This window comes from Methylobacterium oryzae (genome assembly GCF_036441375.1).
Classification (GTDB): domain Bacteria; phylum Pseudomonadota; class Alphaproteobacteria; order Rhizobiales; family Beijerinckiaceae; genus Methylobacterium; species Methylobacterium oryzae_A.
In genome coordinates, this window is record NZ_MLCA01000007.1 from 247,501 (window position 1) to 303,137 (window position 55,637).

A 55,637-nucleotide genomic window follows, 5' to 3' on the forward strand; every position below is an offset into this window, starting at 1 on the left:
CGGCTCCACGCCCATCACTGGCTGATCCTGCACGGCCGCTACACCTGCAAGGCGCGCAAGCCCGAATGCCCGCGCTGCCTCATCGCCGACCTCTGCCGCTACCCGACCAAGACAGAGGCGTGACGGGTAGCTGAGGTCCTTCCGGGCACGTCCCGACCCGCCCCCGCAATCCCGCCCTGCGGGCTAACGCGTTGTGCTGGAAGCCCGCTTCCGCTACTTTGGCCGCCGGTCGCCGGGGCCCTCGGGCAGAGGCCGTCCGGCGGCCCGACCTCGCGTCCGGTCGCCGCGCCGCGGATTCCTCCCAATCGTCGCGCATCAGGAGCCTCGGCCCATGGACTTCCTCAAACCACGGTACACGCCTATGAATCGCCGCCGTCGCATCTACGAGGGCAAGGCGAAGGTCCTCTACGAGGGGCCGGAGCCCGGCACGCTCATCCAGCACTTCAAGGATGACGCGACGGCCTTCAACGCGAAGAAGCACGAGGTCATCGACGGCAAGGGCGTGCTGAACAACCGGATCTCGGAGTTCGTCTTCCAGCACCTCAACGACATCGGGGTGCCGACGCATTTCATCCGCCGGTTGAACATGCGCGAGCAGCTGATCCGCGAAGTCGAGATCATCCCCCTCGAGGTCGTGGTGCGCAACGTCGCGGCCGGGTCGCTGGCGACGCGGCTGGGCCTGGAGGAAGGCACCCAGCTGCCGCGCTCGATCATCGAGTTCTACTACAAGAACGACGCGCTGAACGACCCGATGGTCTCCGAGGAGCACATCACGGCCTTCGGCTGGGCGACGCCCCAGGAGATCGACGACATCATGGCGCTGGCGATCCGCGTCAATGACTTCCTGTCGGGCCTCTTCCTCGGCGTCGGCATCCGGCTCGTCGATTTCAAGATGGAGACCGGCCGTCTCTGGGAAGGCGACATGATGCGCATCGTGGTCGCCGACGAGATCTCCCCGGATTCCTGCCGGCTCTGGGACATCAAGTCCTCCGACAAGCTCGACAAGGACCGGTTCCGCAAGGATCTCGGCGGCCTGATCGAGGCCTATACCGAGGTCGCCAAGCGCCTCGGCATCATGTCGGAGAACGAGAAGGTCCAGGGCGGCGGCCCGCGCCTCGTGCAGTAGGCCCGTTCAGGCCAGCGGCCGGCGCAGGGGCGCCGGCCCGGGCGCGGGGAAATCGGCGCGCAGCCGCGCATGGGTCGAGAGTGCTGGGTCGAAACCCGGGTGGTAATGGGGGTCCTGCACCAGCAGCGGCCCCCATCGCTTTCTCAGCGCCGCGATCTCGCGCTCGTGGCGGGCGCGGGCCTCGGAGGTCCAGCGGCGGCTCGCCGCCTCGCGATGGTGCAGAACGGCCCCCGGGACCAGGAGCGTGCGGTAGCCGGCCGCCTTCAAGCGCAGACAAAGATCGACGTCGTTGAAGTCGACGGCGAAGACCGCGTCGTCGAAGCCGCCGACCGCACGGAACTTCTCCGCCTCGACGGCCAGGCAGGCGGCGGTCACCGCCGAGACCGCGTGCGTGACGCGCAAGGCCGCGAGGTAGCCCGGGGCGTCGCCCGGGAAGTGCCGGTGTCCGTGTGTGACGAGGCCGCCGGTGCCGAGCACGATGCCGCCGTGCTGAATCCGGCCCTCGCCATCGAGAAGCTTGGCGCCGACTGCCCCGACATCCGGCCGGAGGGCCTCCCGGGCCATGCGGGACAGCCAGTCGGGTCGGAACGCCTCGACGTCGTTGTTGACGAAGACCAGAAGCCTGCCGCGGGCGCGGGCCGCGGCGGCGTTGTTCATGGCGGCGAAGTTGAACGGCCCGGGACATGGCACGACGTGCCCCCTCCCCTCCCCCTCCAGGGCCCGCAGATAGGCGAGGGTCTCGGGCTCACGACTGTCGTTGTCGCAGACGATGATCTCGGTGGACGGCCAGTCGGTGCAGCTTCGCAGGCTCTCGAGACAGGGGCGCAGGAGATCCAGGCGATCGCGGGTCGGCACGATGAGGCTGGCGAGGGGCCGCGCGTCGGGCAGGGGATGATCGACCTGCACGAGCTTGTCCGGCCCCACGAACACGCGCACGCGGGAACGGCCGGTCCGGTCCAAGTGGTTGCGCACGACGGCGTGATGGAGGGCGTGTCTGGCGTCACTGTCCTTCGTCGTGATCGGGTTGCCAGGCTGGACGGACAGGATCTCTGGCAGATGGCCGATTGCGCGCGGGCCGAAGCGCTCCGCGATACGAAGGGCCGCTTCGGCGGGACTTCCGGGATCGATGCCTGCGTCGAGGGCGCTGCGTCGGCAGGCCAGGACGGGTCCGAGATAATCGAAGGCCGCGAGCCGGTCGGCATCGAAGACCGGCGGCAGATGCGGCAGGACCGCTCCGCCGGGCTGTTCCTGCACGAGGGCGTCGCCATACAGGGCCTGGAGTTCGGGCTCGCTCGCGAACAGGGCGGCGATCCGCTCGAGCGCACCGGAGACTAGGAGGCCGTCGCCGATCAGGCGGATCGTGTCTCCCGGACCGGCCTGTGCCGGCGGGAAGCGATCGAGGATCCCGGGCGGCAGGGCGAGCCGGTGGTCGATTCCGACCAGGGCCGCGAGCGCTTGCCGGGAACGCAGGCGCTTCCCCGTCAGCCGCGCGCGCAGAATCGCCGCCGCCGCCCTGGGATGCCCGAGGACGTGACGCATCGCGCCCACGAGCGCGCGCCAGGAGCGGCGCGGCGGTCCGAGATACGGCACAGCTTGGCGGCCCGACGCGCCGTTCGACGGCGGCGTCACTCCAGATCCTCGCCGAAGGTCGTGACCGACAGGGCGGGATGGTAGAACGGGTCGTGCCAGATCACGGCGCGCCAGCGCTCGGAGAAGCGGGCCGCCTCCTGCTCGAAGCGGGCACGCTTGGCCCCGACGGACGGACCACGGCTGACGGATTCGAGATGGGCCAGCGTCGCGGCCGGCGTCCAGACCGTCTTCCAGCCGGCGGCGCCGAGGCGCAGGCAGAAATCCACGTCGTTGAAGTCGACCGGGAAGGCCTCGGCGTCGAAGCCGCCCACCGCCAGGTACTTGTCGCGCGCCACGGCAAGGCAGGCAGCCGTCACCGCCGAGACCTCGTGCGCCACGCGCAGGCGGCCGAGATGGCCCGGCGTGTCGCCGGGCCGGCGGCGCAGGATGTGGCCGGCCCGTCCACCGAGGCCGACGACGACGCCGGCATGCTGCAGGGTGCCGTCCCCGTAGAGAAGTTTCGCCCCGACGGCGCCGACCTCCGGCCGGCAGGCCTGCCGGACCATGGCCTCGAGCCAGCCGGGCTCCAGCACGGCCACGTCGTTGTTCAACAGCACGACGATCGACCCCGACGCCGCGTCGACGCCGGCATTGACCATCTTGGCGAAGTTGAAAGGCTGCGGGTCCATGAGGATCTGGACGCGCGGATCGCCGCGCAGGGACGCGTAATGGTCGAGCACCGCGGGATCGGTTGAGCCGTTGTCGACGATGATCAGCTCGATCGACGCGTAGGCGGTCTCGCGGAGCACTCCGTGGCAGACGCGGGTGATCAGGTCGAGGCGGTCGCGCGAGGGGATCACGACGCTGACCAGCGGCACCGGATCCGGCAGGGGCCATTCCAGGCGAACAGCGCCGTCATGGATCCCGGCGCGGAACGGAGGCCGTGCGCCCGGGAGCGCGTCGAGTGCCTCGGCCCGAGCGGATGGATTGAGACCGTCTCCGGTAGAGCGGGCGAGAATCCGCGGGACATGCGCCACCCGCGCGGCGCTGGTCACCGCGGCGGCCACGATGGGCGGCGTGAGCACGGCCATCCGGCCGACCGGGCCCGCCAAGGCCGCGGCGAGCCACGTCTTCGACAGGAGCAGAGGGAACCCCGGATAACCGGTCGCCAGGGCGAGATCCGGGCTCCAGTCCGGCTTCAGCTGCGGCCGGCCGTCGGGGCCGATCGCGTCGCCGTAGGCGATGTCCGCCTCTGACAGGGCGTGGGCAAGCAGCGCCAGGGCCTCCGGCACCGGGACATCGCCGGGGCGCAGCAGGCACAGGGCGTCCGCCCCGCCTGAAAGATCGTCGAAGCCGGCAGCCTCGTCCCAAACTTGGCCGGACATCGGCCCGTCGGCCGATGCGGGCGGCGCTTCCGCCCAGGCGACTCGGATCGACTCGGGGCGGTGCGTCTGCGCGCGCAGCGCGCCGCACGTGGCCGACAGCGCCGCCGCGTCCCCGGATTGGGCGAGAAGGATGCAGCGGATCCGCAGGGCCGTGGGCGCAATGCGGGCGGGCCGGGTCCGGGCAGCGACCCAGGACGGGAACCGGGCGATCGGTGTCACCGCGCAGGCGCCGCGCAGGATGTCGCGGTAGCGCCGTTCCGAACCGCGGGCGCGCTCGTAGAGCGCTGAGACGCAGCGCCAGGGCCGGCGCAGGAGGCACTGCGCGAGCACCTCGGCCTCGCGCCGGGCGCCGACCCGCTCCACGGTGACGTCGGCACCGGCAGACAGGCGGATCTCACGCGTATCCGGCGGGATGAGCCCGAGCCAGTGGGCGAGCCCCTGTGAGGCTCCTGGCAGAACGAAGTCCTGAACGGACTCGTCAGGACCCCGCAGGACGCGGAGGATCGGGCGTCGAGGCGCCGCCGTGGGATCGCCGGCATAGCTCAGCACGATCCAGCCTGCGCGATGGTCCGGGAGCACGAGGCGGCGATCGAACGCGGGATCGTCCGTGGGCTCCAGGCGAAACCGGATCTGCCGGCCGAGCCAGATCCCGTCGCGGCCTGTCTTCGCAATCAGTGGGGTCGGATGGCCGAGGCGCGCCGCGGCGTCACTGGGCAGCGTCGCCTCCGCCGGCCGGCTCCGCGGCGACCACCGGTTTCCGGCGGCGCGGCTTCGCGGCGGTCTTCCCGCCGGCACCCTTGCCGGTGCCGACACCCACCGCGATGTCGTAATCGGCCGTCATCGCGGCCGGAACCTGAAGCTCATCGGCGACCACCGTGGCGAAGCCCTGCGCCTCGCCGGGCCCGACGATCACGCCGGCCCGCTCGGTGCGGCTCGAGACGACCTTGCCGTCGTGCCGGATCTGGAACGTCACCGGCACATCGAACCGGCCCGGCGCGCCCGCCGGTCCCAGCAGGACGTTGATCTCGGCGCCCGCCTTGACGGTGATCGAGCCGTCCTGACGCCGGGTGCATTCGCGGGCGAGACGGCCGAGGGAGAACTGGGTGCGCACCGCGTCGCCCGCGAGGGTGCGCGAGGCGGCGCCGCCTTCCGCGACCTCGACCGTCGGGCAGTAAGCCGGATCTAGGGCTTCGGGCTGCGACGGGGGGACCGTCGTGCCGCCGTACTTGAACAGGTTGGAGAAGATGTTGCCCTCCTCGGCCCGGCTCGGGGGCGCGGCGGAGAGGGATGCGGCCAAGACGAGCGCACCCAGCCGAAGGGCGGCGGTCCGGCGTCGGGCGACGTCCGGGGACCGTGTGAGCATCCTGTCCCGATGTCCGATCATCGTACGGCTCCCGAACGGCACCGTCATTTCAGGCTATCAAACCCGGCCGCGAAGCCCTTCATCGACAGCGGGATGCCGACGCCCTCCTCGGGCGTCTGGAACACGATGAAAGTCGCCTGCGTGCCGTTCTTGAACTGGCGGATCAACCCGTCGTCCATCACGACCTCGGCCACGCACCCGGTGGTGAGGCAGCGGACGAAGCCCGCGCGGCCGATATCGGTCTGGTCGATCTTCAGGCCGAGACCGGAGGGCAGGAGCACGCCCAGCGGCGCCACCACACGCAGCAGGTAACCGCGGTTGTCGGCGGTCTTGAGGACGATCACCACGAGGGTCAGGTTGGGCCGGTCCTCGGCGGCGAGATACTGGACGAGGGCGCATTGCTCGGCCTTCGCGCCGGCCGGCGTCTCGCAGCGCAGTTGCCAGTCGTCGAAGGTTTTGCGCACCATGCCCTGAGCCGCGGCCGGCCCGGCGGGCGCGAGCGCCGCCGCGACGAGGGCGAGGAGAACCGGCAGCGCGACGCGCCGGGCGGCACGCCGGAAACGAACGAGCCTCGCGTGAAGCGGCACCACCGATCCCTTCGGAACGCTCCGGCCGAGGACCGGCGGGAGCCGTACAATCGGGCGTGTTCCGACCATGGGCAGCCCCGCGCTGTCAAGCGATGCGGGCGCGGTGTTGCGCGTCGGCGCTACCCGCGGGAGTGTCCGCGGCCTAGATTGCCTTCGAACACTCCTCCAGCGCCGGATCCTGACGCCGTGATGCGCCCGCTCACTCTCTCGGCCGCCTGCCTGATGGCCTCCCTCGCGCAGGCGGGAGCCCAGCCCCTGCCGGTCGGAGAGACCACCTACATCGAACGCTCGCTGAACCACTCCGACACGCTGGTGATCGAGCATCCCCCCGTGGCGGCGAACCCGTATGGCCGTCGCAACGGGCAGGCGGCGATCGCCGGCTACTGCCGGGACGGCGGCCTGATCCGCCGCCGCGACGAGTTCGGAAACCCGGTGATCATCCGCCAGCGGGAGATCTGCGACAGCGTCGCACCCCGCACCCTCAATCCCGGCGAGGTCGATCCGCGCCCGAACTGGCCGGCGGACGCCGTGGCGCGCCAGCGGGTGCTCCGCGCCAAGGGCTGATGCGGGTCTGCCGGCTCAGCCGTAGCGGTGCAGGCCGGTGCCGTGGCGCTTGAGCCACGCTTCGGCAGTGTCGGTGTTCGGGCAGAGCCCGTGCACGAGGGCCCAGAAGCGCGGCGAGTGGTTCATCTCGCGCAGATGCGCCATCTCGTGAGCGACCAGATAGTCGAGCACCATCGGCGGCGCGAGGATCAGGCGCCATGAGAAGTTCAGCTCGCCGCGGGCCGTACAGGATCCCCACCGGCTGCGGGTGTCGCGCAGCGTGACGCGAACCGGCCGCTGCCCAAGCTGCGCGGCGTAGCGCTCGATCGCCTCGGTCAGGTCGCGCTTGGCCTCCCGGGCTAGGAAATCCCGGACCCGGCGCGCCACATGGGCTGCGTCGCACGAGACCGACAGCACCGGCTCTCCCTCCGCGCACTCGACGCGGACAGGACCGCTTCTTGTGCCGCGCTGGCTGATCCGGTGGGGCTCGCCGCGGAGCGGCAGGCTGGCTCCGATCTCGAACAGGACGCGGGCCGGCACCCGGGCCAGCCGCGCGGCGATCCAGCCCGCGTGGCTCGCCGCGAAGCGCTGGGCCGTGTTGATGGCGGTGCGGCTCGGAAGGGTGATCACCGCCTCGCCGGTCGCGGCCGAGACGCGGAGCGTGATGCGACGCGCGGTCGGCCGCCGACGGAGGGCGATGCGGAGGCTGGTCCCCTCGTGCTGGACCTCAAGATGATCGGGCTCGGGGCGACGCAGCAGCGCGAGGGGCATGCGCGACTTTTAGCTGGGCCGGGCTCGGGGCTCCAGATCCCACCCCTCTCAATCGCCGCAGACGTCTTAGCTGGCGAGGGCCCGGGTCCAGACGTCGGTCTCGGGCAGGACGAGGAGCGCCGCGGCGGCCAGCGCAATCCCGTACGGGATCCCGGTCTTGGCGTCGTGCAGGTGCAGCGCGAACGGCATGCGCGCGATCCGGACCGGCAGCGGGTGCGTCCGCGCGAACAGGATCGCCAGGGTCAGGGCGCCGCCGAACACCGAGGCCACGAGCAGGTAGTCGCCGAGGCCGTCGAAGCCGAGCCACAGGGCCGTGGCGGCCGCGAGCTTCGCGTCACCGCCGCCGATGATTCCGAAGGCGAAGAGCGTGAACGTGACGAGGAGGACGATCGCTCCGGCGGCGCAGTGGAAGCCGATCTCGGTCCAGCTCATCGGGCCCGTCATGGCCAGCAGCGCGAATCCCGCCACGAGCGCGAGGGAGATCCGGTTCGGGATCAGCATGGTGAGCAGGTCGCTGGCGGCCGCGTAGGCCATCAGGAACGGGAACAGGATCAGGAGGCCGAAACCGGCCGGACCCAGGCCGATCAGTCCCAGGCTTGCCGTCGCTGAACCGACCATCTCGGCGCCCATCTCGTCGAAGCCTGCCGCGTGAGGGGTAAGCGATCCCCGCCGGCCATCGTTCGGCCGGTCCGGATCTCCGATGTGCAGGGCGGCCGGCGCCGCCGCGACGAACGACGATCCCGGCAGGCCGAGCCCCCCGCCTCTCTCCGAGTCTTGAGGAGAGACGGGATGTCTCGGACCTGCCGCAGATCGGACTTGTCCCGATCAGTTCAGGTTGCCGGAGATCTGGCTGAACTTGCTGGTCAGGCTGGTGCCGACGGTCTTCAGCGCGGTGATGATGGCCACGGCGATGAGGGCGGCGATCATCCCGTACTCGATCGCGGTGGCACCGGACTCGTCCGAAGCGAAGCGCGTGAACAGGGTCTTCATAGAGGGTGATCCTTCGATCAACACAGAGCGAGATAAAACTTGCGCGATGCCCGATGAAGAGTTTCAGGTCTCGATCGGCGGCCTGCACAGACTGCCGATTACGCCTTGAAAATCGGTTAAATCGATCCGGCACCGACGTAAAAGGCTGTCTCGCTGCGAGCTTGGTGAAGGTTGCGTTTCTTCGATACGCACAGTGCCGCGACTTGGTCTTGCTTAGCGCTTCCTTCACGGGTTCCGCGCTAGCCTCCGGCGTCGGGTCGGATCTCGTGCACCGCCCGCCGTCTTGAGGAAACCCGATGCGTCGCATCCTGTCGATCGCGGGCCGAGCCGGCCTCGTCGTCCTGCTGACGGGCACCGCGGCCGCGGCCGGGCAGCCCGAACTCCTGCCGGTCGTGACCATTCTCGTCGACAACGCCAAGGTGCTCCGCCTGCCGGAGAAGACGTCGACCGTCATCGTCGGGAACCCGATCATCGCCGAGGTGACGCCGCAGAAGAACGGCGTCCTCGTGCTGACCGGCAAGAGCTTCGGCTCCACCAACCTGATCGCTCTCGACAACGGCGGCGCCATGATCGCCGAGACGACCATTCGGGTCGAGGCATCGCGGGACTCGACGATCACGGTGCAGCGCGGTCTCGATCGGGAATCCCTGTCCTGCACGCCGGGCTGCCAGCCCTCGGTACAGCTCGGCGACTCGGCGAGCTATTTCGGCGCGACCAGCGGCCAGGCCGATGCGCGCCGCAAGCTCGCGACCGGCGGCGGCGCGGGAACGGTTCCGGCGGCCGACCACTGATCGGGACGGACCGGACCGCGTTCTGTCACGACACCGGGGGCAGCCTGGTGCAGGATCCCGCCGGCCCCGTTGATTCGGCACGTTGCCGCGCGGTCGATGCCGCCAGGGAGACGTCGAGGCCGATGTCCACCATCACCCGCAACCCGCCGCCGCCCGCCGTCGCCCCGGAGGTGCTGGCGGCCTTCCGAGATGTCTCGACGGCCACGATCAGCGACTGCTTGGCGCGGATGCCGGTCTTGGTCGGCCTGCGCCCGTTCCATCGGGGCGGGCCACTCGTCGGTACGGCCTTCACGGTCCGCGTCCGGAGCGGCGACAACCTCGCCATCCATCAGGCTCTGGAAGAGGTTCGTCCCGGCGACGTGATCGTCGTCGACGGTGGCGGCGACACGAGCCGCGCGCTGGTGGGCGACATCATGAAGGCCATTGCCGAGAGCCGGGGCGTGGCCGGTTACGTGATCGACGGCGCCGTGCGCGACACGGCGGCCTTCGCGGGCTCGGACTTTCCCTGCTACGCGCGGGCCGCGACGCCGCGGGGTCCGTTCAAGACCGGTCCCGGCGCGATCAACGTGCCGGTCTGCGTCGGCGGCTGGACGGTGAACCCGGGCGACGTGGTGGTCGGCGATGCCGACGGCGTCGTGTCTTTCCCGCCGGCCGATGCGGCGGCCCTGCTCGACGCCGTTCGGGCGCAGGGGGCTCGCGAGAAGGAGGTCCTGGAACAGATCCGGGCGGGCCGCTACGACGGTCGCTACGCCCGGGCGGCGAGGGGCTGAGAGGTCCGGTCGCGCGCGGGCGCGTGCAGGCGCTGCCACAGGCCATCGGCCGCGGCGCTTCGGTTCTCCCGCGTCCGGAACAGCCGGATCTCCACCGGAACGTCCAGTTCCCCGGAGCCCGCCCGAACGAGCAGGCCGCGCGCGATCGCCGCCTCCGCGAGTGTCAACGGGAGCCACGCGACACCGTCGCCTTCCTGAGCCATGGTCATCAGCGTCGCCGCCAGGTGCGACGTGAAGGCCGGCTCGTGGCCGGCCGCCACCCCGCTCGCCGCGAGGATCCGGCCGAGCCCCGAGGCCTCGCCGTAGGCGAGGTAGCGGACCGGCCCGTTCAGGGGCCAGAGCGGCGCCCCGGCGGCCGACGGTGCGCAGAGCGGCACCAGGCTGTCCGCACCGACGCGGACGGAGTCGCAGCGGCCATCGTCCAGCCGCGTGGGAAGATCCGCCCGATGGTGGCACAGGAGCAACTGCACCTCGCCGGCCAGCAGGATCGCTTCGCAGGCCGCCATGCTGTCCGAGATCAGGTTGAGGGCGCCAAGCGTCTCGAAGGGCGCGTGCCGTCGGATCCAACCCGGAAAGAACGTGAACGACAGCGCGTGCGTGGCCGCGATCGCGAGACTCGCATCCGCATGCGCACCGGCGGCCCGAGCCTCGCGGCGCGCCCGATCCAAGCCTCGCATCAGGTCCTCGGCCTGGGGCTGGAAGCACGTTCCGGCGGCGGTGAGGACCGCACCCTGAGCGCCTCGCAGGAACAGCGGCGCTCCGACCCACTCCTCCAGGGCGCGGATCCGTCGGCTGAAGGCCGGCTGCGTCACGTGCCGAGCCTCGGCGGCCCGCGAGAAGGTCCGGTGCTCTGCGAGAGCGAGGAAGTCCTTCACCCAGTCCAGATCCATGGCACGCCTCACCCGACAGCGCGGGGCCGATGCCGTCCGCGCATCGCGCTCCCCGGAAACGGCATTGGCTGACCGGGCGCGACCGAGATTATGGCACCGGGACGCACCAGGAAGAGACAGCCATGCGCATCGTCGACGTCTGCGAGGTCACCAAGCCGATCGCCTCGCCGATCCGCAACGCCTACATCGACTTCTCCAAGATGACCACGAGCCTCGTCGCGGTGGTCACCGACGTGGTGCGCGACGGCCGGCGCGTCGTCGGCTACGGCTTCAACTCCAACGGGCGCTACGGTCAGGGCGGCCTGATCCGCGAGCGTTTCCGCGACCGGATCCTGGAGGCCGACCCGACCAGCCTCCTCAACGATGCCGGGGACAATCTCGATCCGCACCGCATCTGGGCCGCCATGATGCGCAACGAGAAGCCCGGCGGCCACGGCGAGCGCTCGGTGGCGGTGGGCACCCTCGACATGGCGATCTGGGATGCGGCGGCGAAGATCGCCGGCAAGCCGCTGTTCCGGATGCTCGCCGAGCGGAAAGGGGTCGCCGCCAACCCGCGGGTCTTCGTCTACGCGGCGGGCGGCTACTACTATCCCGGCAAGGACGATTCCGCCCTCCGCGCCGAGATGCGGGGCTATCTCGACCGCGGCTACAATGTCGTGAAGATGAAGATCGGCGGCGCGCCGATCGACGAGGATCGGCGCCGGATCGAGGCGGTGCTCGCCGAGATCGGCGGCCGGGGCCGTCTCGCGGTGGACGCCAACGGCCGCTTCGATCTCGAGACCGCCATCGCGTATGCGCGGATGCTGCGGGATTACCCGCTGTTCTGGTACGAGGAGGCCGGCGACCCGCTCGACTACGCACTCCAGGCCGCGTTGGCGCCCTACTATCCCGGGCCGATGGCCACCGGCGAGAACCTGTTCTCGCACCAGGATGCGCGCAATCTCCTGCGCTACGGCAACATGCGGCCCGACCGCGACTGGCTGCAATTCGACTGCGCCCTCTCGTACGGTCTGGTGGAGTACCTGCGCACCCTCGACGTGCTGGCCGAATTCGGCTGGTCGCCCGCCCGCTGCATCCCGCATGGCGGGCACCAGATGTCGCTCAACATCGCGGCCGGCCTCGGCCTCGGGGGCAACGAGAGCTATCCGGACCTGTTCCAGCCCTACGGCGGCTTCCCCGACGGGGTGCGGGTCGAGGACGGCCACATCACCATGCCTGAGCTGCCGGGCATCGGCTTCGAGGGCAAGTCGGACCTGATCGCGGAGATGCGCGCCCTGGCGGCGTAGCGCTCCGGTCCGGGCGGTCTTGCGGAGCGCGGCGCCCCGGTGGACGATGGTGCCATGGATTCCGGCTCCCTCACCTACGCGATCGGCGACGTCCACGGCTGCGCCGCCCTCCTCGACGCGCTGCTGGAGCGGATCGCCGACCATGCCGGCGACCGCGCGCACCGATTGGTCTTCCTCGGCGACTACATCGACCGCGGCCCGGACAGCGCCGCGGTGCTCCGCACCGTGAGCCGCCTGAACTGGGCCGAGCCCGAGCGCGTCGTCTGCCTGATGGGCAATCACGAGCGGATGCTGCTCGACGCGCTGCAGACGCGAAGCGCGGCCGCGCACTGGATGTACAACGGCGGCGAGGCGACGCTCGACTCGTTCGGCGCGCGGGACCCCGCCGGCCTGCCCCGGGACACCCTCGACTGGATCGAGGCGCTCCCGACGCTGCACGGTGACGGCGCGCATTGGTACGTGCATGCCGGCCTGCGGCCCGGCGCGGACGCCCTCGATTCGGACGCGCACGATCGCCTCTGGATCCGCGAGCCGTTCCTCGAAGGCGACCACGATTTCGCACGGCACGTGGTCCACGGTCACACGCCGCAACGGAATGGCCGCCCGGAAGTGCGCCGGTTCCGCACCAACCTCGACACCGCGGCCGTCTACGGCGGCGCGCTCACCGCCGGGATCTTCTCGGACGCCCAGGGGCCGGCCCTGGAATTCCTGCAGGTGAGAGCACCATAGGGCGCGACAGCGCCGTCTTTGCGAGCGGAGCGGAACCCAGGGCAGCGCCGCATCGCTCGGCCCGGCGCCGTCTGGATTGCTTCGCTCCTCTCGCAGAGACGGTGGTCGCCGAGCCGCCGGTCGGAACTGTCAGACGACGCGTCGCGCCGGCACCAGCGCGCAGAGGATCCCGACGAGCCAGCCGCTCATCAGGGCGAAGCCGCCGGTGGGCGCGGCCATCGGGAAGAGCGGGTGCTGGAGCCACGCGCGCACCGAGAGGTCGCCGCAGAACAGGATCAGACCGGCGACCAGGAGCCCGGCCGCCGCGCGCGCGAGGCCTATCCGGACGAGACCGGCGGCCCCGAGGCCGACCAGCGCCAGGATGGCGGGGGCGTGGAACAGCAGGAACTGCGCCGCCGTCTTCAGCGAGTCCGTGCCGGGGATGTGCGCCGCGGCGGCGCTCAGTGCGACGCCGAGCAGCCCGGCGAGGCCGGCGAGCGCCGCGAGCGCGCGGTCGACACCCGAGAGTCTCACGCGCCGCGCTCCACCACGAGCTTGGCGATGGCCGCCCGCAGGTCCGGCACCCCGGAATCGTCCCGGCTCGAGGTGAGGATCACCTGCGGGTACGCGGCGGGCCGCTTGGCGAGACCCGCCTCGATCCCGGCGATGCGGCTCGCGACCTCGCCCTTCTTGAGGGAGTCGCCCTTGGTCAGCACGACCTGATAGCTCACCGCGGCCTTGTCGAGACCGTCGAGGACGTCGGTGTCGATCGACTTGAAGCCGTGCCGGGCGTCGATCAGCATGAACACCCGGGCGAGGTTCGCGCGGCCCTTGAGGTAGGAGTGGATCAGCCGGGTCCAGGCCTCGACCTTGGCCTTCTCGACGGCGGCGTAGCCGTAGCCGGGCATGTCGACCAGCGACAGCCGCTCGCCGATTCGGAAGAAGTTGAGCTGCTGCGTCCGCCCCGGCGTGTGCGAGGTCCGCGCCAGGGTGTTGCGGCCGGTCAGCGCGTTGATCAGGCTCGACTTGCCGACATTCGAGCGCCCCGCGAAGGCGATCTCGACACCCTCCATGGGCGGCAGCCGGTCGAGGACCTGGGCGGCCGCGTAGAAGTCGGCGGGGCCGGCGAAGAGAAGGCGACCGGCCTCCAGGAGGTCGGCCGCGTCGTCGTGGGTCTCGCTCACGGCGTCTCGCCCGTCAGCTCTTGGTAGCGGCCGCCTTGGTGCCGCCGCGCTTGAATGTGGTGCGGAGATTATCCCACAGCTCCACCTTCACGCCGTTGCGGCGCATGATGATGTATTGCTGGATCACCGACAGGGTGTTGTTCCAGGCCCAGTAGATCACGAGGCCGGCGGGGAACGAGCCCAGCATGAAGGTGAACACGATCGGCATGAAGGTGAAGATCTGCGCCTGGACCGGGTCCGGCGGCGCGGGGTTCATCTTCATCTGCACGAACATCGTGATGCCCATGATGATCGGCCAGACGCCCAGGTGCACGAAGTCGGGCGCCGGGAACGGCAGCAGGCCGAACAGGTTCACGATGCTCGTCGGATCCGGCGCCGCGAGGTCGTGGATCCAGCCGAAGAACGGCGCGTGGCGCATCTCGATCGTGATGAACAGCACCTTGTAGAGCGCGAAGAAGACCGGGATCTGGATCAGCACCGGCCAGCAGCCGGCGACCGGATTGATCTTCTCCTTCTTGTACAGCTCCATCGTGGCCTGCTGCTGCTTCATGCGGTCGTCCTTGTACCGCTCGCGGATGGCGGCCATCTCCGGCTGCACGGCCTTCATCTTGGCCATGGAGACGTAGGACCGGTTCGCGATCGGCAGGAACAGCAGCTTCAGGCAGAAGGTCACCACCAGGATCGACACGCCGAAATTGCCGAACAGGTGATAGAAGAAGTCCAGTGCCCGGAACATCGGCTTGGTGATGAAGAAGAACCAGCCCCAGTCGATCATCAGATCGAAGTGCTTGATGCCGAGGTCCTTCTCGTAGTTGTTGATGACGTTGACTTCCTTGGCGCCCGCGAACAGCCGCTGCGTCGCGGTTGCCGAGGCACCCGCCGCGAGGCTCACGGCGTCGCCGCGCACGCTCGCCTGATAGACGTTGGTGGCACCGTCGGTCCGGTCCGTGAAGGCGCCGGTATAGGGCGTGTCCTGATCGGGGATCGCGGCCGCCGCCCAGTACTTGTCGGTGATGCCGACGAAGCCGCCGGTCACGCCGCTCCAGGCCTTGCCCTTGGTGTTGGCACCGCCGTAGGCGCCTTCCTTGGCGAGCTTGTCGTAGGTGAATTCCTGGAGGCCGTCGTTGCCAAGATAGCCGATCATGCCCTCGTGCAGGACGTAGTAGCCCTGGGTGTGCGGCTTACCCCAGCGGGAGACGAGGCTGTACGGGTAGAGCGTGATCGCGCCCGAGCCCTTGTTCTCGACCTCGTCGCGGATCGTGAACATGTACTTGTCGTCGACCGCGATGATCCGCTTGAAGACGAGGCCGGCGCCGTTGTCCCAGGTCAGGGTCACGGGCATGCCGGGCGAGAGCGTCTTGCCGTCGCCTGTCCAGAGGGTGTCGTTGGTGGGTAGCGGGCCGGCATTGGCGCCGACCCAGCCGAACTCGGCGTAATAGGGCGTCTCGGTCCCGGCCGGCGAGAACAGCACGATCTCTGGGCTCTTGGGGTCGATGGTCTCGTGGTAGTTCTTGAGCGAGACGTCGTCGACGCGGCCGCCCTTCAGGGCGATCGAGCCCGAGAGCGCCGGGGTCTCGATCCGGATGCGCGGCGAGCGGGCCAGCGCCGCCTCGCGGGAGACCGGGCCGCCCTGGGCGGTCGGCAGCGTGCCGGGCGCGGGGGCGGCCGGACCGCCCTCCTTCGGAGACGGCGAGGGCACACCGTCCGGGGTCACGCCCGGGGGTTGCTGCTGCGCGGCCTTGTTCTGCGCCTCGATCAGGCGCTGCTGCTCCACGCGCGGGCCGGCCACGAAGTACTGCCACCCGAGCAGCACCAGCAGCGACAGGCCGATGGCCACGAACATGTTCGTCTTGTCATTGCCCATCAGGGACACCGCCGCACGCGTTCGGAGTGGCAACAGGCACGTCGCCGGCCCCAGAGGACCTGCGCGCGCCTGTGATTCGGGGATCTCTGTCGCACCCCTGCGACGGGCCGATGTCGGCGCCGCCGGGCGGGGCCGCCTGCGCGGGTGCGCGGCCGGCTTCGTGCGGGAGAGAGGACGTCTGAGATGTGGTTGTGTCAGGGGCCTGCTTGGCGCGCCGACCGCCGGATCGGCCGGAGGGCCTGTCCCCGCGGGGCGCCGCCGGGCGGGTTACCGCGGGAATCGCGCGGCGCAGATCCTCGGCGAGGATCTCGAAGGAGGCTTCGAGGGCGGGACGCCGGGCAATCAGCACGATGTCGGCCGGAAGGCCCGCGACTTCGACCGGCAGATCGGACGCGACCAGACTCAGGGCCGCGCGGAGGCGCCGCCGGATGCGGTTGCGCTCCGTCGCGTGGCCGACGCGCTTCGTGATGGTGAAACCGAGCCGGAGGCCGGGGCAGACGTCCGGGTTCCGGAGACGCCCCTGCGCGGTCATGCGCTCAGTGTGGAAGCGACGCCCCTCGGCCGCCGCCAGGAAGTCGGGTCGTTTCTTGAGCCGCTCGATCGTCGCCATCGATGGTTCGATCCCGGCCGATACCACTTGCCTCGTGGCGCGGATGCTTGGAGGCGTCCGCGCCGGCGAGGATCAGGCCTCAGGCCGACAGGCGCTTGCGGCCGTGGGCGCGACGGCGCGCGATGACCTTACGGCCGCCGGCGGTGGCCATGCGCGCACGGAAACCGTGACGGCGCTTACGGACGAGCTTGCTCGGCTGGTAGGTTCTCTTCATGGCTCAGAGCCTTCAAAGGTCGAGGCGCGCTCGCGGGCAGCTATTGCTGCACCCGACCTTCACGCGTCCTGGTTGTCTGCAAACACGAAGGGCGCCCATGAGGGGCGCCACGTCGCGAGTGGCGGGCTTATGGCGGATGGTCCCCGCGAAGTCAACGTTTCGCGGGCCTCAATGACCCTCGAACTGCATGAGGGTGCGCACCTCGACGCCCAGGTCGCGCAGGCGTTGCGCGCCGCCGATCTCGGGCAGGTCGATGACGAAGCAGGCCGCCACGATCTCGGCACCGATCTTCTGGAGCAGGTTCACGGCCGCGATCGCGGTGCCGCCTGTGGCGATCAGGTCGTCGACCAGCAGCACCTTGTCGCCCGGCCGGACGGCGTCGACGTGGATCTCGATCTCGTCGGTGCCGTACTCGAGGGCGTAGGCCATCGACACGGTCTTGTGGGGGAGCTTGCCCTTCTTGCGGATCGGCACGAAGCCGCAGGAGAGCTGGTGGGCGATGGCCCCGCCGAGGATGAAGCCCCGGGCCTCGATGCCGGCGACCTGGTGGATCTGCCCGCCGGCGTAGGGATGCACCAGGGCGTCCACCGCCCGCCGGAAGGCGCGCGGGTCGCTCAGCAGGGTGGTGATGTCGCGGAAGATGATCCCCGGCTTCGGGTAATCAGGAATCGAGCGGACCGATTCCTTCAGCGCGACGTGGCGGCGGGCTTCCATGCGTTCGGCCTTCCGTGGAGAAGAGCGGGCTTAAAGCAGAAGCCCGGCGCCCTGACCAGTTCGCGGCGGCTCAGCCCACCTGGACCTTCTTGAGGATGGCGACGAGCTCCCGGTGCAGCTCCTCGTTACCGCAGGCCACCGAGCGGGGCGCCAGCGGCTCGGCCGCGCCGTCCGCCGAGCTCACGAAGCCGCCGGCCTCGCGCACCAGGATCACGCCGGCGGCGAAGTCGTAGGTCTGGAGGTCGCGCTCCCAGTAGGCGTCGAGGCGCCCGCAGGCGACGTAGGCCATGTCGAGGGCCGCCGAACCCATCCGGCGCGTGCCGCCGGCCACCGCCATCACGGCGCCGAGCTCGCGCAGGAGGCGCGGATGGCTGCCGCGGCCGAGATAGGGCGTCCCGTACCCGACCAGCGCGTCGGCCATGTCCTGGCGGCCGGAGACGCGCAGGCGCCGGTTGTTGAGGTAGGCGCCCTTGCCGCGCTCCGCGACGAACAGCTCGTCCTTGATCGGGTCGAAGATCACGCCGGCCACGATCTGACCCTCGCGCTCGAGGCCGACCGAGACCGCGAAATGCGGCACGCCGTGCAGGAAGTTCGACGTGCCGTCGAGGGGATCGACGTGCCAGGTGTGGCTCTTGTCTGTGCCCTCGATGATCCCGTTCTCCTCGAGCACGAGGCTGTAGCCCGGACGCGCCTTCATCAGGGCGTCGCGCAGCACCTCCTCGGCCTTGCGGTCGGCCGCGGAGACGAAGTCGCCCGGACCTTTGCGCGAGACCTGCAGGTTCTCGACCTCGCCGTAGTCGCGGCGCAGGCCGCGCGCGGCCTTGCGCACGGCGTCGACCATGACGGTCATGAGCGGGGAAGAGATCATAGGCGGGCTTTTCGCGGATGAGGATTGGTGCCGTCGTTACAGGGCGGCGCCGGAAAAGACGAGATGGGGACCGGACATGGAAGCGGTGCGGGCGGCTTACGCAGCGCGAAGCCGCGCAGTCAGGCCGGCCTCAGCACGCCGTTGCGCCCCCTCTCCGCGAGCGGAGCGAAGCGACCCGGAGACGCCATATCCGCCGACGGCCTGCTGCTTTGGATCGCTTCGCTCCGCTCGCAAAGACGGGCGCTCGCAACACAGCCTGTCGCGGGACGGCGGCGCGGATCCTACTCCGCGGCCTCGACGAAGACGGTGCCGGCGCGGGGCAGGTCCAGCGCTTCCCAGGTCTCGCCGAGCGCCGCGGCGAGGCGCTCGATATGCGCCGCGTCGTGGAACGGCGACGGCGTGATCCGCAGCCGCTCGGTGCCGCGCGGCACCGTCGGGTAGTTGATGGGCTGGATGTAGATCGCGTGGTGCTCGAGCAGATGGTCGGCCGCGGCCTTGCACAGCTCGGCATCGCCCACCATCACCGGCACGATGTGCGTCTCGGTCTCCAGTACCGGCAGCCCCGCCGCGGTCAGCGCCGCCTTCGTGGCCGCCGCCTGCCGCTGATGCGCCTCGCGCTCCGCGCTCGACCGCTTGAGGTAGCGCACCGACGCCCGCGCCGCCGCCGCCACCGCCGGCGGCAGCGCGGTCGTGAAGATGAAGCCCGGCGCGAAGCTGCGCACCGCGTCGCAGATCGCCGCCGAGGCGGTGATGTAGCCGCCCACGCAGCCGAAACCCTTTGCCAGCGTCCCCTCGATCACGTCGACCCGGTGCATGACGCCGTCGCGCTCGGCGATGCCGCCGCCGCGCGGTCCGTAGAGGCCGACGGCGTGGACCTCGTCGAGGTAGGTCATCGCGCCGTAGCGGTCGGCCAGGTCGCAGATCGCGCCGATCGGCGCCACGTCGCCGTCCATCGAGTAGACCGACTCGAACACGATCAGCTTGGGCCGGTCGCCGGCCTGCCGCAGCAACTCCTCGAGATGCGCGAGGTCGTTGTGGCGGAAGATCGTCTTGGCGCAGCCGGAATGACGCACGCCCTCGATCATCGAGTTGTGGTTGAAGGCGTCCGACAGGATCAGGCAGTCGGGGATGAGTTTGGCGATGGTCGAGATGCCGGCCTGGTTCGAGACGTAGCCGGAGGTGAAGACGAGGCCGGCCTCCTTACCGTGCAGGTCGGCGAGCTCGCGCTCCAGGTCGACCAGCGGCGAGGTGTTGCCGGCGATGTTGCGGGTGCCGCCGGCGCCGACGCCGCAGCGGGCGGCGGTCTCGGTCATGGCGGCGACTACCTCCTTGTGCTGGCCCATGCCGAGGTAGTCGTTGGAGCACCACACGGTGATCTCCGTGGTCTTGCCGTCCGGCTGGCGCCACTTGGCGGTCGGGAAACGCCCCGAGATCCGCTCGATGTCGGCGAACACACGGTACCGCCGTTCCCCGTGCAGCTGATCCAGGGCCCCGCGGAAGTAGCGCTCGTAGCCGGATCCGGCGCGCGTCGATCCCGCTTGGGCGAGCATCGTGCTGGGCATCCGGGTGACGGTCATCGAGCGTCCTTCGCGTGTTCGGCCGCGCGGGCGACACCGCGTGAGCGGCGTCTCAGTCCCGCGATCCAGGTCCGGCCTGGGTCCAGTCCTTCGCGTGAGAGCCGCAAGATACGCGCGGATCTGGAACTGGTTCAAGGTAAGGTTCCGACATCGCAGCGTTGCATCCGTTGAGAGGCCCGCTTGAACCCGCTAGCGTCCGGGACGATCTTCCGGCCCAAACTTGGTCTTCGCCCCCCTGCAACAGCTCATGTCTCCAACTGCACATGGCTCATCCGGCGTGGACCGGTCGGCCCCAACCTTGCGGCGACCAAGGGTCGCGCCGTGACGGATCCCAGGGACGAGCGGGCGGAGCGTCTCAAGGCCGCGCTGCGCCAGAACCTGCGCCGCCGCAAGGCACAGGGTCGCGGGCGCGCCGAAGCGAGACCGTCACCGGGCGCGGATCAGTCCTGCGCGCGTGAATCTGACGGAAGCGGTCCTGATTCCGACAAATCCGGTCTATAGGGCACGGCCAAGCCTGGGCGCTGTCGCGCCCGCGATCAGCATGGCCGGCCGCGCGACCTCGCGGATGCGCCGCCCGAGGACACACGATGGACCGCATCCACATCACCGGCGGCGCGCCGCTCAACGGCGTGATCCCGATCTCGGGCGCCAAGAACGCGGCGCTGCCGCTGATGATCGCGAGCCTGCTCACCGGCGAGACGCTCGAGCTGATCAACGTGCCGCGGCTCGCCGACATCGCCGCGCTGACGCGGATCCTCGGCAACCACGGCGTGGACCACATGGTCGTGGGCAAGCGCCCCGGTCAGACCACCGAGACGGGCCAGACCATCCGGCTCACCGCCTCGAACGTCATCGACACCACGGCGCCCTACGAGCTGGTCTCGACCATGCGGGCGAGCTTCTGGGTGGTCGCGCCGCTGCTCGCCCGGTTCGGCGAGGCCAAGGTGTCGCTGCCCGGCGGCTGCGCCATCGGCACCCGTCCGGTCGACCTGCTGATCATGGCCCTGGAGAAGCTCGGGGCCGCGATCGAGATCGACGCCGGCTACGTCGTCGCCAAGACCAAGAACGGCCTGCGCGGCGCCGAGATCGCCTTCCCGAAGGTGACCGTGGGCGGCACGCACGTGGCGCTGATGGCCGCCGCCCTGGCCTACGGGACCACGGTGATCGAGAACGCCGCCCGCGAGCCGGAGGTGGTCGACCTCGCGGAGTGCCTGAACAAGATGGGCGCCAAGATCCGCGGCGCCGGCACGCCGCGGATCGAGATTGAGGGCGTAGCCCGCCTGAACGGCGCTCGCCACGAGGTCCTGCCCGACCGGATCGAGACCGGCACCTACGCCATGGCGGTAGCGATGGCTGGCGGCGACGTCGTGCTCAAGGACACGCGGGCCGATCTGCTCCACTCGGCCCTCGACGTCCTGTCGACCACGGGCGCGGAGATCACCCAGGTCGAGGGCGGGATCCGCGTGCGCCGCAACGGCGCCGGCATCGCGGCGGTCGACGTCACCACCGACCCGTTCCCGGGGTTCCCCACGGATCTTCAGGCGCAGTTCATGGCGCTGATGACGCTGGCGAAGGGCCAGTCGCACATCCGCGAGACGATCTTCGAGAACCGGTTCATGCACGTGCAGGAGCTGGCCCGCCTCGGCGCGAAGATCCGCCTCGAGGGCGACCTCGCCATCGTCGAGGGCGTGGACCGGCTGAAGGGCGCCCCCGTGATGGCGACCGACCTGCGCGCCTCGGTCTCCCTGGTCATCGCGGGCCTCGCCGCCGAGGGCGAGACCCAGATCAACCGGGTCTACCATCTCGATCGCGGCTTCGAGGCGCTGGAGGCCAAGCTCGGCCGCTGCGGCGCGCAGATCGAGCGCGTCCGGGCCTGAGCGGCCGCGCTCGGTCCGAGCCGGCCGGCGCGCGGCGACACCTGAGGCTCAGTCCTCGATCTGCCCGCGCCTGTAGCCGAAGCCGGGGATCTCGCAGCCGCAGGGCGCGTCGGGAGGCCCCGGGCGCACCCTGCACGTGCCGCGGGCCGTCACGCAGACGCTGTCGTCCCACTGGCGCCCGAAGTCGCCGCGCCAGCGCGGGCCGCGCCTGTCGTACGCATCGTCGACTGGCGGCGGGGGCGGACGCCAGCCATACCCGTCATCCGCGGGCGGAGGCGGCGGACGCCCGCCGGGCGGCGGCGGTGCGTAGAGATCCCGATCCGGCGCCGGACGACCGTAGATGTAGGGCCGCGCGTCCGGACCGACCTGCGCGACGGCGGGTCCGGCCGCCTGCAGCCCGACGGCCAGCACCGCCACAACCGCGCGCTCGGTGAGTGCCGCCATATGAGACCCTGCCCCGGCTCGTCCGCCGGCGCGTCTAAACGGCGACGCTGGCCCGAGCCTGTGCCCGGCCGGGATCGCGATCCCCAGACCAGCCGTTGCCCGAACGGGGCCGCGCCGCTACCTACGCCGTGCCGCGGACCGGCCCTCGCCGCCCGACCCGCGCCCCGTATTCCCCGAGGACCCACTGCATGGAGCTGCTCAGGCTCGCCGCCCTCGACACCGAGGACCTGACTGTGATCTCGGCCCATCTGCAGGACGCGATCCTGCGGCCGCAGGATCTGACCTACCTCGCGGGCGAGCGGCGCTTCCTGATGGCCGTGCGCCGCTTCGACTGGACGCCGAACGTCCCGCCGCGTCGGCGCCTCGCCGGCCTGCATGTCGAGCGCGTTCTGGGCGTGAAGAGCCGCGGCCTGACGCCGGACGACGCCACGCCCATGAGCCTGCTCGCCCTCACCTTCGAGCCGACGGACGCGCCCTCCGGGCATATCGACCTCGTCTTCTCCGGCGGCGCAGCCCTGCGGTTGGAGGTCGAGTGCATCGAGGTCCGGATGAAGGATCTCGGCCCGGTCTGGGAATCGGCGAACCGTCCCGGGCACGACATCGACACCGATACGGCCGCCGGCTCGGCGGCCTGACGCGAGACAGAAGGCACCCCGAGATGGTCCGGCTCGACAGCAGCGATCCGAATTTTGCCGGCGCCTTCGCGCGCCTCCTGACGGCGAAGCGCGAGATCGCCGAGGATGTGGACGAGGCGGTGCGCGGCATCATCGCCGACGTCGTGGCCCGCGGGGACGAGGCGCTGGTCGATTTCACGCGGCGCTTCGACCGGCTCGGCGCCGACTTCTCCGCCGCGCAGCTGCGGGTCACGGACGCGGAGATCGAAGCGGCCGTCGCGGCCTGCCCGCCGGACTCGCTGGAGGCCCTGCGCCTCGCCGCCGAGCGGATCGAGAGCTTCCACCGGGCCCAGCGGCCCGCCGATCACCGGGCCACCGACGCCCTCGGTGTCACGGCCGGATGGCGCTGGACCGCGCTGGAATCGGTCGGCCTCTACGTCCCGGGCGGCACCGCGAGCTACCCCTCCTCGGTGTTGATGAACGCGCTGCCCGCCCGCGTCGCCGGGGTGCCGCGCCTCGTCATGGTGGTGCCCACCCCCGACGGCCAGATGAATCCGCTGGTCCTGGCCGCCGCGCAGCTCTCCGGCGTCCACGAGGTCTACCGGGTGGGCGGTGCCCAGGCGGTCGCGGCCCTCGCCTACGGGACTGCCACGATCGCTCCCGTGGCCAAGGTCGTCGGACCCGGGAATGCCTGGGTGGCGGCGGCCAAGCGCCGGGTCTTCGGCCAGGTCGGGATCGACATGATCGCCGGCCCCTCCGAGGTGCTGATCCTGGCGGACGGCCACGCCAACCCCGACTGGATCGCCGCCGACCTGCTGGCCCAGGCCGAGCATGACGTAGCCGCCCAGGCGATCCTGATCACCGACAGCGCCGAACTCGCCGGCGCCGTCGAGGGGGCGGTCGAGCGCGCGCTGACCACCCTGCCCCGCCAGGAGATCGCCCGGGCGAGCTGGCGCGACTACGGCGCCGTCATCCGGGTCCGCACCTTCGACGAGGCCGTGCCGCTGGTCGACCGCCTCGCACCCGAACACCTGGAGATCGAGACGCAGGACGCGGAGGCGCTCGCCGCCAAGGTGCGCAATGCCGGCGCGATCTTCCTCGGCTCGCACACGCCGGAGGCGATCGGCGACTATGTCGGCGGACCCAACCACGTCCTGCCGACTGCGCGCTCGGCCCGGTTCTCGTCGGGGCTCGGAGTCCTCGACTTCATGAAGCGGACGACGATCCTCGCCTGCACGCCGGAGAGCTTGCGGGCGCTCGGCCCGGCAGCGATAAACCTCGGCCGGTCCGAGGGCCTGGAGGGGCATGCCCGCTCCGTCGCGATCCGGTTGAACCTGTGAGGTTTTGGGGATGGCGGAGAAGCAGCGCGGGCCGAACCGCCTCGCGAAGGTGAGCCTGGACGAGGCGTCCATCGCCCGCGGCAATCCGGATCAGGAGCACGAGCGGGCGATCGCGCTCTTCGACATCCTGGAGGACAATTCCTTCACGATCCCCGGGCGGGAGGGGCCCTACGCGCTGACGCTCGGCCTCGTCGAGAACAAGCTGTCCTTCGCCATCGCCACGGTGGACGGCGAGCCGGTGATGACGCACCTCCTCTCGCTGACGCCGTTCCGGCGGGTGATCCGCGACTACGAGATGATCTGCGAGAGCTACTACAACGCGATCCGCACCGCCTCACCGTCGCAGATCGAGGCGATCGACATGGGCCGACGGGGCCTGCACAACGAGGCGTCCGAGACGCTCAAGCAGCGGCTCGATGGGAAGGTCGACCTCGACCACGACACGGCGCGCCGCCTGTTCACCCTGATCTTCGCGCTGCACTGGAAGGGCTAGGCGCCCTCCGCGCCGACCGGCGATGGCAGAGCCCGCTCCCGAGCCTCCTCCCGACGCTTCCCCGAGGAAGCGGCGGGTGCAGTCCGTCCTGTTCATGTGCAACTACAACGCCGTGCGCTCCGTGGCGGCGGAAGCGATCGCGCGCGCCTATTTCGGCAAGTCCACCTACGTGCAGTCGGCCGGTGTGCGCTCCGGCGAGCCAACCGACCCGTTCATGATCGCGGCTCTCGACGAGGTCGGGATCGACGCGAGCCGGCATCGCCCCCGCACCATCGAGGAACTCGAGGATTGGGAGGGGCTGAACTTCGACCTGATCATCACGCTGGCGCCGGAGGCGCATCACCGGGCACTCGCCCTGACGCACACGCTCGCGGCCGATGTCGAGTACTGGCCGACCCCAGACCCGACGCTGGTCCAGGACGCGTCCCGCGAGCAGCGCCTCGACGCCTACCGCGACGTCCGCGACGGGCTGACCCGGCGGATCAAGGCTCGGCTCAAAACCTAGGCGGGCGGCTTCTCGCCTGACACTCTGCCGTCGCCGGGCGGCGGATGGCCGCTGCCGCGCCCGCGGAATCTCGAGCGCGGTTCCAGCGGTCCGCTGTATCAGCCGCGATCGCCCACCAGCCAAGCCCGGATCCGGCCGGCGAGGAGCGGCCGGGCGCGAACGACGTCTTCGCCGTCGAGGAGCGGCGAGGCTGCGAGGGTCGCGAGATAGGCGTCCTCGGCGGCCCGGCAGGTCCGGAAGGCGGCGTCGGCGGCGAGATCCCGGTCGGTCAGCGCGGCCTGGATTTGGAAGTTGCGGCTGACGCAATCGCGCCACGCCGCGTGGCGGAGTTCGGTCTCGCTCGCGGCGCGCGCGGTGCCGCAGGCAGCGGCGACGAGGACGACAGCGAGAAGCGGGACCGGCGTCACGTTGCGGGCTCGCGGCATCGTTAAGGCACTCCGTCACCCGACAGAGTGGTGCCGCACGGTTAGCAATCCGTTAAGGAACCGCGCCAGCGGCCTGGGTTCCACCGCCGGCCGTGTGCCTTGTTCACCGGTTGGCGGTCGTGACTGGGGATGTGACGCCGCCGAGGGAGACCCAGGCGACGGCGTCCTGGCTCTCGCGCTTGATGAACACGTAGCCGGTCTTGTGCCAGGGCAGGATCGCGTTGGTCTTGTTGTCGAGCACCAGATCGCCCCGGTCGGTGATCAGCGTCAGCACGGCGTGACCCTCGCCCTTCTCGTCGATCACCACGGTCATGCGCATCGCCCGCCGCGGCAGCCCGGCCTCGGCCAGCATGTGGCGCTTGAGCAGCTGGAAGTCCTCGCAGTCGCCGATGCCGTCCTCGGCCAAGTCCCAGCGGTCGGCCACGTGCAGGTGGTCCTGGTCGGTCATCGGCTCGACCGCCTTGTTGACCCGCCGGTTCACCGACACGATCGTCGCCCAGGTCGCGGGCGTCAGGCTGATCCGGGCCGGCTCGCCCCGGTCCAGCGCGCACTCGGCCGCGTAATTCTGGCAGAACGTCACCCAGGCCGCGATCGGCTTGGCGTCGCCCTGCACCCGGGCGCCGGCCTCGGTGGGCAGGCTGGCCAGCGTCTGCGCCTGAGCCGGGGCGCCCAGACCCGCGACGGCGAGAGCCGCCAGGGCCGTCCGGCGGCTCCAAGAGAGCCGACGCGAGGCGGGTCCCTTGACCAGTCCCTGCATCATGGAAACCGCGAACCGCATCGCCGGGACCCAACCGTTAAGCTCTCGTTAACGAAAGCTCTCACGCCGGCGGGCCGGCGGCAATCCGCCGATTAACAAAAGGTTAATGCTGTGCGCAACGCGGATAAGCGCACTATCGGCCGGTCATCGTGACGCTCACCGGCCGTGCGCGAAAACGTGAAGGCGCACCAAGGTGTTCTCGGACGAGGTGCGCCGTTATCCCGGCGCCGCGCCACCGAGAACATGCCTGTGGGCGGCAGGAGGATGTCGTATGCGGTGCGTTGCAGACAGAGTGGCCAGCCTCGTCCTGGCCGGGCTCGCAGCCGGAACCCTGGGGATGCTGCCGGCCTCCGCCGCAGCGCCGACGGCCGCCCCGCCCGCGGCCGACCTGAAGAGCGAGGGACCGACGCAGCCGGCCAAGGTCCAGGACGGCCAGTACACCGACAAGAACGGTGATCCGACCTACCACATCACGGAGGGCGGCAAGAAGGTCGACTGGTACACCATGTCCGGCTACGTGCGGTACAGCGCGAATTGCTTGGCCTGCCACGGGCCGGACGGGATGGGCTCGACCTACGCGCCGTCCCTGGTCGACGCTCTCAAGGGCATGGACTACGCGCACTTCGCCGGCATCGTCGTGGGCGGCAAGCGGGACGTGAACGCCTCGCAGGAGCTGGTCATGCCGGCCTTCGGCGAGAACAAGAACGTCATGTGCTACCTGCCGGACATCTACACCTATCTCCGCGCCCGCTCCGACGGGGCGATCGGCCGCGGCCGGCCGGCGGACCACGAGGCCAAGCCCGCGGCCTTCGAGAAGGCCGAGGATGCCTGCATGAAGTGAGTGCCCGCCCTCCGGTCCGGGATCGCGGGTGAACCCGATCGGGGGGCAGCACGCCCCGTTGCACCGCTCGGTTGCGCACGACATACTCCGCGCAAGACGCTGAAGAGCGGGCGCCAAGCCTGCCGAGGGGGTCGCAGGGGGTGAACGTGGCTCAAGGATCGGGAGTGCGCCGCCATCTGTGCGGCATCTGGACGGCCTGGACGGATGCGGCCGAGGCCGCCGAGGCGGCCGCAGAGATCGCCCGCGCCGTCGGTGCCTCCGCCCTGTCCCAGATCGTCGCGTTCTTCTCCGCCGATTACGACGCCGAGATCCTGGCCCGGGCGCTGGAGACCCGGTTCCCCGGCGTGCCGGTCGCCGGCTGCTCGATGTCGGGCGGCATCGTCCCGGCCGGCGGCCTCGATCGCGGCCTCGTCGTCATCGCGTTCCCGGCCGAGCGTTTCCGGATCGTATCGACCGTCCTCGACGCCATCGACCACCTCGACGTGGAGCGGACCGCGTCGGCGGTGCGGGCGCTGCGCCGGACCCTCGACCCGCTGGACCGGTGCCGCGAGGGCGATGCGGCCGCGACGGGCCACCGCTTCGCCCTGTCGCTGATCGACGGGCTCGCCAATGCCGAGGAGACGGTGGTGTCGGCGATCGCCTGGGCGCTCGACGGCATCCCGATCGTCGGCGGCTCGGCCGGCGACGACCTGCGCTTCCGCGACGCCGTCATGCTCCACGGCGGGCAGATCCACCGCAAGGCGGCGGTCCTGGTGCTCGTCGAGACCGACTTCTCGGTGGAGATCTTCAAGAGCGACAATTTCGAGCCGACGCGGACCAAGTTCGTGGTCACCGCGTCGGACGGCGAGCGCCGCACCGTGCACGAGCTCAACGCCGAGCCGGCGGCCCGGGAATACGCGATGGCGATCGGCCTCGATCCCGAGAACCTGTCGCCGATGAGCTTCGCCGCCTACCCGCTCGCCGTGAAGGTGGGCGGTGAGTATTTCTGCCGCTCGATCCGGCGGATGAACGAGGACGGCTCGCTCAGCTTCTTCTGTGCGGTGGACGAGGGCGTGGTGCTCACCCTCGCCGAGCCGCGCGACATCGTCGCCTCCACCCGGGCGGAGCTGGCCCGCCTCGACGCCGTGCTCGGCGGCGTCGACCTGATCATCGGCTTCGAGTGCGTGCTCCGCCGCCTCGACGCCGAGAGCCGGCAGGTGCGCCACGGGATCGCCGATCTCTACCGCCGCTACAACGTCGTCGGCTTCGAGACCTTCGGCGAGCAGTACCGGGCCATGCACCTGAACCAGACCTTCACCGGCATCGCCATCGGCAAGACCCTGGCCGCGGGAGCGCCGGGCGCGGTAATTGCCCCGGTCGCGTCGTGACCCTGCACCCGAACGGCCTCGAGACCGACGCCTCCCTGCACCGGCGGATCGAGAAGCTCGAGCGCATCAACGCCGCGCTGATGTCCCATGTCGAGCGCTCCATGGATCAGCGGGGGAGCGCCTACTCGCTGTTCCAGACGGCGATCATGCTTGAAGGTCGCGTCCGCACCCGCACCGAGGAACTGACCGGGCTGATGCACCGGCTGGAGCGCTCCAACGAGGCGCTGGCCGCCGCCAAGGAGGAGGCCGAGACCGCCAACCGCTCCAAGACCCGGTTCCTGGCGGCGGCGAGCCACGACCTGCTGCAGCCGGTCAACGCCGCCCGCCTGTCGATCTCGGCGCTCGCCGACCTCGACGTGCCGCCGGAAGCGCGCGCCATTGCGGGACAGGTGGAGCGGGGTCTGCAGACTATCGAGGATCTGATCAAGACGCTGCTCGACATCTCGAAGCTCGATGCCGGGATCGTCCGACCGCAGCTTCAACCGGTCTTCCTGCCCGACCTGCTGGCGGAACTCGCGGAGAGCTTCAAGCCGTTCGCGCAGCGCAAGGGTCTGCGGCTGTCGGTGCGTTGTCCGGACGTGACCGTCACCAGCGACGTGGTCCTCCTGCAGCGGATCCTCCAGAACCTCGTCTCCAACGCCGTCCGCTACACCCGCACCGGCGGGATCGTCCTGGCGGCCCGGCGCCGGTCCGGCGCCGTCCGGATCGAGGTGACCGATACGGGCTGCGGCATCGCCGCCGAGGAATGCGACCTCGTCTTCGACGAGTTCTTCCGCGGCGGCGACCGGACCGGCAGCGGCGAGGAGCCGGGCCTCGGCCTCGGCCTCTCGATCGTCCGCCGCATGGCCCTGGCCCTCGATCATCCCCTGCGGCTGCGCTCCCGGATCGGACACGGCACACGGGTCGCGCTGACGCTGCCCATGAGCGCGGCCCCCGCCGCCGCGGCCCCGCCCGCCCCGGTGGCGACGCGGCTGTCGGGAGCCCACGTCCTCGTCGTGGAGAACGATGCCTCCACGGCCGACGCCCTCGCACGTCTCCTCCAGAACTGGGATGCCAAGGTCTCGACCTTCCGCGACCTCGCGGGGGTGCGGGCCGCAGTCGAGGCCGGCGCCGCGGCGCCGAACATCCTGGTGCTCGACTACCATCTCGACGACGGCGCCTGCGGTCTCGACGTGGCGGCCTATCTCCGGGCACTGCGATCCGACCCGCTCCCGGTCATCGTCACCACCGCCGACCATTCCAGCGCAGTCGAGGATCGGGTCACGGCCGCCGGGGCGGAACTCGTGCACAAGCCGATCAAGCCGGCCCAGCTCCGCTCCCTGCTCACCTACATGCTGGCTTGAATTCGATCGGGACCCACGCGCGCCGCCCGCTTTCGGACGGATCGAGCACCGGATCCGCCATCCAGCACGCCTCCCTCGCGTGGCTCGCGCCCGACACAGACAAACCTGACCGCGCCGTGACATAGGACACATGGCGGCCCTCGACGGGCTTCCGCGCCTGCGCGACAGGGAGCATCCCCCGCGCCGCGTCCCGCGTCCGGATTGTCCCAGCCATCGACGTCACGGACCCGCCGGGACGCCGCAGGAGCGCGCACGCATGGCGCAGGTCCCGCACGGTCCAACAGGCGGCGCGCCGGACATTCCCCGGGGCGCCCCGCAGGCGCCCGTCCAGGATGGCCTGCCGCCGCGCGAGCGCGTCCTCGCCATGGCGGCGATCGGGCTCGCCATGACCATGGCGGTCCTCGACGGGGCCATCGTCAACGTGGCGCTGCCGGTGATGGCCAAGGATCTGGCGGTCCGGCCGGCCGACGCGATCTTCGTGGTCAACGCCTATCAGATCGCCGTCACCGCGAGCCTCCTGCCCTTCGCGGCGCTCGGCGACATCTTCGGTTTCCGGAAGGTCTACCTGCCCGGTCTCGCCGTGTTCGTGGCCGCCTCCCTCGCCTGCGCGGTGGCGCCGAACCTGCCGCTGCTGATCGCGGCGCGCATCGTCCAGGGGCTCGGGGGCGCGGCGATCATGAGCGTCAATATCGGCTTCGTGCGCTTCATCTACCCGCATCGGATGATCGGTCAGGGAGTCGCCAACGTCGCGCTGGTGGTGGCGGTGGCCTCGGCCGCCGGCCCGACCGTGGCGGCCGCGATCCTATCGGTGGCGACCTGGCCCTGGCTGTTCCTCGTGAACATCCCCGTCGGCCTGCTGGCCCTGACGGTTGCGTCCCGGACCCTGCCGACGACGCCGGCGAGCGGCCGCCCCTTCGATCTCGTGAGCGCGGCGCTCAACGCCCTGACCTTCGGCCTGCTGATCATCGGGATCGACGGCCTCGGCGACCCGGAGGCCCGGGGCGTGGCCATCGTCGAACTCGTGGCCGCCGTCGTGGTCGGTACAGTGTTCGTGCGACGCCAGATCCGGTTGCCCGCTCCGCTCCTGCCGGTCGACCTGCTGCGGATCCCCGCCTTCGCCCTGTCGATGGCGACGTCCGTCGCTTCGTTCTGCGCCCAGATGGTCTCCTACGTGGCGCTTCCCTTCTACTTCCAGGACGTGCTTCACCTCTCCAGCACCCAGACCGGATTCCTGCTCACCCCCTGGCCGATCGCGGTCGCCGCGATGGCGCCGATCTCCGGCCGTCTCGCGGACCGCTACCCGCCCGGCATCCTCGGCGGCATCGGGCTGGCCATGATGGCCGCCGGCCTCGTCAGCGTGACCCTCCTCCCCGCTTCTCCCGCCACCCTCGACATCGTCTGGCGGCTGACCCTGTGCGGCCTCGGCTTCGGCCTGTTCCAGTCGCCCAACAACAAGGTCATCGTCACCTCGGCACCCCGCGAGCGGGCCGGCGGGGCGAGCGGGATGCAGTCGACGGCCCGCCTCACCGGGCAGTCGCTCGGCGCGGCCCTGGTGGCGGTGATCTTCGGCCTGACCCACGGGCTCGGGGCCGAGAAGGCCGTGACCATCTCGCTCGCCTGCGCGGTCGCGCTCTCGGTGATCGGCGGCTGCGCCAGCGTCCTGCGGCGGAGTCGGAGCGGCTAGACGGATCCCGTATGCCACCGCGGGCACCCGACAGCGTTGTCGCGACGAGTCACCTGCTGGAGCGTCCCATGGATCTCGATCTCACCGGCCGGAAGGCCCTGGTCACCGGCTCGACCGGCGGCATCGGATACGCCATCGCCAAGGAACTCTGCGACCTCGGCGCCGAGGTCGGCATCAACGGCCGCACGCCCGAGCGCGTCGAGGCTGCGCTGGCGAAGCTGCGGGGCGAGGCGAGAGCCGGCCGCGCCTTCGCGGCGCCGGGCGATATCGCGACCGCGGACGGCGTGTCCGCGCTCATCCAGGGGCTGCCTGCCGTGGACATCCTGGTGAACAACACCGGGATCTTCGAGCCGAAGCCGTTCTTCGAGATCCCGGATGCCGACTGGCAGCGCTTCTTCGACGTCAACGTGATGAGCGGCGTGCGCCTGTCCCGGGCCTACACGCCCGGCATGGCGAAGCGGGGCTGGGGCCGGGTGATCTTCATCTCCAGCGAGTCCGGCCTCAATACGCCGACCGAGATGGTCCATTACGGGATGACCAAGACCGCGCAGCTCGCGATCTCCCGCGGGCTCGCCCAGACTGTGGCCGGCAGCGGCGTGACGGTCAACAGCGTCCTGCCCGGTCCGACCCTGTCGGAAGGCGTCGCGGAGTTCATGAAGCAGATGGCCGGAGGCGCCGCCGACGCCGATCTCGAAGCCATGGGCCGCAAGTTCGTCGCGGAGCACCGACCCTCCTCGCTGATCCAGCGGCTCGCGCGGGTGGAGGAGGTGGCGAACCTCGTCGCCTATCTCTGCAGTCCGGCCGCGAGCGCCACCACGGGCGCAGCGCTGCGGGTCGACGGCGGCGTCCTGCAGGGGCTCGCCTAGGATCGAGCAGTCCCTCGCGCTGGATCAGGGTCGACGCGGGCGAGCCCGGCCGTTCTCAGAAGCGGCGGTCCTGTCCACAGCCCTGCGGGCACTCAATCGCGATGGCCTCGCAGGAGCGCGCAGGGAAGCCCGGGATCCAGACCCGTGGGACGCGTCCGGCTATGCGGATCGCCCAAGCCCTCCGGACAGACCGGCGGCTCTGGACACCGGGCTTTCGCCCGCGGCGCGCCGTGCCATGTCGGTCGGTTTTCCGGCCCGACTGGAACGTCACGAAGGCTCCTAGAGCCGTCGGTCCGGACGGAACGCCGGACTTGGCTCTAGGTCGCAATCAGGCCTTCAGATGGGCAGCGAGGTGCTTGTTCATCTCGAACATGGAGCACTTGTCCTTACCGAAGACCTTCTTGAGCTTGTCGTCGGCAACGATCTCGCGCTTGTTCTGGGGGTTCTGAAGATTATTCTTCTTGATGTACTCCCAAACCTTGCTGACCACCTCGCCGCGCGGCAGCGGGCTGGTGCCGACGATGGCGCCGAGCTCGGCCGACGGCTTCAGCGGCTGCTGCAGAGCGTTGGGCTTGGTGCCGGCCGACTTGGCGGCAGCCGGCTTCGCAGCCTTCGCCGGGGCGTCCTTCTCCGCAGTCTTGGTGGTCTTGGCCGCCTTCGGCGCAGCCTTCTCGGTCTTTGTGGCCATAAACTTCCTCCGGTTCTCGGGCCGCAGGCCGGGGCATGATCGCCCCACGGCCGAGCCAGCATAGCAGCAACTAAGCGGTGCCGCCGCCGTTCCAAGGGGAAATTGCCTTCGCAGCCCCCTCATCCACAAGGCACGCACGAGAATCCCCCGTGGGATCGCTCGATCGACGCCGTCGTGAAGATTATTCAGCCGTATGCTGAACGCGAAACCTGGTCTTAACAATCCTGCGCGCGAAGTACAGGCATGTTCGCCCCGGCCCTCACGCTCGCGCTCCTGCTCGCCACCGGACTGATCACGGGTCTCGGGCTCGTGATCCGCGCGGAGACGACGGTGTCCGGCATCGCGCCGGGCCGCGGGCTGGTCTGAGCCGCCCGGGATTGCCGCGCCGGTCCACCGGGTGCATCAGCCCGACCGCATGATTGACCCGATCACCCTCACCAGCCTGGAGAGCACCGCCCACGTCGTCCAGGTGGCGCTCAGCCCCGTCTTCCTCCTGTCGGGCATCGCCACACTCCTGAACGTCTTCGGCGCCCGGCTCGCGCGGGTGGCAGACCAAGCCGACCACGTCTCCGGATTGCTGGCGGGGGCCGGCGATGCGGAGCGCGTCCGCCTCGGGCGGCGTCTGGACCGGCTGCACCGGCGCTCACTGGCCCTCGATGCCGCGGTGTTCCTGGCCGCGCTGGGCGGGGTGGCGACCTGCGGCTCGGTCCTGACCCTGTTCGTCGGAGCTTTGCGCGACAGCACGGTCGCGACCCTGCTGTTCGGCCTGTTCGGCGCGGCGATCCTGTGCACGCTGTGCGCCCTCGTCGCCTTCGGGTTCGAGATGCTCCTGGCGAGCCGCTCGGTCCGGGACCGGATCAACCAGCGGCGAGCGAGCGCCGGCATACCGCCCGACCTCTGAGTGTGCGGTGCGCCCGCGGACACCCGTCCGGCCGGCGGAACCCGTCCCGACCGGCGCGCTTAGTGAGCCAAGGGACCGCCGCGCGGGCACGACCCCGCGCGCGAACCGGGAGAGACCATGCCGACGGACCTGCCCAACGAGCGCACCTTGAGGAAGCCCGGCACGCTGGAACTCGATCCCGCCGGCGAGGGCGTCGCCATCGACGAGACGCCGCGGCTGATCGCGTCCAACAAGGTCGAGGGCACCGCCGTTTACGACCGCAGCGGCCGCCACCTCGGCGCCATCCACAACTTCATGGTGGATAAGGTCTCCGGGCAGGTCGCCTACGCGGTGCTCGCCTTCGGGGGCTTCCTCGGGCTGGGCGAGACCCATCACCCGCTACCCTGGAAGGCCCTGAGCTACAGCACGGAACTCGGCGGCTACGTGGTCGACATCGAGCCGGGCGTGCTCGCGGAGGCTCCGAGCCAAGCGGCCGGCTAGGCCGGGCTCGCCGATCCGCGCTCGCGCCCGGATCGGTCCCCTTCGCGGCCCGCGGGCGCAGCCGCCGCGGGCGCAGCCGCCGTGACGCATCGGGGGTGCGAGGACGCGCGGCGAGCCGCTCAGAACTTCCCGCCGAGGCCGACGCTGCCGCCGGGCGACAGCATCGGGCCCATCGAGCTGCCGCCACCGCCGCCGCCGACCGCCGCGTTGCCGCCGTCGAGATCCTCGCGCCGGATCCGGCGCTCTCCGCTGTCGGCCGTCCGAGTGGCGCCGCCGGCGGTCCTCGGAATCGCGAGCTGCTTCGTCGGCGCGGTCTGGAGCGGCTGACCGTCGGCATCGACCGCGGCATTGCGCGGCTCGCGGTTCGGTAGAGACCCGCGCAGCGACGGCGGCAGCCCCACCTCCGTCGCCGGCATCACGCCGCCGCCGCCTCCGAGCGCCTGACAGCCGGCCACGAGGCCGGCCAGGGCGGCGCCGAGCGCGAGGCCGCGCGCTGCGGCACATCCCGACGTGGTGAGGGTCGACATCGTGTGGTCCTCGACAGTGGCCGCGGTGCTATCCGCCGCTCGCATGAGCTTATGCGCGGTTGTCTACGCTGGGGATGCGGCGAAAACCAGACGCCGCCACGGGACGCCGGGGGATCGTCGGCGGGAGGCCGCGGCCGCAGGGCCGAACTGCGCGGTTCGAGCCTTGCTGTCCGGCCGCCGCGGTCCATAACTTCGCCCAGGTCCTGCGGCACGACGCCATCCGCAGGCGGGGTCCTGCCGGCGGCGGATCCGGGACCGGCCGAATACGGTCGTGGACGCGCCGGCGCGCCGGCGCGGCCCGGCCTTTCTCCAGAGGACGAAGCGTGTTCAGAACCAACCGGATGATCGCGGCCGTGACGCTCGCCCTCTGGGCGTCCGGGGCTGCGGCGCAGGCCCAGGCCAGCGGCAGCGAGGGTGCGGCCGGCCAGGCCGCGCCGCAAACTCCGGCCACGTCGCCGTCCGCGATCCCGGCTCAAGCACCGGCCCCGACGCCGGCCGCTCCCTCCGCGGCCACGCCGGCGGCCCCGCCGCCCACACCGGCGGCCGCGGCGAATCCACCGCCCCCCGCAGCCCAGGCCCAGCAGCAGGGAACCCCCGCCACGGTCCTCGACACCCAGGATTACGAGAGCCTGCTCGGCCGCAGCGTGCGCAGCGCCGGCGGCGACGAGTTGGGGCGGGTCATCGACATCATCGTCGACAAGGAGGGCCATCCCCGCGCCGCCATCATCGACTTCGGCGGGTTCCTCGGCGTCGGAACGCGCAAGATCGCGGTCGACTGGCGCGCCCTGCGCTTCACGCCGGACGGCGGCAAGGAGCGCAAATTGTCGGTCGCGCTGACCCGCAATCAGGTCCGCGTCTCGCCGGAATACAAGGCCGGCGAGCCGATCGTGGTTCTCGGCCCCGCCAGCCCGGCCGCGCCCGCGGCCGAGGGTGAGCAGGCGGCAGCGCCGGCCCCGGGTTCGCCGGCGACTCCGCAGCCGGCACCGTCCGCGTCGGCGCCGACCTCGACCGCTCCGTCATCGACCGCTCCGGCCTCGACCGTCCCGGGCAATGCCGCCTCGGGCGCTGCGGCACCGGTCGTCGTGCACCCGGCCGCGCCCGCCCTCCCTCCGGAGAAGGCGCCGGATAAGTGACGGTGGCCCGGTCGAAGGTCCGAACCGCCGCCTCCCCCCGCGAGCGCGACGTGCCCCGGCAGGACATCCGCTCCCGTCCCGGCCGCCTGAAGGATCAGGCGGTCGAGGCCACGCGCGCGCCGGCAGTTCCGGCCGCGCAGGGCGAACGCGCGATCTCGGCGGCGAGCCGCTACGGCCTCGATGCCTTCGCGTTCTTCGTGGCGAACCTTCAGACGGGCTTCGGTCCGTTCCTGGCGGTCTACTTCTCGCAGGCCAAGTGGACCCAGTCCGACATCGGCTTCGCCCTCACGGTGGGCAGCCTCGTGGCGCTCCTGGGTCAGGTGCCGGGAGGCGCCTTCGTCGACGTCGTGCGCTCGAAGCGCTTCGCCGCCGCCGTAGCGGTCATCGGGATCGCCGGCAGCGCCTTCGCGCTGGCGGTCTGGCCGAGTTTCCTGGTCGTGCTCCTGGCGATGGCGCTTCACTCGGCCGCGAGCTGCGTGCTGACGCCGGCCATCGCGGCGATCAGCATCGGCTTGGTCGGGCGCGCCCGGGCCGGAGAGCGCCTCGGCCGAAACGCGAGCTTCGCGGCCCTCGGCAACGCCCTCGGCGCGGCCGGCATGGGCGCCATCGGCTACTACCTGTCGAACGGCGCCGTCTTCTACCTCACCGCCGCCCTCGGGATCCCGACGGTGATCGCGCTGGCGCGCATCCGCGCCCAGGACATCGATTCGGGCGTGTTCAAGGAGCCGGCCGCGGCCCAGGCGGCCCAGGTGGCGCCGACAAGCGTCCAGGACGGCATCCGCGCCCTTCTGACCAATCGCGGCCTCCTGTGCTTCGCGGCCTGCATGGTGCTGTTCTTCCTCGCCAATGCCGCGATGCTGCCGCTGGTCGGGAGCGTGCTGACCCTGCGGGCGAGCGAGACCGCGACCGCGCTGGTCGCTGCCTGCATCATGGTCCCGCAGGCGGTCCTGGCGGTCAGCGCCCCGGCGGTCGGCCGGGCCGCCGAGCGCTTCGGTCGCTACCCGGTGCTGCTGTTCGGGTTCGGCGCTCTGCCGGTCCGCGGCCTGATGCTCGCCTACACGACCAACCCCTACGGCCTCGTCGCCATCCAGGTGCTGGACGGAGTCTCGGCCTCGGTCCTCGGCGTGATGGTGCCGCTGATCGTGTCGGATCTCACGCGCGGTACCGGTCGGTTCAATCTCGCTCTCGGCGCGGTCGGCACTGCCATGGGCATCGGCGCCGCCCTGTCGACCTCGCTCGCCGGCATCATGGCCGACCATCTCGGCAGCCACAGCGCCTTTCTCGGACTCGCGGTCGTCGGCTTCGCGGCCTTCATGCTGGTGGCGCTGATCATGCCGGAGACGCGCCAGCCGGAGCGCGCGGCCTGACCGGCCGCGGCATCGGATTCGCTTGGGTGTTTCCACGCCGCTCAAGCGGCGTTCAGGTTCTGCGGATAAAAGCGCAACGAAGGTGCGGGCCGGTGAAACATATGGCAACGCTCTCGCGTTGCCGCTGCGGGTCAGACTGCGCCCGCGCTGCACTCCGCCTCAGCCCGTAAGCCAAAGCCGCGCGAATACGGAATGGTCACCGCGATGGAAGAGCTGCACCGATACGCCGACAGGCCTTTCGCCTTCGTCGGGCGGTATCTCCGGCGCCGCTGGCTGCCGCACCTGGTCATCCTGATCTCGGTGCTCGGCGCCGTCGGTTTCTCGGTCTCCACCGATTACGCCCTCAAGGGCGTGGTCGACGCGCTGACGAAGGGCCCAGGCCCGGGCAACACCGTGATCTGGGGCGCGCTGGCGGTCCTGATCGCCTTCATTGCCGCCGACAACATGCTCTGGCGCGTGGCCGCGCTGACCGGCGCCTTCACCTTCGTGGGCATCACCGGCGACATCCGGCGCGACCTGTTCCGGCACCTGACCGGCCATTCGCCGACCTTCTTCTCCGACCGCCAGCCCGGCACCCTGGCGTCGCGCATCACGGCGACCTCGAACGCGATCTTCACGGTCGAGAACATGTTCGTGTTCAACGTGATGCCGCCGACGGTCGCGGCCTTCGGGTCGATCGCCTACATCGCCACGGTCAACCTCACCATGGCGGGCATCCTCGCGGGCGTGTTCGCCGCCGTCGTCGTGCTGATGTTCAAGATGGCCGCGGCCGGCAAGCCGCTGCATCACGACTTCGCCGCCAAGGCCGCTTCGGTCGACGGCGAGATGGTCGACCTTGTGGGCAACATGTCGCTGGTGCGCGCCTTCTCGGCGTTCAAGCGGGAGGGGCAGCGCTTCGAGGGGACCGTCGCCACCGAGATGCGGGCCCGTCGCTCGTCCCTGCTCTACCTCGAGAAGCTGCGCATCGTGCACGCGGTGCTGACCGTGCTCGCCGTGTTCGGCCTGCTCTACTGGGCGATCCAGATGTGGGAGGCCGGCCAGGCGACCAACGGTCAGGTCGTGCTGGTCTGCACCCTCGGCATCCGCATCCTCGCCGCCACCCGCGACCTCGCGGTCGCGCTGGTCGACGCGACGCAGCACACCGCCCGCCTGTCCGAGGCGCTCCATACCCTGCTCCAGCCGCACGACCTCGTGGACCATCCGGAGGCGAAGCCCCTCACCGGCCAGGGCGCGCAGATCGCCTTCGAGCACGTCGCCTTCAGCTACCCGGACGGGCGCCCGGTCTTCACGGATTTCGACCTCGTGATCGAGCCGGGCCAGCGCGTCGGCCTCGTGGGCAAGTCGGGCGGCGGCAAGTCGACCCTGTTCTCGCTGATCCAGCGCTTCTACGACGTGCAGGGCGGGACGATCCGCATCAACGGCCAGGACATCGACCGGGTGACCCAGGAATCCCTGCGCGAGGCCATCACGGTGGTCCCGCAGGACGTGTCGATGTTCCACCGCTCCTTGCGCGAGAACATCCGCTACGGGCGGCCCGACGCCACCGACGAGGAGGTCTGGCAGGCGGCCGAGGCGGCCCATTGCACCGACTTCATCCAGGCCCTGCCGGAAGGGTTTGACACGATGGTGGGCGACCGGGGCGTCAAGCTGTCGGGCGGCCAGCGCCAGCGCATCGCGATCGCGCGGGCCATCCTCAAGAACTCGCCGATCCTGCTGCTCGACGAGGCGACCTCGGCGCTGGATGCCGAGTCGGAGCAGGCGATCCGGCACGCCCTGGCCAATCTCATGAAGGGCCGGACGGTCATCGCCATCGCCCACCGGCTGTCGACGCTGCAGGATTTCGACCGCATCGTCGTTCTGGAGGGCGGCCGCATCGCCCAGGACGGGTCGCCCGACAAGCTGACCCATCTCGACGGCTTCTTCCGGGAGCTGATGAAGAAGGAATCCATGGGCACGGCCCTCGCCGCCGCCTGACCCGGTCCCCGCAGGGTCTCCCCCGTCATCGCGAGCGAAGCGAAGCGACCCAGGGCAGCGCGCCAACGATCAGCGTGGCGCCACCCTGGATTGCTTCGCTGCGCTCGCAAGGACGATAGACCGCCCGATGCCGGCGTCCCTGAGGGCCCGGCCGCTCCGGTTCTCTTGATCCGTCCGTGCTGCTAGATCACGCGGCGGCCGGACCGGACCTTGCATCGTCCGAGACGTCGCCAACCGGCCCGGTTCCGACGCATCGCGACGCGTGAGCTTCACCGTGCCCGATCTCGCCCTCGTCATCCGGGAGATCTCCGAGGAGATGGCCCAGCGCGCCGACCGGGGCGCGGTCGCCGACTACATCCCCGAACTCGCCCGCGTCGATCCCAACAAGTTCGGCATGGCGGTGATCGACGCCGAGGGCCGCGTCTTCGCGGGCGGCGACAGCGAGACGCCGTTCTCGATCCAGAGCGTGTCGAAGGTGTTCACCCTCACCCTGGCGCTCGGCATGGTCGGAGACCGGCTGTGGAAGCGGGTCGGCCGCGAGCCCTCGGGCAACCCGTTCAACTCGATCGTCCAGCTGGAGCGCGAGCGCGGGGTGCCGCGCAACCCGTTCATCAACGCGGGCGCGATCGCGGTCACCGACGTGATCCTCTCGGGTCACGCGCCGCGGGAGGCGCTCGGCGAGATCCTGCGCTTCCTGCAGTTCCTGGCCCAGGATTCCACCATCGCCATCGACGAGACGGTGGCGGCGTCGGAGAAGCGCACCGGCTTCCGCAACACCGCGCTCGCCAATTACATGAAGTCCTTCGGGGTGATCGACAATCCGGTGGATTACACCCTGGGCGTCTACTTCCACCACTGCGCCATCGCGATGAACTGTCGCCAGCTCGCCATGGCCGGCCGCTACCTGGCCCATAACGGCGTCAATCCGTCGACCGGCCACTCGGTGGTCTCGGCGGAGCGCGCGCGCCGCATCAACGCGATCATGCTGACCTGCGGCCACTACGACGGATCGGGCGAGTTCGCGTACCGCGTGGGCCTACCGGGCAAGAGCGGTGTCGGCGGCAGCATCCTGGCGATCGCGCCCGGCAAGGCCTCCATCGCCGTCTGGTCGCCCGGTCTCGACGCGGCGGGCAATTCCCATCTCGGCCGGATCGCGCTGGAGCGGCTGACGCAGCGCATGGGCTGGTCCGTCTTCGGCGCCTGAGGGGCTCCTTCCCCGCCCCCTACGCCCAACCTCTTGCGCGCGGACCGCTTCCGCGGCACTGCCCCGGCAGGGCGCTGCGGCGCCGAGACGAGGCTCACCGGCATGGCGACGAGTATGGCGGTCCGGGCTGCCGATGAGGGTCTCGATCCCGGCGCCATCCTGGCCCGTCTCGACCGCCTCCCGGCGACGCCGACGGTCTGGCGCCTCGTGGCGCTGCTCGGGCTCGGCTTCTTCTTCGAGCTCTACGACCTGCTGTTCACCGGCTACGTCGCGCCAGGCCTCGTCAAGGCCGGGATCCTCACGCCGACGACCCCCGGCCTGTTCGGCGCCAGCGGCGTCGCGAGCTTCGTGGCCGCACTCTTCACCGGCCTGTTCATCGGCACCATCGCCTGCGGCTGGCTCGCCGACCGGTTCGGACGGCGGGCGATCTTCACGTGGTCGCTCCTGTCCTACACCGCCGCCAACGTGGTGATGGCCTGCCAGAGCGACGCCTTCGGCCTCAATCTCTGGCGCCTGATCGCGGGGATCGGCCTCGGCCTGGAGATGGTGACGATCGGCAGCTACCTCTCAGAACTGGTGCCGAAGGCGATCCGCGGCCGGGCCTTCGCCCTGTGCCAGGGCATCGGCTTCACCGCCGTGCCGGTCGTGGCGTTCCTGTCCTACCTGCTGATCCCGGCGGCGCCCCTCGGCATCGACGGGTGGCGCTGGGTGGTGCTGATCGGCGCCTCGGCGGCGATCGTGGTCTGGTGGATGCGAGCGGGCCTGCCGGAGAGCCCGCGCTGGCTCGTCGAGCACGGCCGTCTCGCGGAGGCCGAGGCGGTCCTGCGGCGGCTGGAGGCGCGGATCGCGGCCGAGCATGGGCGCCCGCTTCCCGCACCGGCCGCGCCGGAGCCGGTGCAGCCGCGCGGTGCGTTCCGCGACATGTGGGTCCAGCCCTACCGGCGCCGCGCCCTGATGATGGCGGGGTTCAACGTCTTCCAGACGGTCGGCTTCTACGGCTTCGCCAACTGGGTGCCGACCCTCCTGGTGGCCCAGGGCATCACGGTGACGTCGAGCCTCGCCTACACGGCGCTGATCGCGCTCGCCGCCCCGGTCGGGCCCCTGATCGGCCTCGCCATCGCCGACCGGTTCGAGCGCAAGCACGTCATCGTGGGCGCCGCCCTCCTCTACATCGCCTGCGGCCTGGCCTTCGCGCAGACGCGGGACGTCACCGTCATCGTGGCGCTCGGCATCGGCCTGACGCTGGCCTCGAACGTGATGTCGTACAGCTTCCACGCCTATCAGGCCGAGCTGTTCCCTACGGGCATCCGGGCCCGGGCGGTCGGCTTCGTCTATTCCTGGAGCCGCTTCTCGGCGATCTTCACCGGCTTCGTCATCGCGTTCGTGCTGCGGGAGGCCGGGACGCCGGGCGTGTTCCTGTTCATCTCGGCGGCGATGCTGGCCGCGGGCCTGCTCGTCGGGCTGCTGGGTCCCCGGACGCGGGACGTCGCGCTGGAGAAGATCGCGGCGTGAGGCCCGTGAGGAGCACAGCTCCCGGCAAGCCGAATCCGTGCTAACCTCGGGCATGGTCGCTCAGCCGAGATCCCGGATGACGGTCGACGAGTTTCTCGCCTGGGCCGAGGGGCAGCCGGGGCGCTTCGAGCTGGTCGATGGCGAGGTGTTCGCGATGTCGCCGGAGCGCGTTCGGCATGCCGAGGTCAAGGCGGCCACCTATCTGGCGCTCCGGTCCGCACTGAAGCAAGCGGGGAGCGCCTGCTACGCGCTGCCGGATGGCATCAGTGTTCGCGTCGATCGGGATACGGTCTTCGAGCCCGACGCCCTCGTTTACTGCGGGATGCGCGCTGACCCCGATGCGACCGAGATCACCGATCCCGTCATCGTCGTCGAGGTTCAGTCGCCGGGCACGCGCGCGGTGGACTCGGGCCTGAAATTGACCCGCTACTTCGGTCTGGAGAGCGTCATCCACTATCTGATCGTGGATCCGGTGAAGCGTCTCGTCATCCATCACCGCCGCGCGCAGGGCGGCCTGATCGAGACCCGCATCGCGACCCGGGAGACGCTGGACCTGACGCCCCCCGGCCTGCGCCTGCCCGTGCCGGAGCTGTTCGCCGACCTCGCGCCCGCCGACGACGGCGCTTGATCCGATCCGAGGCGGATGCCACAGCGGCGCGAACGCGAATCAGGACGCCCGGATGACTGCACCCCTCGATCTCCTCGTGCTCGGCAACGCGATCGTCGACGTGATCGCCCGCACGGACGACGCCTTCCTGTCGGCGCAGGGCGTCACCAAGGGCGCGATGCAGCTCATCGACGAGCCGCGGGCCGAGGCGCTGTTCCAGGCGATGGGACCGGCGACGATCGTGTCGGGCGGCTCGGGCGCCAACACCGCGGTCGGCGCGGCGCTCCTCGGGGCCAAGACCGGCTTCGTCGGCAAGGTCCGGAACGACGAGCTCGGCGGCCTGTTCAGCCACGACCTCAAGGCGACCGGCGTCGCCTTCACCGTCCCGGCCGCCGCCGAGGGGCCGGCCACCGCCCGGTGCTTCGTGCTCGTGACGCCGGACGGCGAGCGCACGATGAACACCTATCTCGGCGCCTGCCAGGGGCTGTCGCCCGACGATGTCGACAAGACGCTCGTGAGCTCGGCCCGCGTCGTCTATCTCGAGGGCTATCTCTGGGACCCGCCGGCCGCCAAGGACGCGTTCCGCAAGGCGGCCCAGATCGCCCATCAGGCCGGCAACGCCGTCGCGCTGACCCTGTCGGACGCGTTCTGCGTCGGACGCTACCGCGACGAGTTCCTCGGCCTCGTGCGGGACGGCAGCATCGACATCCTGTTCGCCAACATGGCCGAGTTGCAGAGCCTCTACGAGACCGACGATGCCGACGCCGCCGTTGCGGCGCTGCGCGACGAGCGGAATGCCCGCGGCCGGCACCTGCTCGGCCTCGTCACGCGCTCGGCCGACGGCGCCCTGGTGGTTCAGGGCGGCGAGATCCGCGCCGTCGAGGCCAGCCCGGTGCAGTCGGTGGTCGACACGACCGGCGCCGGCGACCTGTTCGCGGCCGGCTTCCTGGCCGGCCACGCCCGCGGGCTCGACAACGTGGCCAGCGCCCGCCTGGGCACGCTCGCGGCCGCCGAGGTTATCCAGCACATCGGCGCCCGCCCGCAGGCGGATCTGGTCGGCCTCGCCAAAACCCGCGGCCTCCTCTAGGCCGGCGTGCCGGGCGCGGTCGAAGGATTGCGTCCGCTCCGCTTCCGCGCGCTCAGGCCGCGCGGACGGTCGCGAGGAAGCGCGTCACCTCGTCCCTGAGATGCCCGGACCGGAGCGACAGCTCCGAGGCTGCCGTGAGAACTTGATCGGCCGCCGCTCCGGTCCCCTTCGCCGCGTCGGCGACGCCCGTGATGGTGCCGGTGACGTCGGCCGCCCCCTGGGCGGCCTGGGAGACGTTGCGGACGATCTCCTGCGTCGCGGCGCCCTGCTGCTCCACGGCGCTGGCGATCCGTGTCGCCACCGCGCTCAGTTCCTGCACCCGACCTCCGATCCGACCGATCGCCGAGACAGCGTCGCCGGTGGAGGCCTGGATCCGGGCGACGTGGCCGCCGATCTCCTCGGTCGCCCGCGCGGTCTGACCGGCCAGCTCCTTCACCTCTGCGGCCACGACGGCGAAGCCGCGACCCGCCGCGCCGGCACGCGCTGCCTCGATGGTGGCGTTCAGCGCCAGGAGGTTCGTCTGCTCGGCGATGGTCGAGATCAGGGTCACGACATGACCGATCCGGACCGCCGCCCCGTTCAGATCCTGCACCAAGTGAGCGGTCGCCTCCGCGTCCGCGACCGCCGACTGGGTCAGCGCCGTCGAACCCGCGACCTGGCGGCTGATCTCCTGAACGGAGGCGCCGAGTTCCTCGGCCGCCGCCGCCGCGACGTTGACGTTGCTGGCGGCGAGTTCGGCCGCGCTCGCCACCCGAATGGTGCGATCGGCGGTGTCGGCGGCCGCCTCATTCATGGCCGCGGCCGTGTCCTGCAGCGCGGCGACGGCGGCCGAGACCGTGCCGATGATGCCGCCGACAGTGCACTCGAAGCCGTCGGCGATCTCGTGCATGCCGCTCCGCCGCCGCATCTCGGCCGTGGCGCGGGCCTGTGCGGCTTCGTGCTCGAGCGCGCGCGCCCGGACCAGGCCGTCCTTGAAGACCTGGACGGACGCCGCCATGACGCCGATCTCGTCCGTCCGCTCGGAGCCGCTGACGGCCACGTCGAGGTTATCGGCCGCGAGCCGACCCATGATTTCGGCCAGGGACCGGATCGGACGGGCGACCCGGCGCCAGACCCACCAGACCGCCGCGCCGGTCATCATCAATCCGATGACCGAGAGCGCGATGGTGACGGACCGCGCCGTCCGGAACGCATCCTCGGAGCGCTGGACCGAGACGTTCGTGCCCTCGGCAGCGCGCTGGGCCAGATCCGCCAGGGCCTCGAAGGCGGCCACCAGCGGCGCGCGGGCCGGCGCAATGGCGTCGCGGGCCGCATTCCGGTCGCCGCGTCTGAGCGGGGCGAGGATAGCCTCCTGCGCGACGCGATAGACCTTCCACCGACCCTCGAACGCCTCCCAGAGCGCGGTCTCCCGGGGCGTCGTCGCGCGCGCACGATAGCTCTGGAAGGCCTCCGGGATGCTCCGATTCATCTCGACGAACTCGGCATCGAGGTCCCGGTTCTCGCCGTCGTCCGTGGCAACAACCTTGCGGATCGTCGTCGTGTGATACCGCAGCATCAGGAATCGAATCGTGTGGAGATCGTTGTCCTTGCGCACCCAGACGTCCCGAGTCTCCACGGCGGCGCCGTTGATGGCCTGTATCTGCATCAAGCCGACGGCAGAACTTGCCAAAAACAGGAAAAAACCGAGTATCGACGGCAGTATTAGGTTTGATACAATACTTTTTCGAAATTTCATCTCTGGCACCACAGATGACGACACCACCGCATCGAGACGCATGAAGATGAAGGACAGACTCTGGCGCAACCTCTACTTCGGAGGCGATCTGCGCCGCAGATCAGCGCGGAGCGCATAACTCGTCGCCCGCCAGCGCCGAGCTGCGGGTCGAGCACCGATCCAGTCGAAGGCGGGCGCCCGCGGCCCGATCAGGGCCGCAGGAGCACTTTCCCCATCGCCGCTCGGCGGGTCAGGAGGCCGAAGGCCTCCGGGTACTCCGCCAGCGGGTAGACGCCGTGGACCTGCGCGGTGAGCTTGCCCTCGGCGACCCAGTCGAGGAGCCGGCGCTGATCGGCCCGGTGCGCCTCCGGCTCCCGGTCCAGGAAGGCGCCCCAGTGGACGCCCTGCACGTCGAGTTCCTTGAGGAGCATCAGGTTCAGCGGCAGCCGCGGGATGGCGCCGGCGGCGAAGCCGATCACGAGGAAGCGCCCGCGCCAGCCGAGCGCCCGCAGGGCCGGCTCCGCGTAGGCGTCGCCGACCGCGTCGTAGACCACGTCGATCCCGCCGCCGGAGATCCGGCGCAGCTCGTCCTTGAGCGTCGCCGGGTCGTAGACCACCCCCGCCTCGGCGCCGTGGGCGCGGGCGACCGATAGCTTCTCCTCCGAGGAGGCGCAGGCGATCACCCGGGCGCCCATCAGCCGGCCGAGCTCGACGGCGGCGAGGCCGACCCCCCCGGAGGCGCCGAGGACCGCCAGCCACTCGCCGGGCCGCAGGCGGGCGCGGTTCGCCAGGGCGTGGAGCGAGGTGCCGTAGGTGATGGTGAGCCCGGCCGCCTGCTCGTCCGGCACAGCGTCCGGCACCGGCGTGAGCCGGGCGGCGTCGAGGGCGATCAGTTCCGCGCAGCAGCCGTGCCCGGCATGGACGATCACCCGGTCGCCGACGGACACGCCCGAGGCTCCCTCACCCAGCGCCTCGACCACGCCGACCCCCTCGCCGCCCGGCGAGAACGGCAGGGCCGGCTTCACTTGGTAGCGCCCGGCGGTGATCAGCGTGTCGAAGAAGTTCAGCGCCGCGAGCCGCATCCGCACCAGCGCCTGCCCGGGACCCGGTACCGGGTCGGGGCGCTCGACGATCTCCAGATGGTCCGGCCCGTCGAGCTTGGTGCACAGCAGCGCCCGCATGGCGTCTCTCCTCCCCGGTGTTTCCCGGCCGATCAGGCCCGAACCGACCGTGCGGTCAAGCCGTCCCGATCATCTCGCGGATGCGGGCCCCCAGCACCTCCACCACGAACGGCTTGGTGATGACCTGCATCCCGGCATCGAGCGGCCCGCTGCCGAAGACCGCGTTCTCGGCGTAGCCGGTGACGAACAGGACCTTGAGGCCGGGGCGCGTGATCCGGCCGGCCTCGGCCATCTGGCGCCCGTTCATGCCGCCCGGCAATCCGATGTCGGACACCAGCAGGTCGATGCGCACGTCGGATTGCAGCACCTTGAGGCCGGCCGCGCTGTCGGCGGCCTCGATCGCGGTGTAGCCGAGATCCTCCAGCACCTCGGTGACCAGCATGCGCACGGTCGGCTCGTCGTCGACCACCAGCACGGTCTCGCCCGGCGCCGCCCGCGGCGGCGCGCCGACGGCGGCATGCGCATCCTCCTCCGCGACCGCGCCGCGATGACGGGGCAGGTAGAGGCAGACCGTGGTCCCCTTGCCGACCTCCGAGTGGATCCGCACCTGACCGCCCGATTGCTGGGCGAAACCGTAGATCATCGACAGGCCGAGGCCGGTGCCCTGCCCCAGAGGCTTCGTGGTGAAGAACGGCTCGAACACCTTGCCGACGATCTCCGGCGGCATCCCGGAGCCGGTATCGGTGACGCACAGCGACAGGTACTGGCCCGGCGGCATGTCGTGGCGCCGGGCGGCGCGCTCGTCGAGCCAGGCATTGGCGGTCTCGATCGTGATCCGCCCCCCTTCGGCCATCGCGTCCCGGGCGTTGATGCAGAGGTTGAGGAGCGCGTTCTCGAGCTGCGGCGGATCGACGAGGGCCGGCCACAGGCCGGGAGGCCCGACGACGTCGACGGTGACGGCGGGTCCCACCGTGCGCCGGATCAGCTCCTCCATGCCGGCCACCAGCCGGTTCACGTCGGTCGGCTTCGGGTCGAGGGTCTGCCGCCGCGAGAAGGCGAGCAGCCGGTGGGTCAGCGCCGCGGCGCGCTTGGAGGCCCCCTGCGCCGCGTTGATGTAGCGGTCCACGTCTATGACGCGGCCCTGGCCGAGACGGGTCTGAATCAGCTCCAGCGATCCGGAGATGCCGGCGAGCAGGTTGTTGAAATCGTGGGCGATCCCGCCGGTGAGCTGGCCGACCGCCTCCATCTTCTGCGACTGGCGCAGGGCCTCCTCGGCGGCGGCCAGGGCGTCGGCGCGCTCGCGCTCGGCGGTGAAATCGCGGCCGACGGCGTTGATGATCCCCTCCCCGGACCGGGCCGCCCAGCTGATCCAGCGGTAGCTGCCGTCCCGATGACGGTAGCGGTTGTCGAAGCGCGCGAGGCTCGACCCCGCGGAGAGCTGCTGCGCGCCCTCGACGGTGCGGGCGAAATCGTCCGGATGGACGAGGGCGATGAGCTTCGTTCCGATCAGATCGTCCGGGCGCCAGCCCAGCACCTCGGTCCAGGCCGGGTTCACCGCGGTGATCGTTCCGTCGAACAGGCAGCGCAGCATCATGTCGGACGAGAGCGTCCACAGGGCGTTGCGGTCTGCGGTGCGTTCCTCGACCTGCTCCGCCAGGGTGGCGTTGAGATCGCGCAGCTCAGCGAGCGCCGCCTCCAGCCGGCCCTGGCTCTCCTTGAGGGCGGCGTCCGCAAGGACCCGGCCGGTGGTCTCGTTGGTGAGGATGAACAGCCCGGCGACCCGGCCCTCGGCATCGAGGACCCGCGAATACGAGAAGGTCCACCACGTCTCCCGGGCGCCGCGATCGGTGTCGAGCTGCCACGGCAGGTCGACGAAGCGCTCCGGATGGCCCTCCTTGGCCGCGTCGATGATCGGCTTGGCTTGATCCCAGGCATCCGCCCAGACCACGTCGAACCGCTCTCCCATCGCCCAGGGCAGCCGGGGACCGAGGAGCGGGAAGTACGTGTCGTTGAAGAAGAAGTGGAGGTCGGGCCCCCAGGCCAGGATCATCGATTCCGGCGAGTTCAGGACGAGCGACAGGGCCGCGCGGAATTCCGGCTGCCACGCCTCCGGCGGTCCGAGAGGATGGCCGGACCAGTCGCGCGCGCGGATCATCCGCGCGGCCTCACCGCCGCCGGAGAGGAAGGAGAGAGGGTCGGTCACAAGCTCTGAGCGATGCAGGTCATGGGCCTACGGCGTATGACCGCCTTCGGCGGCATCTCCAAGCCAGGGCTAAATCTCGGGCGCGGGAGGCGGAGCCGATCCGCGCCGGCATCGGCGGCTGAAGGACCGGATACCTGTGGCACCGTGGTCCTGCGCGCGCCGCGCCTGAACCGGCGCCGCGCGCAACGGCCCCGTCCTAATGCGCCTCCTGCCAGTTCCCGGCGGCGTTGGCCTCGACCACGAGCGGCACCTTCAGCGTCAGGGCGGGCGCCGGCGCCTCCTCCATCACGCCGCGGATGATCGGGATCGCCTTCTCCACCTCGTCCTCGGCGGCCTCGAACACCAGCTCGTCGTGGACCTGAAGCAGCATCCGCGCCTTGAGCTTCTTCGCGGCGAGCGCCGCCTCCATCCGCGCCATGGCCCGGCGGATGATGTCGGCGGCCGAGCCCTGGATCGGCGCGTTGATCGCCTGCCGCTCGACGCTGGCGCGCTCGGAGGGGTTGTTGGACCGGATCTGCGGGTAGTGGCACACCCGGCCGAACAGGGTGGTGACGTAGCCCTTGTCGCGGCAGCTCTTCTTGGTGGTGTCGATGTAGTCGCGGATCCCCGGAAACTGCTCGAAATACTGCTTGATGAAGGCCGAGGCCTCCTCGCGGCCGATGCCGAGCCGGTCGGCGAGGCCGAAGGCCGAGATGCCGTAGATGATGCCGAAATTGATAGTCTTCGCCCGCCGCCGCAGGTCGGGGGTCATCTCCTTCAGCGGCACGCCGAACATCGCCGAGGCGGTCGCCGCGTGGATGTCGATCCCGTCCTCGAACGCCTTCCGGAGCTCCGGGATATCGGCCATGTGGGCCAGCAGCCGCAGCTCGATCTGCGAGTAGTCCGCCGAGATCAACCGGTTGCCGGGCGCGGCCACGAAGGCGCGGCGGATGCGGCGCCCCTCCTCGGTGCGGATCGGGATGTTCTGCAGGTTCGGCTCGGAGGAGGACAGCCGCCCCGTCGTGGTGGCCGCCAGCGAGAACGAGGTGTGAACCCGCGCCGTCTCCCGGTCGGCATGGGCCTGGAGCGCGTCCGTGTAGGTGGATTTCAGCTTCGAGAGCTGCCGCCATTCGAGGATCTTCTTCGGCAGCTCGTGCCCGGCCTGAGCCAGCTCCTCCAGCAGCGTCGCGGGCGTCGCCCACTGGCCGGAGGGCGTCTTCTTGGCACCCGGCAGGCCCATCTTGCCGAACAGGATGTCGCCGATCTGCTTCGGCGAGCCCACCGAGAACTTCTCGCCGGCATCCTGCTGGATCTCCTCCTCCAGGCGGACGAGGATCTGGGAGAAGTCGCCCGAGAGGCGGCTCAGCATCTCGCGGTCGACCCGGATGCCGCGCTGCTCCATCCGGGCAATCACCGGCAGCAGGGGTCGCTCCAGGGTCTCGTAGACGGCGACCCGGTGCTCCGCCACGAGGCGGGGTTTCATCATCCGCCACAGGCGCAGCGTCACGTCCGCGTCCTCGGCCGCGTAGGCGGTGGCCTTGTCGATGGCGACGCGGTCGAAGGTCACCTTGTTGCGGCCCGTGCCGGCCACATCCGAGAAGGTGATCGGCTGGTGGCCGAGATGGCGGCGGGCCAATTCGTCCATGCCGTGGGCGCCCTTGCCGGCGTCGAGCACGTAGGAGATCAGCATCGTGTCGTCGAACGGCGCCACCTCGATCCCGTAGCGGGCGAGCACGACCCAGTCGTACTTGAGGTTCTGGCCGACCTTCAGGACACCCGGATTCTCCAGGAGCGGCTTGAGCCGGGCGACGGCCTCCTTCAGGGGGATCTGGCCCGGCACCGGCTCGACCACGTCGGACGGCGCGGCGCCCTCGCCGAACAGGTCCGTGGCGTCGGCCTGCACCTTGGCGGCCTGCACGTGGGCCAGCGGGATGTAGCAGGCCCGCCCTGTGGCGACCGCCAGCGAGACGCCGACGAGGCCGGCCCTGTGCGCGTCGAGCGAGTCGGTCTCCGTGTCGACCGCGATCACGCCGGCCTCCTCGGACTCGGCGATCCAGGCGTCGAGCTGCTCGAGGGACGAAACCGTCTCGTAGGCGGCGGTGTCGAAGGGCGCCACGGCCTCCGCGGCCCGGGCCGCCACCACGTTGCCGGGGGTCGCCTCGACGGGGGCCCGGGGCTTGGCCGGCGCGTCCGGGAGGTCGAGATCGGCGAAGGGATCGACTTCACCCCCCTCCGGCGGGGCGGCGCCCGGCGGCCGCCCGGTGCCGGCCGCCGCGGTCTCGGGATCCGGCGGCACGGAATCGCCGAAGAACGGCACCGCGTCGCTGCCGCCCGCGCCGTTGCTGTAGCCGTGGGGACGGGCTCCGGGCAGGAGCCGCGGGTCGGGCTTCACCGCCTCCGGGTCGACGTGCAGCATCTGGGCGATGCGGCGCGTCAGCGTGTTGAACTCCATCGCTTTGAGGAATCCGACGAGCTTCTCGGGGTTCGGCTCGGGCACGCCGAGCGCGTCCAGCGGCACTGGGACGGGCACATCCTCCATCAGCGCCACGAGCTTGCGGGACAGCTTGGCCTGATCGACGTTGGCGAGCAACGTCTCCCGCCGCTTGGGCTGCTTGATCTCGCCCGCCCGCTCCAGCAGGGCTTCGAGGCTGCCGAACTCCTTGATCAGCGCCGCGGCCGTCTTCAGGCCGATGCCGGGCACGCCCGGCACGTTGTCGGAGGTGTCGCCGATGAGCGCGAGGGCGTCGCCGATCTGGTTCGGCTGCAGGCCCTCCCACTTGGCGACGATGGCGTCGACATCGAGGTTGCGCTCGGGCCGGTAGCCGGGCTTGCCCTTGGCACCCGACTCGAAATCGTAGAACCGCACCTGCGGCCCGACGAGCTGCATCAGGTCCTTGTCGGACGAGACGATGATGACGCCCGCGCCCCGCGCCTCGGCCTGGCGGGTGTAGGTGGCGATGAGATCGTCGGCCTCGTAGCGCTCCAGCTCCACCGCGTGCAGGCCGAAGGCGCGCACCGCGTCGCGCATCAGCGGCATCTGGCGCTTCAGGTCGTCGGGCGCGTCCGGGCGGTGGCCCTTGTAGTCGGGGAACATCTCCTTGCGGAACGAGCCCTCCGACTTGTCGAAGACGATCCCGAGATGGCTCGGCATGGTGCCGGCGGCGCCGTCCTGCAGGAACTGCGCAATCTTGGTGCAGAACAGCCGCACGGCGCCGGTGGGCAGCCCGTCGGAGGGGCGCGAATTGTACTTCTGGTCCTGGTTGATCGACTGGAAATAGGCCCGGAAGATGAAGGACGAGCCGTCGACCAGGATCACCTGATCGCCGGGGCCGACGGGCTTGGTCTCGGGCGTCGAGTCGGTCATGGGCGCAGGCGGCTCGGGGCGATCAGGAATCGGGCGCGCAGTCCAGCTCGGCGCGGCAGGCCGCGACGAGAACGGGCCAGTCGTGGTGGACGGTGAGCCAGGCGATGTCCAGCGTTACCCGCCCGGTGTGGTCTCGGCACCCGTTCGTAGCCACACAGAAAACAGCCGGACGCGGACCGCATGGGCCTCGCCCACGGGTGGCACGCCGGGGCTCACGCCGCGAGCTCGCGCCCCAGCGCCTCCACCCGGCGCAGATCGTCCACGAAAGCCGCGTAGGCCTCCTCCTTCGCCTCGTCGGGCAGGCGCAGCAGGTAGGAGGGGTGGACCGTGATGAAGCCCTGGAAGCGGTTGTCGTGCCGGTCGAAGCGGAACGGGCCGCGGGCGCGAGTGATCGGGATCGCTTTGCCAGTCAGCGCCAGCACGGCGGTCGCGCCCAGGGCCACGACCAGCTTGGGTCCCACGAACTCGAGCTCGCGGTCCAGCCACCAGCGGTAATGGCTGACCTCGCCGGCCGTGGGCTTCTGGTGGATGCGCCGCTTGCCGCGCTCCTCGAACTTGAAGTGCTTGACGGCGTTCGTGAGGTAGCTCGCCCCCCGGTCGATCCCGGCCTCCGCCATGGCGCGGGAGAGGAGCTGCCCGGCGGGACCGATGAAGGGTCGCCCCTGCCGGTCCTCCTGGTCGCCGGGCTGCTCACCCACGAACGCGATGGTGGCGCCCACCGGCCCCTCGCCGAGCACCGCCTGGGTGGCGCCCGGCACCAGCGGCTCGGTCCGGCGGATGATGGCGTTCAGCGCGTCGAGGTTCTTGGGATCCTGGTCGGCCATGGCGGCGACGGCGCGGACGGGTTCGCGGCGTGTGGGCAAGGTCGGCTCCCTCTCGATCATGGCTTCGGTGCGTCCGGCCGCCGCCCGGACCAGGGCCGGGATCGCGGCCGTCTCGGGCATGTTGTGCCAGTACTTCTTGGGCATCTCGGCCCTCATGGCCTTCAGGTTGGTGCGGGCGGGGTTGAAGGTGCTCTCGTAATAGGTCTGCCAGCCGGCCTCGAACCCGTCGCCCTCGGGCAGTTCCGCCCGGTCCCCGGGCGGTCCGAAGGTCAAGGCGTCCGTGTCCCAATGCGCCGATCCGTCGGGCGTCAGGATCGACCAGCGCATCCCGCGGAAGCGGTTGACGAAGAAGGGGGCGGCCGCCTCCAAGATGTGGTGATCCGGCTCGAACCACGCGACGTAATGCTCGCCGCCGCTATCCTCGGCCCGGCGGAAGCGCAGGAAGGCGTGCATCTTGTGGAGGTCGCGCCCGATCGCCTTCGCCATCCGGTGCAGGCGGTGGACCAGCGGATCGCTTCCCACCTCCATCAGGTGCCGCTCGCCGTGGCAGACCCGCCAGACCAGGGCGTAGAGCAGGCCGTAGCGCTCCGGATCGCGGTGGGGGATCACCTGCGGGATCAGGGCGGCGACGGGTTTGGGCAGGGATAGCGGAGCGGCGGGGGCCTGCTCTGCGTCGCCGCCGAACAGGCCGGGCGACGCCGTCACCGACCACGTCACGGCCTCGGGCGGGACGCTCCGCGCCACGAGGCTTCGCACGGCATCGCGGAAGCCGTCGAGATCAGCGCCGGGGCGGAGGAGGATGGCGCGCGGGCGGCGCGTGTTCTCTCCAGTATCTGCGAGCTTCCCAGGTTCGAGCAGCAGGTCCGGAGGTGCGGGCTCCGAACAGGGCGCGGGTGCTCTCTCCCGTGCGGGAGAGGGACAGGGTGGGGGGTGGGACGCCTCAGCACGAGGCCCGTCCTCAACGCGCGGCGCGCGGGTGCTCCGTCCTGACACGTGGAGTTCCTCACCCCAACCCTCGCCCGCACGGGAGAGGGGGAACGCGGCGCCACCGGGACCGGCTGCTTCCGCCGCGCGCTCAGGCTTCGGGGCAAAAGATCCGTCGTCCCGCCGCATCAGAACAGGCTCAGCTGCGCGGCGGGCTCGACCAGCCGCGCCCGAAGGTCGAGCCGGTCGGTCAGCGCCACCGGACGGTGATCCGCGGCCACCAGGAACGGCCGCGCCCGCTTGAGACCGGAGGTCAGCCGGGCGACGTCGTCGAGGCGCAGCGTCGCGTGGCGGCGGGCCTTGATGATCTTGTCGACCGCCCGCGCCCCGAGCCCCGGGACGCGCAGGAGCCATTCGCGGTCGGCCCGATTCACGTCCACGGGAAACTTGTCCCGGTGCTTCAGCGCCCAGGCGAGCTTCGGGTCGATGTCGAGGGCGAGCATCCCGCCCTCCGACGCGTCGGCCACCTCGTCGGGGGTGAACTCGTAGTACCGCAACAGCCAGTCCGCCTGGTACAGCCGGTGCTCGCGCTGGAGCGGCGGCGGCTTCGGCGGCAGGATCGCCGACCCGTCCGGGATCGGGCTGAAAGCGGAGTAGTAGACCCGCTTCAGGCCGACGCTGCCGTAGAGCAGCGCGCTCTTGCGGATCAGCGCCTCGTCGGTGGTGGCGTCCGCGCCGACGATCACCTGCGTCGAGTGGCCGGCCGGCGAGAAGCGCCGCTTCTCGGCCTTGGCCTGCACGATCCGCTCGCCGATCTGCGCCATGGCGCCCTGGATCGCGGCGCCGTCCTTCTCGGGCGCCAGCCGCTCCAGGCTCGCCTCGGTCGGCAGCTCGACATTGATCGACAGCCGGTCGGCGTAGAGGCCCGCCTCCTCGATCAGCCAGGGGCTCGCCTCCGGGATCGACTTGAGGTGAATATAGCCGGCGAAACCGTGATCGCGCCGCAGCGACTTCGCCACGCGGGTCAGCAGCTCCATCGTGTGGTCGGGCGACTTGATGATGCCGGAGGAGAGGAATAGGCCCTCAATGTAGTTGCGCCGGTAGAAGTTCAGGGTGAGGTTCACGACCTCCTCCACGGTGAACTTCGCCCGGCGCACGTTCGAGGAGCGCCGGTTGACGCAGTAGGCGCAGTCGAACAGGCACCAGTTCGTCAGCAGGATCTTGAGGAGCGAGACGCACCGCCCGTCCGGCGTGTAGGCGTGGCAGATCCCCGCCCCGGTGGTCGAACCGAGCCCGTCCTTGCCGGCCGCCCGCTTCGGCGCGGCCGAGGAGGCGCAGGAGGCGTCGTACTTGGCGGCGTCCGCGAGGATGCGCAGCTTCTTGGCCAGGGTCTCGTCCATCGAACAGACAATGAACAACGCGGCCGAAGGTGCAAGGCCGCGGCGCCTTTCACCCCGGGCCGCGATGCCGCACCCGTCACGCCAGCTCGTCGGGCTCGTCCGGCTCGCGGTCGACGACCCGGCGGGCGAGGCCGTAGGCGAAGCCGGCCCGCGCCAGGGCGGCGAGGTCCCGGTCGCGGTGCGTCGCCCGCTGGTCCGGGCGGCGATACGGCCCGAGGCGACGCCGCTTGGCGTAGGCCTGCGCGGCCTGCTCCTCGATCGC

At 70.8% G+C, this 55,637-nt stretch carries 55 protein-coding genes and 1 pseudogene (2 of these 56 only partly in view); 28 read left to right on the forward strand and 28 right to left on the reverse strand.

Going from position 1 to position 55,637, the window contains the following annotated elements; translation table 11 throughout:
• Positions 1-123, forward strand: partial view of an endonuclease III gene (nth, locus tag MOTC310_RS15415; protein ID WP_331302400.1) — the end only. The gene continues 534 nt to the left of window position 1, outside the view; the window shows 123 of its 657 coding nt (coding positions 535-657); its start codon lies beyond the left edge, outside the window; its stop codon occupies positions 121-123.
• Between the two features lie 208 nt (positions 124-331).
• On the forward strand, positions 332-1,126 hold the full coding sequence (purC, locus tag MOTC310_RS15420) for a phosphoribosylaminoimidazolesuccinocarboxamide synthase (protein ID WP_010684691.1): 795 nt from the start codon (positions 332-334) through the stop codon (positions 1,124-1,126).
• A gap of 6 nt (positions 1,127-1,132) precedes the next feature.
• On the opposite strand, the gene MOTC310_RS15425 is transcribed toward purC, so the two are convergent.
• The 4 genes from MOTC310_RS15425 to MOTC310_RS15440 form a co-directional block, all read right to left on the reverse strand.
• A complete protein-coding gene (locus MOTC310_RS15425) occupies positions 1,133-2,755 on the reverse strand; it encodes a glycosyltransferase family 2 protein (RefSeq protein ID WP_331302401.1) in 1,623 nt (540 codons plus the stop codon).
• Positions 2,752-4,629: a glycosyltransferase family 2 protein gene (locus MOTC310_RS15430; RefSeq protein WP_331302402.1), complete on the reverse strand. Its 1,878-nt coding sequence runs from the start codon at positions 4,627-4,629 to the stop codon at positions 2,752-2,754. Before MOTC310_RS15430 ends, MOTC310_RS15425 begins: the two co-directional genes overlap by 4 nt.
• 157 nt (positions 4,630-4,786) lie before the next feature.
• Positions 4,787-5,377 (reverse strand): hypothetical protein, encoded by a 591-nt coding sequence (locus MOTC310_RS15435; RefSeq protein WP_419539906.1) that lies wholly within the window; start codon positions 5,375-5,377, stop codon positions 4,787-4,789.
• A 110-nt stretch (positions 5,378-5,487) separates the two neighbouring features.
• Positions 5,488-6,033 carry an invasion associated locus B family protein gene (locus MOTC310_RS15440; protein WP_419539907.1) on the reverse strand — a complete coding sequence of 182 codons (546 nt, stop codon included), beginning with the start codon at positions 6,031-6,033 and terminating at the stop codon, positions 5,488-5,490.
• Positions 6,034-6,219: 186 nt separating this feature from the next.
• Here MOTC310_RS15440 and MOTC310_RS15445 point away from each other — a divergent pair, with 186 nt between their 5' ends.
• Positions 6,220-6,594, forward strand: a complete 375-nt coding sequence (locus MOTC310_RS15445; RefSeq protein ID WP_331302404.1) for a hypothetical protein — start codon at positions 6,220-6,222, stop codon at positions 6,592-6,594.
• A gap of 15 nt (positions 6,595-6,609) precedes the next feature.
• Here MOTC310_RS15445 and MOTC310_RS15450 read toward each other — a convergent pair whose 3' ends face one another.
• The 3 genes from MOTC310_RS15450 to MOTC310_RS15460 all read right to left on the reverse strand — a co-directional run bounded on the left by MOTC310_RS15450 (position 6,610) and on the right by MOTC310_RS15460 (position 8,334).
• Positions 6,610-7,344: a M48 family metallopeptidase gene (locus tag MOTC310_RS15450; RefSeq protein ID WP_331302405.1), complete on the reverse strand. Its 735-nt coding sequence runs from the start codon at positions 7,342-7,344 to the stop codon at positions 6,610-6,612.
• A gap of 66 nt (positions 7,345-7,410) precedes the next feature.
• Positions 7,411-7,962 (reverse strand): A24 family peptidase, encoded by a 552-nt coding sequence (locus MOTC310_RS15455; RefSeq protein WP_331302406.1) that lies wholly within the window; start codon positions 7,960-7,962, stop codon positions 7,411-7,413.
• 207 nt (positions 7,963-8,169) lie between these two features.
• Positions 8,170-8,334 carry a Flp family type IVb pilin gene (locus MOTC310_RS15460; protein WP_012320434.1) on the reverse strand — a complete coding sequence of 55 codons (165 nt, stop codon included), beginning with the start codon at positions 8,332-8,334 and terminating at the stop codon, positions 8,170-8,172.
• Positions 8,335-8,630: 296 nt separating this feature from the next.
• On the opposite strand from MOTC310_RS15460, the gene MOTC310_RS15465 reads away from it, so the two are divergent.
• Complete coding sequence (locus MOTC310_RS15465; protein WP_331302407.1) at positions 8,631-9,125, forward strand: pilus assembly protein N-terminal domain-containing protein; 495 nt, start codon at positions 8,631-8,633, stop codon at positions 9,123-9,125.
• Positions 9,126-9,247: 122 nt separating this feature from the next.
• Entirely contained in the window at positions 9,248-9,895 is a 648-nt protein-coding gene (locus tag MOTC310_RS15470; protein WP_331302408.1) for an RraA family protein, read from the forward strand.
• On the opposite strand, the gene MOTC310_RS15475 is transcribed toward MOTC310_RS15470, so the two are convergent.
• Positions 9,871-10,785, reverse strand: coding sequence for a LysR family transcriptional regulator (locus MOTC310_RS15475; RefSeq protein WP_331293590.1), 915 nt, complete (start codon positions 10,783-10,785; stop codon positions 9,871-9,873). The genes MOTC310_RS15470 and MOTC310_RS15475 overlap by 25 nt on opposite strands.
• Before the next feature lie 122 nt (positions 10,786-10,907).
• Between MOTC310_RS15475 and MOTC310_RS15480 the strand changes: the two genes are divergently transcribed.
• Both MOTC310_RS15480 and MOTC310_RS15485 read left to right on the forward strand, forming a co-directional pair.
• Positions 10,908-12,071, forward strand: coding sequence for a mandelate racemase/muconate lactonizing enzyme family protein (locus tag MOTC310_RS15480; RefSeq protein ID WP_331302409.1), 1,164 nt, complete (start codon positions 10,908-10,910; stop codon positions 12,069-12,071).
• Between the two features lie 54 nt (positions 12,072-12,125).
• Entirely contained in the window at positions 12,126-12,800 is a 675-nt protein-coding gene (locus MOTC310_RS15485) for a metallophosphoesterase family protein (protein ID WP_331302410.1), read from the forward strand.
• Between the two features lie 129 nt (positions 12,801-12,929).
• Here the strand turns inward: MOTC310_RS15485 and MOTC310_RS15490 are convergent, their stop codons facing one another.
• The 8 genes from MOTC310_RS15490 to hemA form a co-directional block, all read right to left on the reverse strand.
• Complete coding sequence (locus MOTC310_RS15490; RefSeq protein WP_331302411.1) at positions 12,930-13,313, reverse strand: DUF423 domain-containing protein; 384 nt, start codon at positions 13,311-13,313, stop codon at positions 12,930-12,932.
• Positions 13,310-13,963 (reverse strand): ribosome biogenesis GTP-binding protein YihA/YsxC, encoded by a 654-nt coding sequence (yihA, locus tag MOTC310_RS15495; protein ID WP_331302412.1) that lies wholly within the window; start codon positions 13,961-13,963, stop codon positions 13,310-13,312. Before yihA ends, MOTC310_RS15490 begins: the two co-directional genes overlap by 4 nt.
• A 13-nt stretch (positions 13,964-13,976) precedes the next feature.
• Positions 13,977-15,827 (reverse strand): membrane protein insertase YidC, encoded by a 1,851-nt coding sequence (yidC, locus tag MOTC310_RS15500; protein ID WP_331302413.1) that lies wholly within the window; start codon positions 15,825-15,827, stop codon positions 13,977-13,979.
• Positions 15,817-16,437: a ribonuclease P protein component gene (gene rnpA, locus MOTC310_RS15505; RefSeq protein ID WP_331293601.1), complete on the reverse strand. Its 621-nt coding sequence runs from the start codon at positions 16,435-16,437 to the stop codon at positions 15,817-15,819. Before rnpA ends, yidC begins: the two co-directional genes overlap by 11 nt.
• A gap of 79 nt (positions 16,438-16,516) precedes the next feature.
• Complete coding sequence (gene rpmH, locus MOTC310_RS15510; RefSeq protein ID WP_007558110.1) at positions 16,517-16,651, reverse strand: 50S ribosomal protein L34; 135 nt, start codon at positions 16,649-16,651, stop codon at positions 16,517-16,519.
• A 168-nt stretch (positions 16,652-16,819) separates the two neighbouring features.
• Positions 16,820-17,365: an adenine phosphoribosyltransferase gene (locus MOTC310_RS15515; RefSeq protein ID WP_012320444.1), complete on the reverse strand. Its 546-nt coding sequence runs from the start codon at positions 17,363-17,365 to the stop codon at positions 16,820-16,822.
• 70 nt (positions 17,366-17,435) lie between these two features.
• The gene (locus tag MOTC310_RS15520; RefSeq protein WP_331302414.1) at positions 17,436-18,233 is read right to left on the reverse strand and encodes an inositol monophosphatase family protein; all 798 of its coding nucleotides are present in this window, start codon (positions 18,231-18,233) and stop codon (positions 17,436-17,438) included.
• A gap of 281 nt (positions 18,234-18,514) precedes the next feature.
• On the reverse strand, positions 18,515-19,783 hold the full coding sequence (gene hemA, locus MOTC310_RS15525) for a 5-aminolevulinate synthase (protein ID WP_419539194.1): 1,269 nt from the start codon (positions 19,781-19,783) through the stop codon (positions 18,515-18,517).
• A 348-nt stretch (positions 19,784-20,131) separates the two neighbouring features.
• Here hemA and MOTC310_RS15530 point away from each other — a divergent pair, with 348 nt between their 5' ends.
• Positions 20,132-20,311: a hypothetical protein gene (locus MOTC310_RS15530; protein ID WP_331293617.1), complete on the forward strand. Its 180-nt coding sequence runs from the start codon at positions 20,132-20,134 to the stop codon at positions 20,309-20,311.
• An 86-nt stretch (positions 20,312-20,397) separates the two neighbouring features.
• The gene (gene murA / locus MOTC310_RS15535) at positions 20,398-21,687 is read left to right on the forward strand and encodes a UDP-N-acetylglucosamine 1-carboxyvinyltransferase (RefSeq protein WP_331293619.1); all 1,290 of its coding nucleotides are present in this window, start codon (positions 20,398-20,400) and stop codon (positions 21,685-21,687) included.
• Positions 21,688-21,735: 48 nt separating this feature from the next.
• On the opposite strand, the gene MOTC310_RS15540 is transcribed toward murA, so the two are convergent.
• Complete coding sequence (locus MOTC310_RS15540; protein ID WP_331293621.1) at positions 21,736-22,131, reverse strand: hypothetical protein; 396 nt, start codon at positions 22,129-22,131, stop codon at positions 21,736-21,738.
• Between the two features lie 188 nt (positions 22,132-22,319).
• On the opposite strand from MOTC310_RS15540, the gene MOTC310_RS15545 reads away from it, so the two are divergent.
• From MOTC310_RS15545 to MOTC310_RS15560, 4 genes are read left to right on the forward strand one after another with little or no spacing between them, the layout of a single operon-like run.
• The gene (locus MOTC310_RS15545; protein ID WP_331302415.1) at positions 22,320-22,766 is read left to right on the forward strand and encodes a DUF2948 family protein; all 447 of its coding nucleotides are present in this window, start codon (positions 22,320-22,322) and stop codon (positions 22,764-22,766) included.
• Positions 22,767-22,789: 23 nt separating this feature from the next.
• A complete protein-coding gene (gene hisD / locus MOTC310_RS15550; RefSeq protein ID WP_331302416.1) occupies positions 22,790-24,085 on the forward strand; it encodes a histidinol dehydrogenase in 1,296 nt (431 codons plus the stop codon).
• 10 nt (positions 24,086-24,095) lie between these two features.
• Entirely contained in the window at positions 24,096-24,578 is a 483-nt protein-coding gene (locus MOTC310_RS15555) for a UPF0262 family protein (protein WP_331302417.1), read from the forward strand.
• Between the two features lie 22 nt (positions 24,579-24,600).
• Positions 24,601-25,083, forward strand: coding sequence for an arsenate-mycothiol transferase ArsC (locus tag MOTC310_RS15560; RefSeq protein WP_331302418.1), 483 nt, complete (start codon positions 24,601-24,603; stop codon positions 25,081-25,083).
• 98 nt (positions 25,084-25,181) lie between these two features.
• Here MOTC310_RS15560 and MOTC310_RS15565 read toward each other — a convergent pair whose 3' ends face one another.
• Positions 25,182-25,508, reverse strand: a complete 327-nt coding sequence (locus MOTC310_RS15565; protein WP_331302419.1) for a type 2 periplasmic-binding domain-containing protein — start codon at positions 25,506-25,508, stop codon at positions 25,182-25,184.
• A gap of 103 nt (positions 25,509-25,611) precedes the next feature.
• Positions 25,612-26,286 carry a transglutaminase-like cysteine peptidase gene (locus MOTC310_RS15570; RefSeq protein WP_419539908.1) on the reverse strand — a complete coding sequence of 225 codons (675 nt, stop codon included), beginning with the start codon at positions 26,284-26,286 and terminating at the stop codon, positions 25,612-25,614.
• A gap of 250 nt (positions 26,287-26,536) precedes the next feature.
• On the opposite strand from MOTC310_RS15570, the gene MOTC310_RS15575 reads away from it, so the two are divergent.
• From MOTC310_RS15575 to MOTC310_RS15595, 5 genes are all read left to right on the forward strand, one after another.
• Positions 26,537-27,106, forward strand: coding sequence for a c-type cytochrome, methanol metabolism-related (locus MOTC310_RS15575; protein WP_331293627.1), 570 nt, complete (start codon positions 26,537-26,539; stop codon positions 27,104-27,106).
• A gap of 164 nt (positions 27,107-27,270) precedes the next feature.
• Positions 27,271-28,473, forward strand: a complete 1,203-nt coding sequence (locus MOTC310_RS15580; protein WP_331302420.1) for an FIST signal transduction protein — start codon at positions 27,271-27,273, stop codon at positions 28,471-28,473.
• Positions 28,470-29,816, forward strand: coding sequence for an ATP-binding response regulator (locus MOTC310_RS15585; RefSeq protein WP_331302421.1), 1,347 nt, complete (start codon positions 28,470-28,472; stop codon positions 29,814-29,816). Before MOTC310_RS15580 ends, MOTC310_RS15585 begins: the two co-directional genes overlap by 4 nt.
• A gap of 256 nt (positions 29,817-30,072) precedes the next feature.
• Positions 30,073-31,500: an MFS transporter gene (locus MOTC310_RS15590; RefSeq protein WP_331302422.1), complete on the forward strand. Its 1,428-nt coding sequence runs from the start codon at positions 30,073-30,075 to the stop codon at positions 31,498-31,500.
• A gap of 68 nt (positions 31,501-31,568) precedes the next feature.
• Positions 31,569-32,366, forward strand: a complete 798-nt coding sequence (locus MOTC310_RS15595) for an SDR family NAD(P)-dependent oxidoreductase (protein ID WP_331302423.1) — start codon at positions 31,569-31,571, stop codon at positions 32,364-32,366.
• Positions 32,367-32,694: 328 nt separating this feature from the next.
• Here MOTC310_RS15595 and MOTC310_RS15600 read toward each other — a convergent pair whose 3' ends face one another.
• Positions 32,695-33,054: an SWIB/MDM2 domain-containing protein gene (locus tag MOTC310_RS15600; RefSeq protein WP_331293636.1), complete on the reverse strand. Its 360-nt coding sequence runs from the start codon at positions 33,052-33,054 to the stop codon at positions 32,695-32,697.
• 243 nt (positions 33,055-33,297) lie between these two features.
• On the opposite strand from MOTC310_RS15600, the gene MOTC310_RS15605 reads away from it, so the two are divergent.
• From MOTC310_RS15605 to MOTC310_RS15615, 3 genes and pseudogenes are all read left to right on the forward strand, one after another.
• The gene (locus MOTC310_RS15605; RefSeq protein WP_331293638.1) at positions 33,298-33,420 is read left to right on the forward strand and encodes a hypothetical protein; all 123 of its coding nucleotides are present in this window, start codon (positions 33,298-33,300) and stop codon (positions 33,418-33,420) included.
• A 49-nt stretch (positions 33,421-33,469) separates the two neighbouring features.
• Complete coding sequence (locus MOTC310_RS15610; protein ID WP_331293640.1) at positions 33,470-33,955, forward strand: DUF2721 domain-containing protein; 486 nt, start codon at positions 33,470-33,472, stop codon at positions 33,953-33,955.
• A gap of 117 nt (positions 33,956-34,072) precedes the next feature.
• Positions 34,073-34,432, forward strand: a pseudogene (locus MOTC310_RS15615) (PRC-barrel domain-containing protein); the annotation flags it as partial.
• 122 nt (positions 34,433-34,554) lie between these two features.
• On the opposite strand, the gene MOTC310_RS15620 reads toward MOTC310_RS15615, so the two are convergent.
• Positions 34,555-34,962 carry a hypothetical protein gene (locus MOTC310_RS15620; RefSeq protein WP_331302424.1) on the reverse strand — a complete coding sequence of 136 codons (408 nt, stop codon included), beginning with the start codon at positions 34,960-34,962 and terminating at the stop codon, positions 34,555-34,557.
• A gap of 323 nt (positions 34,963-35,285) precedes the next feature.
• Here MOTC310_RS15620 and MOTC310_RS15625 point away from each other — a divergent pair, with 323 nt between their 5' ends.
• The 7 genes from MOTC310_RS15625 (at position 35,286) to MOTC310_RS15655 (ending at position 43,846) form a co-directional block, all read left to right on the forward strand.
• Positions 35,286-36,095 (forward strand): PRC-barrel domain-containing protein, encoded by an 810-nt coding sequence (locus tag MOTC310_RS15625; protein ID WP_419539909.1) that lies wholly within the window; start codon positions 35,286-35,288, stop codon positions 36,093-36,095.
• Positions 36,092-37,462, forward strand: coding sequence for an MFS transporter (locus MOTC310_RS15630; RefSeq protein WP_331302425.1), 1,371 nt, complete (start codon positions 36,092-36,094; stop codon positions 37,460-37,462). Before MOTC310_RS15625 ends, MOTC310_RS15630 begins: the two co-directional genes overlap by 4 nt.
• A gap of 204 nt (positions 37,463-37,666) precedes the next feature.
• Positions 37,667-39,436, forward strand: a complete 1,770-nt coding sequence (locus tag MOTC310_RS15635; protein ID WP_331293646.1) for an ABC transporter ATP-binding protein — start codon at positions 37,667-37,669, stop codon at positions 39,434-39,436.
• A 274-nt stretch (positions 39,437-39,710) separates the two neighbouring features.
• A complete protein-coding gene (locus MOTC310_RS15640) occupies positions 39,711-40,640 on the forward strand; it encodes a glutaminase (protein ID WP_331302492.1) in 930 nt (309 codons plus the stop codon).
• A gap of 102 nt (positions 40,641-40,742) precedes the next feature.
• Positions 40,743-42,152 (forward strand): MFS transporter, encoded by a 1,410-nt coding sequence (locus MOTC310_RS15645; protein ID WP_331302426.1) that lies wholly within the window; start codon positions 40,743-40,745, stop codon positions 42,150-42,152.
• A gap of 76 nt (positions 42,153-42,228) precedes the next feature.
• Positions 42,229-42,780, forward strand: a complete 552-nt coding sequence (locus MOTC310_RS15650) for a Uma2 family endonuclease (RefSeq protein ID WP_244491937.1) — start codon at positions 42,229-42,231, stop codon at positions 42,778-42,780.
• Positions 42,781-42,832: 52 nt separating this feature from the next.
• On the forward strand, positions 42,833-43,846 hold the full coding sequence (locus MOTC310_RS15655; RefSeq protein WP_331302427.1) for an adenosine kinase: 1,014 nt from the start codon (positions 42,833-42,835) through the stop codon (positions 43,844-43,846).
• A gap of 52 nt (positions 43,847-43,898) precedes the next feature.
• Here MOTC310_RS15655 and MOTC310_RS15660 read toward each other — a convergent pair whose 3' ends face one another.
• From MOTC310_RS15660 to MOTC310_RS15690, 7 genes are all read right to left on the reverse strand, one after another.
• Positions 43,899-45,581, reverse strand: a complete 1,683-nt coding sequence (locus tag MOTC310_RS15660) for a methyl-accepting chemotaxis protein (protein WP_419539910.1) — start codon at positions 45,579-45,581, stop codon at positions 43,899-43,901.
• Positions 45,582-45,769: 188 nt separating this feature from the next.
• Complete coding sequence (locus MOTC310_RS15665; protein WP_331302428.1) at positions 45,770-46,741, reverse strand: NADPH:quinone oxidoreductase family protein; 972 nt, start codon at positions 46,739-46,741, stop codon at positions 45,770-45,772.
• Positions 46,742-46,796: 55 nt separating this feature from the next.
• Positions 46,797-48,884, reverse strand: coding sequence for an ATP-binding protein (locus tag MOTC310_RS15670; RefSeq protein ID WP_331302429.1), 2,088 nt, complete (start codon positions 48,882-48,884; stop codon positions 46,797-46,799).
• A 196-nt stretch (positions 48,885-49,080) separates the two neighbouring features.
• On the reverse strand, positions 49,081-52,227 hold the full coding sequence (polA, locus tag MOTC310_RS15675) for a DNA polymerase I (protein ID WP_331302430.1): 3,147 nt from the start codon (positions 52,225-52,227) through the stop codon (positions 49,081-49,083).
• A gap of 212 nt (positions 52,228-52,439) precedes the next feature.
• Positions 52,440-53,912 carry a UdgX family uracil-DNA binding protein gene (locus MOTC310_RS15680; protein ID WP_331302494.1) on the reverse strand — a complete coding sequence of 491 codons (1,473 nt, stop codon included), beginning with the start codon at positions 53,910-53,912 and terminating at the stop codon, positions 52,440-52,442.
• 251 nt (positions 53,913-54,163) lie between these two features.
• Positions 54,164-55,375 (reverse strand): putative DNA modification/repair radical SAM protein, encoded by a 1,212-nt coding sequence (locus tag MOTC310_RS15685; RefSeq protein ID WP_331302431.1) that lies wholly within the window; start codon positions 55,373-55,375, stop codon positions 54,164-54,166.
• A 76-nt stretch (positions 55,376-55,451) separates the two neighbouring features.
• A protein-coding gene (locus MOTC310_RS15690) for a regulatory protein RecX (protein ID WP_331302432.1) crosses the window boundary here: on the reverse strand, positions 55,452-55,637 show its final stretch. Its footprint extends 351 nt past the window's final position; the window shows 186 of its 537 coding nt (coding positions 352-537); its start codon lies off the right edge, out of view; the stop codon is at positions 55,452-55,454.

Excerpts from the sequence above, each read along its gene's own strand:
- purC (WP_010684691.1), top strand. The coding sequence starts at position 332 with ATGGACTTCCTCAAACCACGGTACACGCCTATGAATCGCCGCCGTCGC.
- MOTC310_RS15445 (WP_331302404.1), top strand. The coding sequence starts at position 6,220 with ATGCGCCCGCTCACTCTCTCGGCCGCCTGCCTGATGGCCTCCCTCGCG.
- MOTC310_RS15450 (WP_331302405.1), bottom strand. The coding sequence starts at position 7,344 with ATGCCCCTCGCGCTGCTGCGTCGCCCCGAGCCCGATCATCTTGAGGTC.
- MOTC310_RS15455 (WP_331302406.1), bottom strand. The coding sequence starts at position 7,962 with ATGGTCGGTTCAGCGACGGCAAGCCTGGGACTGATCGGCCTGGGTCCG.
- MOTC310_RS15460 (WP_012320434.1), bottom strand. The coding sequence starts at position 8,334 with ATGAAGACCCTGTTCACGCGCTTCGCTTCGGACGAGTCCGGTGCCACC.
- MOTC310_RS15465 (WP_331302407.1), top strand. The coding sequence starts at position 8,631 with ATGCGTCGCATCCTGTCGATCGCGGGCCGAGCCGGCCTCGTCGTCCTG.
- MOTC310_RS15470 (WP_331302408.1), top strand. The coding sequence starts at position 9,248 with ATGTCCACCATCACCCGCAACCCGCCGCCGCCCGCCGTCGCCCCGGAG.
- MOTC310_RS15475 (WP_331293590.1), bottom strand. The coding sequence starts at position 10,785 with ATGGATCTGGACTGGGTGAAGGACTTCCTCGCTCTCGCAGAGCACCGG.
- MOTC310_RS15480 (WP_331302409.1), top strand. The coding sequence starts at position 10,908 with ATGCGCATCGTCGACGTCTGCGAGGTCACCAAGCCGATCGCCTCGCCG.
- MOTC310_RS15485 (WP_331302410.1), top strand. The coding sequence starts at position 12,126 with ATGGATTCCGGCTCCCTCACCTACGCGATCGGCGACGTCCACGGCTGC.
- yidC (WP_331302413.1), bottom strand. The coding sequence starts at position 15,827 with ATGGGCAATGACAAGACGAACATGTTCGTGGCCATCGGCCTGTCGCTG.
- rnpA (WP_331293601.1), bottom strand. The coding sequence starts at position 16,437 with ATGGCGACGATCGAGCGGCTCAAGAAACGACCCGACTTCCTGGCGGCG.
- rpmH (WP_007558110.1), bottom strand. The coding sequence starts at position 16,651 with ATGAAGAGAACCTACCAGCCGAGCAAGCTCGTCCGTAAGCGCCGTCAC.
- MOTC310_RS15515 (WP_012320444.1), bottom strand. The coding sequence starts at position 17,365 with ATGGAAGCCCGCCGCCACGTCGCGCTGAAGGAATCGGTCCGCTCGATT.
- MOTC310_RS15520 (WP_331302414.1), bottom strand. The coding sequence starts at position 18,233 with ATGATCTCTTCCCCGCTCATGACCGTCATGGTCGACGCCGTGCGCAAG.
- hemA (WP_419539194.1), bottom strand. The coding sequence starts at position 19,783 with ATGCTCGCCCAAGCGGGATCGACGCGCGCCGGATCCGGCTACGAGCGC.
- murA (WP_331293619.1), top strand. The coding sequence starts at position 20,398 with ATGGACCGCATCCACATCACCGGCGGCGCGCCGCTCAACGGCGTGATC.
- MOTC310_RS15540 (WP_331293621.1), bottom strand. The coding sequence starts at position 22,131 with ATGGCGGCACTCACCGAGCGCGCGGTTGTGGCGGTGCTGGCCGTCGGG.
- MOTC310_RS15545 (WP_331302415.1), top strand. The coding sequence starts at position 22,320 with ATGGAGCTGCTCAGGCTCGCCGCCCTCGACACCGAGGACCTGACTGTG.
- hisD (WP_331302416.1), top strand. The coding sequence starts at position 22,790 with ATGGTCCGGCTCGACAGCAGCGATCCGAATTTTGCCGGCGCCTTCGCG.
- MOTC310_RS15555 (WP_331302417.1), top strand. The coding sequence starts at position 24,096 with ATGGCGGAGAAGCAGCGCGGGCCGAACCGCCTCGCGAAGGTGAGCCTG.
- MOTC310_RS15560 (WP_331302418.1), top strand. The coding sequence starts at position 24,601 with ATGGCAGAGCCCGCTCCCGAGCCTCCTCCCGACGCTTCCCCGAGGAAG.
- MOTC310_RS15565 (WP_331302419.1), bottom strand. The coding sequence starts at position 25,508 with ATGCCGCGAGCCCGCAACGTGACGCCGGTCCCGCTTCTCGCTGTCGTC.
- MOTC310_RS15570 (WP_419539908.1), bottom strand. The coding sequence starts at position 26,286 with ATGCGGTTCGCGGTTTCCATGATGCAGGGACTGGTCAAGGGACCCGCC.
- MOTC310_RS15575 (WP_331293627.1), top strand. The coding sequence starts at position 26,537 with ATGCGGTGCGTTGCAGACAGAGTGGCCAGCCTCGTCCTGGCCGGGCTC.
- MOTC310_RS15590 (WP_331302422.1), top strand. The coding sequence starts at position 30,073 with ATGGCGCAGGTCCCGCACGGTCCAACAGGCGGCGCGCCGGACATTCCC.
- MOTC310_RS15595 (WP_331302423.1), top strand. The coding sequence starts at position 31,569 with ATGGATCTCGATCTCACCGGCCGGAAGGCCCTGGTCACCGGCTCGACC.
- MOTC310_RS15600 (WP_331293636.1), bottom strand. The coding sequence starts at position 33,054 with ATGGCCACAAAGACCGAGAAGGCTGCGCCGAAGGCGGCCAAGACCACC.
- MOTC310_RS15605 (WP_331293638.1), top strand. The coding sequence starts at position 33,298 with ATGTTCGCCCCGGCCCTCACGCTCGCGCTCCTGCTCGCCACCGGACTG.
- MOTC310_RS15610 (WP_331293640.1), top strand. The coding sequence starts at position 33,470 with ATGATTGACCCGATCACCCTCACCAGCCTGGAGAGCACCGCCCACGTC.
- MOTC310_RS15620 (WP_331302424.1), bottom strand. The coding sequence starts at position 34,962 with ATGTCGACCCTCACCACGTCGGGATGTGCCGCAGCGCGCGGCCTCGCG.
- MOTC310_RS15635 (WP_331293646.1), top strand. The coding sequence starts at position 37,667 with ATGGAAGAGCTGCACCGATACGCCGACAGGCCTTTCGCCTTCGTCGGG.
- MOTC310_RS15645 (WP_331302426.1), top strand. The coding sequence starts at position 40,743 with ATGGCGACGAGTATGGCGGTCCGGGCTGCCGATGAGGGTCTCGATCCC.
- MOTC310_RS15650 (WP_244491937.1), top strand. The coding sequence starts at position 42,229 with ATGACGGTCGACGAGTTTCTCGCCTGGGCCGAGGGGCAGCCGGGGCGC.
- MOTC310_RS15655 (WP_331302427.1), top strand. The coding sequence starts at position 42,833 with ATGACTGCACCCCTCGATCTCCTCGTGCTCGGCAACGCGATCGTCGAC.
- MOTC310_RS15660 (WP_419539910.1), bottom strand. The coding sequence starts at position 45,581 with ATGAAATTTCGAAAAAGTATTGTATCAAACCTAATACTGCCGTCGATA.
- MOTC310_RS15665 (WP_331302428.1), bottom strand. The coding sequence starts at position 46,741 with ATGCGGGCGCTGCTGTGCACCAAGCTCGACGGGCCGGACCATCTGGAG.
- polA (WP_331302430.1), bottom strand. The coding sequence starts at position 52,227 with ATGACCGACTCGACGCCCGAGACCAAGCCCGTCGGCCCCGGCGATCAG.
- MOTC310_RS15685 (WP_331302431.1), bottom strand. The coding sequence starts at position 55,375 with ATGGACGAGACCCTGGCCAAGAAGCTGCGCATCCTCGCGGACGCCGCC.